The 57,671-nt window shown below is 40.1% G+C and carries 55 protein-coding genes and 5 tRNA genes (1 of these 60 running past the window's edge); 33 read left to right on the forward strand and 27 right to left on the reverse strand.

Features of this window, described 5'->3' with window-relative positions; genetic code table 11:
* The 32 genes from OEV42_08505 to OEV42_08660 form a co-directional block, all read left to right on the forward strand.
* The coding region (locus OEV42_08505) for a hypothetical protein (protein ID MDH3974306.1) at nucleotides 1–187 on the forward strand (187 nt) is incomplete at its 5' end.
* A 22-nt stretch (nucleotides 188–209) separates the two neighbouring features.
* Complete coding sequence (locus OEV42_08510; GenBank protein MDH3974307.1) at nucleotides 210–1,355, forward strand: DegT/DnrJ/EryC1/StrS aminotransferase family protein; 1,146 nt, start codon at nucleotides 210–212, stop codon at nucleotides 1,353–1,355.
* Nucleotides 1,356–1,372: 17 nt separating this feature from the next.
* The gene (locus OEV42_08515) at nucleotides 1,373–2,398 is read left to right on the forward strand and encodes an NAD(P)-dependent oxidoreductase (GenBank protein MDH3974308.1); all 1,026 of its coding nucleotides are present in this window, start codon (nucleotides 1,373–1,375) and stop codon (nucleotides 2,396–2,398) included.
* 30 nt (nucleotides 2,399–2,428) lie between these two features.
* A complete protein-coding gene (locus tag OEV42_08520; protein ID MDH3974309.1) occupies nucleotides 2,429–3,157 on the forward strand; it encodes a GNAT family N-acetyltransferase in 729 nt (242 codons plus the stop codon).
* 13 nt (nucleotides 3,158–3,170) lie between these two features.
* Complete coding sequence (locus OEV42_08525) at nucleotides 3,171–4,178, forward strand: N-acetylneuraminate synthase family protein (protein MDH3974310.1); 1,008 nt, start codon at nucleotides 3,171–3,173, stop codon at nucleotides 4,176–4,178.
* A 2-nt stretch (nucleotides 4,179–4,180) separates the two neighbouring features.
* A complete protein-coding gene (asnB, locus tag OEV42_08530; protein ID MDH3974311.1) occupies nucleotides 4,181–6,007 on the forward strand; it encodes an asparagine synthase (glutamine-hydrolyzing) in 1,827 nt (608 codons plus the stop codon).
* The gene (locus OEV42_08535) at nucleotides 6,004–7,131 is read left to right on the forward strand and encodes an N-acetyl sugar amidotransferase (GenBank protein ID MDH3974312.1); all 1,128 of its coding nucleotides are present in this window, start codon (nucleotides 6,004–6,006) and stop codon (nucleotides 7,129–7,131) included. Before asnB ends, OEV42_08535 begins: the two co-directional genes overlap by 4 nt.
* A complete protein-coding gene (locus tag OEV42_08540) occupies nucleotides 7,121–8,344 on the forward strand; it encodes a class I SAM-dependent methyltransferase (protein MDH3974313.1) in 1,224 nt (407 codons plus the stop codon). Before OEV42_08535 ends, OEV42_08540 begins: the two co-directional genes overlap by 11 nt.
* A gap of 12 nt (nucleotides 8,345–8,356) precedes the next feature.
* Nucleotides 8,357–9,256 carry a class I SAM-dependent methyltransferase gene (locus OEV42_08545; protein ID MDH3974314.1) on the forward strand — a complete coding sequence of 300 codons (900 nt, stop codon included), beginning with the start codon at nucleotides 8,357–8,359 and terminating at the stop codon, nucleotides 9,254–9,256.
* Nucleotides 9,257–9,296: 40 nt separating this feature from the next.
* A complete protein-coding gene (locus tag OEV42_08550) occupies nucleotides 9,297–10,271 on the forward strand; it encodes a hypothetical protein (GenBank protein MDH3974315.1) in 975 nt (324 codons plus the stop codon).
* Nucleotides 10,272–10,321: 50 nt separating this feature from the next.
* Nucleotides 10,322–11,329 (forward strand): hypothetical protein, encoded by a 1,008-nt coding sequence (locus tag OEV42_08555; GenBank protein ID MDH3974316.1) that lies wholly within the window; start codon nucleotides 10,322–10,324, stop codon nucleotides 11,327–11,329.
* Nucleotides 11,317–13,176: an asparagine synthase-related protein gene (locus OEV42_08560; protein MDH3974317.1), complete on the forward strand. Its 1,860-nt coding sequence runs from the start codon at nucleotides 11,317–11,319 to the stop codon at nucleotides 13,174–13,176. The genes OEV42_08555 and OEV42_08560 overlap by 13 nt, the downstream gene beginning before the upstream one ends.
* A gap of 26 nt (nucleotides 13,177–13,202) precedes the next feature.
* On the forward strand, nucleotides 13,203–14,591 hold the full coding sequence (locus tag OEV42_08565; protein ID MDH3974318.1) for a B12-binding domain-containing radical SAM protein: 1,389 nt from the start codon (nucleotides 13,203–13,205) through the stop codon (nucleotides 14,589–14,591).
* An 11-nt stretch (nucleotides 14,592–14,602) separates the two neighbouring features.
* Nucleotides 14,603–15,484: a hypothetical protein gene (locus tag OEV42_08570; GenBank protein MDH3974319.1), complete on the forward strand. Its 882-nt coding sequence runs from the start codon at nucleotides 14,603–14,605 to the stop codon at nucleotides 15,482–15,484.
* Nucleotides 15,485–15,509: 25 nt separating this feature from the next.
* On the forward strand, nucleotides 15,510–16,331 hold the full coding sequence (locus OEV42_08575) for a methyltransferase domain-containing protein (protein MDH3974320.1): 822 nt from the start codon (nucleotides 15,510–15,512) through the stop codon (nucleotides 16,329–16,331).
* A gap of 146 nt (nucleotides 16,332–16,477) precedes the next feature.
* Entirely contained in the window at nucleotides 16,478–17,188 is a 711-nt protein-coding gene (locus tag OEV42_08580; GenBank protein ID MDH3974321.1) for a class I SAM-dependent methyltransferase, read from the forward strand.
* 29 nt (nucleotides 17,189–17,217) lie between these two features.
* Entirely contained in the window at nucleotides 17,218–19,074 is a 1,857-nt protein-coding gene (locus OEV42_08585) for an ABC transporter ATP-binding protein/permease (protein MDH3974322.1), read from the forward strand.
* Nucleotides 19,061–19,999 (forward strand): SPASM domain-containing protein, encoded by a 939-nt coding sequence (locus OEV42_08590; GenBank protein ID MDH3974323.1) that lies wholly within the window; start codon nucleotides 19,061–19,063, stop codon nucleotides 19,997–19,999. The genes OEV42_08585 and OEV42_08590 overlap by 14 nt, the downstream gene beginning before the upstream one ends.
* Before the next feature lie 8 nt (nucleotides 20,000–20,007).
* Complete coding sequence (locus OEV42_08595; protein MDH3974324.1) at nucleotides 20,008–20,931, forward strand: glycosyltransferase; 924 nt, start codon at nucleotides 20,008–20,010, stop codon at nucleotides 20,929–20,931.
* A gap of 8 nt (nucleotides 20,932–20,939) precedes the next feature.
* Entirely contained in the window at nucleotides 20,940–21,902 is a 963-nt protein-coding gene (locus OEV42_08600; protein MDH3974325.1) for a hypothetical protein, read from the forward strand.
* Nucleotides 21,902–22,894 carry a glycosyltransferase family 4 protein gene (locus OEV42_08605; GenBank protein MDH3974326.1) on the forward strand — a complete coding sequence of 331 codons (993 nt, stop codon included), beginning with the start codon at nucleotides 21,902–21,904 and terminating at the stop codon, nucleotides 22,892–22,894. The genes OEV42_08600 and OEV42_08605 overlap by 1 nt, the downstream gene beginning before the upstream one ends.
* A 15-nt stretch (nucleotides 22,895–22,909) precedes the next feature.
* Nucleotides 22,910–24,010: a hypothetical protein gene (locus OEV42_08610; GenBank protein MDH3974327.1), complete on the forward strand. Its 1,101-nt coding sequence runs from the start codon at nucleotides 22,910–22,912 to the stop codon at nucleotides 24,008–24,010.
* A 14-nt stretch (nucleotides 24,011–24,024) separates the two neighbouring features.
* Complete coding sequence (locus OEV42_08615; GenBank protein MDH3974328.1) at nucleotides 24,025–24,783, forward strand: class I SAM-dependent methyltransferase; 759 nt, start codon at nucleotides 24,025–24,027, stop codon at nucleotides 24,781–24,783.
* 59 nt (nucleotides 24,784–24,842) lie between these two features.
* A complete protein-coding gene (locus OEV42_08620; GenBank protein MDH3974329.1) occupies nucleotides 24,843–25,796 on the forward strand; it encodes a sulfotransferase in 954 nt (317 codons plus the stop codon).
* Nucleotides 25,797–25,919: 123 nt separating this feature from the next.
* Nucleotides 25,920–27,056: a glycosyltransferase family 4 protein gene (locus tag OEV42_08625; GenBank protein MDH3974330.1), complete on the forward strand. Its 1,137-nt coding sequence runs from the start codon at nucleotides 25,920–25,922 to the stop codon at nucleotides 27,054–27,056.
* 206 nt (nucleotides 27,057–27,262) lie between these two features.
* A complete protein-coding gene (locus tag OEV42_08630) occupies nucleotides 27,263–28,096 on the forward strand; it encodes a glycosyltransferase (protein MDH3974331.1) in 834 nt (277 codons plus the stop codon).
* A gap of 158 nt (nucleotides 28,097–28,254) precedes the next feature.
* Nucleotides 28,255–29,475 (forward strand): glycosyltransferase family 4 protein, encoded by a 1,221-nt coding sequence (locus OEV42_08635; GenBank protein MDH3974332.1) that lies wholly within the window; start codon nucleotides 28,255–28,257, stop codon nucleotides 29,473–29,475.
* Between the two features lie 45 nt (nucleotides 29,476–29,520).
* Nucleotides 29,521–30,303 (forward strand): WecB/TagA/CpsF family glycosyltransferase, encoded by a 783-nt coding sequence (locus OEV42_08640; protein MDH3974333.1) that lies wholly within the window; start codon nucleotides 29,521–29,523, stop codon nucleotides 30,301–30,303.
* A gap of 22 nt (nucleotides 30,304–30,325) precedes the next feature.
* The gene (locus OEV42_08645; protein MDH3974334.1) at nucleotides 30,326–30,853 is read left to right on the forward strand and encodes an acyltransferase; all 528 of its coding nucleotides are present in this window, start codon (nucleotides 30,326–30,328) and stop codon (nucleotides 30,851–30,853) included.
* 7 nt (nucleotides 30,854–30,860) lie between these two features.
* Complete coding sequence (locus tag OEV42_08650) at nucleotides 30,861–31,736, forward strand: sulfotransferase (GenBank protein ID MDH3974335.1); 876 nt, start codon at nucleotides 30,861–30,863, stop codon at nucleotides 31,734–31,736.
* A 235-nt stretch (nucleotides 31,737–31,971) separates the two neighbouring features.
* Nucleotides 31,972–33,381, forward strand: coding sequence for an undecaprenyl-phosphate glucose phosphotransferase (locus OEV42_08655; GenBank protein ID MDH3974336.1), 1,410 nt, complete (start codon nucleotides 31,972–31,974; stop codon nucleotides 33,379–33,381).
* Nucleotides 33,382–33,436: 55 nt separating this feature from the next.
* Nucleotides 33,437–34,099: a nitroreductase gene (locus tag OEV42_08660; GenBank protein ID MDH3974337.1), complete on the forward strand. Its 663-nt coding sequence runs from the start codon at nucleotides 33,437–33,439 to the stop codon at nucleotides 34,097–34,099.
* A gap of 32 nt (nucleotides 34,100–34,131) precedes the next feature.
* Here the strand turns inward: OEV42_08660 and OEV42_08665 are convergent, their stop codons facing one another.
* The 17 genes from OEV42_08665 to OEV42_08745 form a co-directional block, all read right to left on the reverse strand.
* On the reverse strand, nucleotides 34,132–34,422 hold the full coding sequence (locus OEV42_08665; protein ID MDH3974338.1) for a Dabb family protein: 291 nt from the start codon (nucleotides 34,420–34,422) through the stop codon (nucleotides 34,132–34,134).
* A 107-nt stretch (nucleotides 34,423–34,529) separates the two neighbouring features.
* Nucleotides 34,530–35,426, reverse strand: coding sequence for a GTPase Era (era, locus tag OEV42_08670; GenBank protein ID MDH3974339.1), 897 nt, complete (start codon nucleotides 35,424–35,426; stop codon nucleotides 34,530–34,532).
* A gap of 22 nt (nucleotides 35,427–35,448) precedes the next feature.
* Nucleotides 35,449–36,462 carry a radical SAM protein gene (locus OEV42_08675; protein ID MDH3974340.1) on the reverse strand — a complete coding sequence of 338 codons (1,014 nt, stop codon included), beginning with the start codon at nucleotides 36,460–36,462 and terminating at the stop codon, nucleotides 35,449–35,451.
* Nucleotides 36,455–37,150, reverse strand: a complete 696-nt coding sequence (rnc, locus tag OEV42_08680) for a ribonuclease III (protein MDH3974341.1) — start codon at nucleotides 37,148–37,150, stop codon at nucleotides 36,455–36,457. Before rnc ends, OEV42_08675 begins: the two co-directional genes overlap by 8 nt.
* Before the next feature lie 39 nt (nucleotides 37,151–37,189).
* The gene (nadC, locus tag OEV42_08685; protein ID MDH3974342.1) at nucleotides 37,190–38,023 is read right to left on the reverse strand and encodes a carboxylating nicotinate-nucleotide diphosphorylase; all 834 of its coding nucleotides are present in this window, start codon (nucleotides 38,021–38,023) and stop codon (nucleotides 37,190–37,192) included.
* Nucleotides 38,011–40,665, reverse strand: a complete 2,655-nt coding sequence (locus OEV42_08690; GenBank protein MDH3974343.1) for a valine--tRNA ligase — start codon at nucleotides 40,663–40,665, stop codon at nucleotides 38,011–38,013. The genes nadC and OEV42_08690 overlap by 13 nt, the downstream gene beginning before the upstream one ends.
* A gap of 106 nt (nucleotides 40,666–40,771) precedes the next feature.
* On the reverse strand, nucleotides 40,772–41,971 hold the full coding sequence (locus OEV42_08695; protein MDH3974344.1) for a response regulator: 1,200 nt from the start codon (nucleotides 41,969–41,971) through the stop codon (nucleotides 40,772–40,774).
* Between the two features lie 67 nt (nucleotides 41,972–42,038).
* Nucleotides 42,039–42,458, reverse strand: coding sequence for a chemotaxis protein CheW (locus OEV42_08700; protein ID MDH3974345.1), 420 nt, complete (start codon nucleotides 42,456–42,458; stop codon nucleotides 42,039–42,041).
* Nucleotides 42,455–42,916, reverse strand: coding sequence for a chemotaxis protein CheW (locus OEV42_08705; GenBank protein ID MDH3974346.1), 462 nt, complete (start codon nucleotides 42,914–42,916; stop codon nucleotides 42,455–42,457). Before OEV42_08705 ends, OEV42_08700 begins: the two co-directional genes overlap by 4 nt.
* Nucleotides 42,917–43,048: 132 nt before the next feature.
* Nucleotides 43,049–43,125, reverse strand: a tRNA-Asp gene (locus OEV42_08710).
* Between the two features lie 19 nt (nucleotides 43,126–43,144).
* A tRNA-Val gene (locus tag OEV42_08715) sits at nucleotides 43,145–43,220 on the reverse strand.
* Nucleotides 43,221–43,241: 21 nt separating this feature from the next.
* Nucleotides 43,242–43,514: an HU family DNA-binding protein gene (locus OEV42_08720; protein ID MDH3974347.1), complete on the reverse strand. Its 273-nt coding sequence runs from the start codon at nucleotides 43,512–43,514 to the stop codon at nucleotides 43,242–43,244.
* A gap of 156 nt (nucleotides 43,515–43,670) precedes the next feature.
* Nucleotides 43,671–46,094, reverse strand: a complete 2,424-nt coding sequence (lon, locus tag OEV42_08725) for an endopeptidase La (protein ID MDH3974348.1) — start codon at nucleotides 46,092–46,094, stop codon at nucleotides 43,671–43,673.
* Between the two features lie 2 nt (nucleotides 46,095–46,096).
* Nucleotides 46,097–47,344 (reverse strand): ATP-dependent Clp protease ATP-binding subunit ClpX, encoded by a 1,248-nt coding sequence (gene clpX / locus OEV42_08730; protein ID MDH3974349.1) that lies wholly within the window; start codon nucleotides 47,342–47,344, stop codon nucleotides 46,097–46,099.
* A gap of 87 nt (nucleotides 47,345–47,431) precedes the next feature.
* On the reverse strand, nucleotides 47,432–48,034 hold the full coding sequence (gene clpP / locus OEV42_08735; protein MDH3974350.1) for an ATP-dependent Clp endopeptidase proteolytic subunit ClpP: 603 nt from the start codon (nucleotides 48,032–48,034) through the stop codon (nucleotides 47,432–47,434).
* A 12-nt stretch (nucleotides 48,035–48,046) separates the two neighbouring features.
* Nucleotides 48,047–49,315 (reverse strand): trigger factor, encoded by a 1,269-nt coding sequence (gene tig, locus OEV42_08740; GenBank protein ID MDH3974351.1) that lies wholly within the window; start codon nucleotides 49,313–49,315, stop codon nucleotides 48,047–48,049.
* A gap of 53 nt (nucleotides 49,316–49,368) precedes the next feature.
* A tRNA-Leu gene (locus OEV42_08745) sits at nucleotides 49,369–49,451 on the reverse strand.
* Between the two features lie 330 nt (nucleotides 49,452–49,781).
* Between OEV42_08745 and OEV42_08750 the strand changes: the two genes are divergently transcribed.
* A complete protein-coding gene (locus OEV42_08750) occupies nucleotides 49,782–50,165 on the forward strand; it encodes a response regulator (GenBank protein ID MDH3974352.1) in 384 nt (127 codons plus the stop codon).
* A gap of 137 nt (nucleotides 50,166–50,302) precedes the next feature.
* Here the strand turns inward: OEV42_08750 and OEV42_08755 are convergent.
* The 10 genes from OEV42_08755 to OEV42_08800 form a co-directional block, all read right to left on the reverse strand.
* Nucleotides 50,303–50,378 (reverse strand) — tRNA-His (locus tag OEV42_08755).
* A gap of 128 nt (nucleotides 50,379–50,506) precedes the next feature.
* Nucleotides 50,507–51,022, reverse strand: a complete 516-nt coding sequence (locus tag OEV42_08760) for an adenine phosphoribosyltransferase (protein MDH3974353.1) — start codon at nucleotides 51,020–51,022, stop codon at nucleotides 50,507–50,509.
* A 46-nt stretch (nucleotides 51,023–51,068) separates the two neighbouring features.
* Entirely contained in the window at nucleotides 51,069–51,809 is a 741-nt protein-coding gene (locus tag OEV42_08765) for a M23 family metallopeptidase (GenBank protein MDH3974354.1), read from the reverse strand.
* Between the two features lie 5 nt (nucleotides 51,810–51,814).
* Nucleotides 51,815–52,396: a VTT domain-containing protein gene (locus tag OEV42_08770; GenBank protein MDH3974355.1), complete on the reverse strand. Its 582-nt coding sequence runs from the start codon at nucleotides 52,394–52,396 to the stop codon at nucleotides 51,815–51,817.
* Entirely contained in the window at nucleotides 52,389–53,048 is a 660-nt protein-coding gene (locus OEV42_08775; GenBank protein MDH3974356.1) for a protein-L-isoaspartate(D-aspartate) O-methyltransferase, read from the reverse strand. Before OEV42_08775 ends, OEV42_08770 begins: the two co-directional genes overlap by 8 nt.
* A gap of 4 nt (nucleotides 53,049–53,052) precedes the next feature.
* Entirely contained in the window at nucleotides 53,053–53,793 is a 741-nt protein-coding gene (gene surE / locus OEV42_08780) for a 5'/3'-nucleotidase SurE (GenBank protein MDH3974357.1), read from the reverse strand.
* 135 nt (nucleotides 53,794–53,928) lie between these two features.
* A tRNA-Pro gene (locus tag OEV42_08785) sits at nucleotides 53,929–54,005 on the reverse strand.
* A 33-nt stretch (nucleotides 54,006–54,038) separates the two neighbouring features.
* Nucleotides 54,039–55,271, reverse strand: a complete 1,233-nt coding sequence (locus OEV42_08790) for a cation:proton antiporter (protein MDH3974358.1) — start codon at nucleotides 55,269–55,271, stop codon at nucleotides 54,039–54,041.
* 58 nt (nucleotides 55,272–55,329) lie between these two features.
* The gene (uvrC, locus tag OEV42_08795; GenBank protein MDH3974359.1) at nucleotides 55,330–57,195 is read right to left on the reverse strand and encodes an excinuclease ABC subunit UvrC; all 1,866 of its coding nucleotides are present in this window, start codon (nucleotides 57,193–57,195) and stop codon (nucleotides 55,330–55,332) included.
* A 413-nt stretch (nucleotides 57,196–57,608) separates the two neighbouring features.
* The coding region annotated (locus OEV42_08800; protein ID MDH3974360.1) for a hypothetical protein crosses the window boundary (this coding region is incomplete at its 5' end): on the reverse strand, nucleotides 57,609–57,671 show 63 of its 2,691 nt. The annotated region continues 2,628 nt past the right edge of the window.

Below are 57,671 nucleotides of genomic sequence, written 5' to 3' on the forward strand. Positions count from 1 at the left end.
TATCAAAGAAGAATATCCTGGGAAAGCCAGGAGGAAAGATTCAATTACCACTTTTATTGACTCAATCCTCAATAAAAAGATTGAACCCATGGTAACGGATACAGACGTTTTTAACGTAATGTCCATCTGTTATGCTGCTGAAAAGTCAATAACAACAAATGAAACTACGCAAGTAGAATATATATAACTAAATATTAAGGAGCAATTCGTTGAGAGAAATACCTTTTGGCAGACCAATAATCAATGATGAAGAAAAAAATGCTGTTTTAAATGTAATGTCCGGGAATATTTTGGTGCATGGCCCCAAAGCAAAAGAATTTGAGCAATCTTTTGCAGATTACACGCTGGCCCCACACGCCGTTTCTGTTTCGTCCTGCACAGCAGCTTTACACCTGTCATATTTTACCTATGGAATCGAAAAAGGAGATGAAGTTATCGTCCCCGCTGAAACTCATGTTGCAACAGCCCATGCGGTCGAACTGGCAGGTGCCAAACCGATCTTTGTTGATGCCGAATTAAGTACCGGCAATATCGACATAGATCAAATAGAGGAAAACATCTCTGAGAAAACAAAGGCCATATCAATTGTTCATTTCTTGGGAATGCCTGTCGATATGGAGCGCCTCATGAAGATTGCCGATAAGTATGACCTTAAGGTTATAGAGGATTGTGCACTGGCAATTGGAAGTAAGATAGAAGGAAAGCATGTCGGTTTATTTGGTGATACTGGAAGTTATTCCTTCTACCCGGTAAAACATATGACAACGGCTGAAGGTGGTATGTTAATTACGAAGCATGCAGATATTGCAGAGAGGTTAACTCGTGAAAAAGCCTTTGGCGTTGATCGAACCGTTGGTGAAAGAAAGATTCCAGGCATCTATGATGTTAACATGCTGGGCTATAATTACCGCATGAATGAAATTGAAGCGGCAATTGGCATAGAACAGATAAAAAAGCTGGATGGTTTTATTTCAAAGCGAAAAGAGAATTATGAGTATTTAGAAACAGCACTAAAAGAGGTTTCAGAAATCGAACTACTTCAATCGAGCTATGGCAAATTCCAAAGTAGCTACTATTGTCTTTCAATTATACTAAATGACTCACTCTCTGCAAAAAGATATGAGATCGTTGAATTTTTAAAAAAGATAGGTATTGGAACAAGCATTTACTATCCAAGACCTGTTCCACATTTTACATATTATAAGCAAAAGTATAATTTTAGTGAGAATAGTTTCCCTTGTGCAAGCAAAATAAGTTATAATTCTATCGCCTTGCCGGTTGGGCCACATTTAAACAATGAAGATATGGCTTATATCGCACAAAACATAAAAAATGCAATTACTCAGTTTAAGTAAAGATGAAGGAGATAGGAGTGAACAACGATTTAAAAGGTAAAAAGGTCGCCATCGTTGGTGGGGCAGGCTTTATAGGACATAACCTGGCTTTAACTCTTAAAGACCAAGGTGCAGAGGTGTTTGTTATTGATGGGCTTTCTGTTAATAATTTGCTTTATCTTCATTCTACTGACCAGGAAATTCCAGGCAATAGAGAATTATATATCAACATGATTAACAATAGATTGGAATTGCTTCAAAAAGCAGAGATTCCACTTCATGTTGAAGATGCAAGAAATTACAATGAATTGTCGCATGAATTATCAAAAATTAAACCCCACGTTATTATTCTTTTGGCTGCAGTCTCACATGCCAATCGCTCCAATAAAAATCCTTTTGATACATTTGATCACAGTTTAAGAACTCTGGAAAATGCACTTGATTATGCACGGGGGAATGTAGATCGTTTTATTTATTTTTCATCAAGTATGGTTTATGGTAACTTCCCATCAGAAGGCGTAACAGAAGATACACCCTGTAAGCCAATGGGAATATATGGTAATCTAAAATGGTCTGGTGAGCAAATGGTCAGGGCCTATAATGAAGTTTTTGATCTCCCGTATACGATTGTCAGGCCATCAGCACTGTATGGAGAACGTTGTATCAGTCGGAGAGTTGGGCAGATTTTTATAGAAAATGCGCTTAAAGGAGATGATATCACTGTTACTGGAGATGGAAATGATCACCTGGATTTTACTTATATAAAAGATCTGGCAATGGGTGTGGGTAAAATCATTAAGAGCGAGAATGCAGTAAATGAGACCTTTAATCTTACTTATGGAGAATCGCGCTCAATTGGAGACATGGCACAGATCATTAAGGAACATTTCTCGGGTATTAAAATTAACTATGTGCCCAAAGACAAGCTAACCCCGGATAGAGGGACTTTATTAGTTAATAAGGCTAAGCGTCTGATAGGTTACGACCCAAAGCATCCTCTTGAAGAGGGATATGTTGAGTATATTAATTGGTACAAATCAGCCTGGGAAAAGTTAAATTCCTGAATTCTTCGCATTTTTTATCCCTAATATTATATGCAAATAACCGACCACATCAAAAAAGACGGATGGCTATCCGGACTTATTGGTAAAGACAGCTTTCAATTTATTGTAGATGAATCATTGCAAAATCATGGAGAAGATTTTGTCCAAAATTTTCATTCGCAATTTACAATGGAAAAGTTTTTTGTTTATTCGAAGATTGGAACAAATCGGTTATTAGATAGCTCCTTGTTAGAAGAAACAGGATTTAGATTGATTGATACAAACGTTAGATTAAACAAGTTTTCAAAAATTCAGGTAAGACAAGAGTTGCATCCTGATTTTGAGATAAGGTTTACAAAACAAGGGGATAAAAAAGAGGTTGTTCGTTTAGCACAGAAGAATTTCAGGTTTTCACGTTTTCATTTGGACCCTTCAATTAATAATAATATTGCCGATAATATCAAAGGTAAATGGGTAGAAAATTATTACAAGGGCGAACGTGGAGACCATATGGTTGTCGCTTTGTCTGGTGGGCAGATTGTGGGATTTGCACAATTAATTAAAAAAAAATCTTTGCTTATCATTGATTTAATTGCGGTGGATTCCAGCTATAGGGGAAAAGGAATTGCCAGCAGCATGATTGCATTTGCTGAATCTCAAATCAATTGCACTGAAACACTTGTTGGAACCCAGGTCAGCAATATTCCATCAATGAGGCTATATGAAAGTCTAGGGTTTAAAACAGACAGCTCCGACTATGTATTTCATTTTCATCGCTAACTGAAGGAATTAAATGAAAATAGCTGATTTTAATACAGATGAAGAGATCCTGGTTATCGCTGAAATAGGCAATAACCATGAAGGCAGTTATTCTCTGGCAGAAGAGATGATTGGCCTGGCTGCCGAGGCTGGTGCCGGTGCAGTTAAGTTCCAGACCATAGTGCCTGAAAAGCTGGTATCTCTTCAACAAAAAGAAAGAATTGCACAGCTTAAACGTTTTCAGCTTAGCTATCAGGACTTTGAAAGATTAAGTGAAGTAGCAAAACAGGAAAATATTATTTTTTTGTCAACCCCTTTTGATATTGAAAGTGCACGCTTTCTGGAACCACTTGTAGTTGCCTATAAAATTGGCTCAGGAGATAACAACTTTTATCCCTTAATCGATGTAATAGCTCGCACAGGTAAACCAGTAATTATGTCTTCCGGTTTGATGGATTTAGAGGAAGTAAAAAAGTCAGTTGATTTTATCTCTCAAATTTGGAATAAAAATGCAATTGATCAGGAAATGGCAGTTTTACAATGCGTAACATCCTACCCTTCCCCACCCAATGAAGTAAATTTATTAACTATAAGGGAACTGCAGCGTTTAAATGTAACGGCAGGATATTCCGATCATACTCTTGGAATAGAAGCAGCCCTTTTATCTACTGCATTAGGTGCCAGGATAATTGAAAAGCATTTTACTATAGATAAGAATTATTCTGATTTTCGCGACCACCAACTGTCGGCTGATCCAGCTGAACTTACCCAATTAGTAGAACGTATAAAAGAAGCTTCCATCTTACTAGGCAGATCAAATAAAAATGTACAGGAATCGGAATCATCTCTTTCTATAGCTGCAAGACGCTCCCTTGTTGCTGCACAGGATCTGGAGAAAAACTGCACAATAACCTGGGAAAACCTTTCCTGGGTTAGGCCAGGTGGCGGCATAGCACCTGGCAATGAAGAAATGATTCTTGGCAAAAAATTAAAAACTGCTTTAAAGGCCGGAGAGATGATTCTCCCGGACAATGTGGCGTAGTCATGTGTGGCATTGCTGGCTATATCGGTAACAGATTAATTCATCAATCTACTATAAGCCATACCCTGGATTTGATGAAAAACCGGGGCCCGGATTTTCAGGATGCTCTACATATAAACCAGGGTGAAACCAATATTCATTTATTGCATTCCAGGTTGAGTATTATCGACCTGAAAGAACGGGCAAATCAACCTTTTACTCTTGAAAATTGCACATTGATTTTTAACGGTGAAATCTATAACTACTTGGAACTTAGAGCTAATTTAAACAAAGAAGGTATCACTTGCAAAACTGAATCCGACACTGAAGTTTTACTTAAATATTATTTGTTATATGGTGAAGATTGTGTTAATTACTTTGAAGGAATGTGGAGCTTTGCCATTTATGATAAAAATAGAAGAAAGCTTTTTTTATCAAGAGACAGGTTTGCAGAAAAACCACTCTACTATTATCAGGCGGATGGTGGATTCTACTTTGGCTCGGAAATCAAATTTATCAGATCTCTTCTTGACAAAGCTCTGACCGTTAACAAAAAACATCTATTAAGATATCTGGTTCAGGGCTATAAATCACTTTATAAGACAGAAGAAACATTTTTTAATGAAATTAGTGAGGTAAAATATGCCAGCAACCTTACAATCAATCCCAACCTGGAAGTAAACCATTATCGTTACTGGCAGCCTGTCAGTAAAATTGATGCCAATATGTCACTGGATGATGCCATTGAGGGGGCACGACATCATCTTTTGGAAAGTGTTCGCCTTCGTTTAAGGTCAGATGTACCATTAGCCTTTTGTTTAAGCGGAGGGGTCGATTCTGCATCTATTGCGTCTATCGCAGCTAAGGAATTTAATTATGATGTCTCCGTCTTCTCCATTATCGATAAAGACGAGCGCTACAACGAATACGATAATATCAAGGCAACTATAGATGATATCAAGTGTCAAAGTACACTGGTAGAGCTATCCTACAATAATGTATTGCCAAGGCTCAGAAAGCTCATTGAATATCATGATGTACCTGTTGCCACAACTACTTACTTTGTTCATTCTCTGCTATCGGAACAGATTTCCAAAAGAGGTTATCGTGTTGCTTTCTCAGGCACCTCTGCCGATGAACTCTTTACGGGTTACTATGATCACTTCCTGCTTCATTTGAATGCAGTCAGCAGTGAGACCAGTTACTCTCAATATCTGAATGACTGGAAAAAGAACCTACTACCCTTCGTTCGAAATCCAATCTTAAGAAATCCCGATTTATACAGTGAATCGCCAGACTACAGGGAACATGTCTATGATAACAGTCAGGAGTTTACAGACTTTCTGGAAGTACCTTTTGAAGAAAAGTTCAGGGAAGATTTTTTTACGGATAACCTTTTAAGAAACCGGATGATGAATGAACTTTTCCATGAAGCAACTCCATTGATTTTGCACGAAGATGATTTGAACTCCATGTTTTATTCCATAGAAAACAGAAGCCCATACCTGGACAGTAGGCTATTTGAGTTCGCAAATTCTATTCCTGATAAACATCTGATTCGTAATGGATATGGCAAATATGTCCTGAGAGAATCAATGAAAGGAATATTAAACGACACAGTCAGACTGGATAGACGTAAAAAAGGCTTTAATGCATCGATCAACTCTCTTTTTGACTTTTCAAATCAAGAAACAATGGATTACCTTTTGAAACCGGACTCTCCCATATTTGAACTAATTAACAGAAAAAAAGTATCAGATTTATTTAACTTGAATCCAGCGCCCAATCATTACAGCAAATTCTTATTCAGTTTTATTAATGCAAAGATATTCCTGGAGCAGAACCTGTGAAATATTGTGAAAAACTTCTTCTTCCTGATACACGTCCTGGTGTTATTATTGACAAGGATGGGATCAGTAACGTTTACAAAACAAGTATTGAGAAAAAAGATATCGACTGGAATAACCGCGAGAGCAGTTTTCAAAAAGTAGTAGAACGTGCAAAGTCTCTCAGCCGTGGTTATGATTGCTTAATTCCTGTTAGCGGAGGGAAAGACAGTACATGGCAGGTTGTAAAATGCCTTGAGTATGGTCTCAATCCCTTAGCGGTGACCTGGAAAACACCTGCCCGTACTGAGCTCGGTCAAAAAAACCTTGATAATCTCATATCTCTCGGTGTTGACCACATTGATTATCAGATCAATCCAAAGGTAGAATCAAAGTTCATGCTACAGGCCCTGGAACGGTTCGGTTCCACAGCAATTCCAATGCACATGGCCCTTTTCAATATTCCCCTTAAAATAGCTGTCAGATTTGAGATTCCCCTGGTTGTATGGGGAGAAAACTCTGCCTTTGAATACTGTGGTTCAGATGATAAAGAAAAGGGATTTAAACTTGATCGTAACTGGCTGAAGAAATATGGAGTAACGCATGGCACTACTGCCCGGGACTGGGTATCGGAAAGCCTGTCTGAAAAAGAATTGACCCCCTATTTTGGGCCAGGAGATGGAGCTCTGGAACAGGCACAGGTAATGGCGGTTTTCCTCGGTTATTATTTCCCCTGGGATGTTGAAAACAGTCTTAAAATAGCAAAGGAGCATGGATTTACGCAACGTAAAGAAGGTCCCAGGACAGGGTACTATAATTATGCAGATATTGATGATGACTTTATATCAATCCACCACTGGTTAAAATGGTATAAGTTTGGATTTACAAGGTTATGGGACAACCTCTCCCTGGAAATTAAGAATGGGCGGATGACACGTGAAGAAGGAATAAAAATCATTAAAGAGCGTGGAGATGAAACACCTCATGAGGATATAAAAAAATTCTGTTCATTTGTTGGCATAAGCAAAGCTCAGTTTTTTGAAATATGTGAAAAGTTCAGAAACAGGGAAATATGGTTTAACGACAAAGGGACATGGAAAATAAAAGACTTCCTGATCCCTGATTGGGAGTGGAAAAATGAAATTTAAAGAGATAAGCCCTCCACGTGAATTTGAAGCTGGATTTGACATTAAACGTACAATCAAGGACTGCGGAAGAATCGAGCTCTCTCCCAATGAACAAGTGACATTTATTACCGATTCAGGGAAAGAATATGACCTGACACGAAAAAATTTTGGTTTTTATGCAACACCATCTCTTAACAGGAGGCTCAAACAATTTGACCTACGTGCTGTGCTCGTAAAAAACAGACTGGATCAGTTCTTTATTCTTCTTGTAGAAAAAGAGAAGGAAAACCTCTTTGATAAATATATGGAAGAAGAAAAGATGGAACTGGTTACATGGATGGATACGACAGAAGCATTATCTAATTTGGATAATGCTTTGGGTACATGCACATCTGTAAACAACTTAACTCAAACAGAGCAATGTCCCATATGTAGCGGCAACTCACTTGAAAAGGTTTTCACCTATACTTCCCCACCTGATGGTGAAATCTCTTTTCCCTTTAGTAAGGATCATACCTATTATAGGGAATATCTGCAATGTACCTGTTGTCAGCATTATATTTCTTCCAGCAGCATAGATCTCTCCACTCTTTATTCGGGTGATTATGTCGCTTCCAACTACAGTGACATAGATGGTATTCATAAAACCTTTGAAAGGATAATCTCTCTTGACCCATCTCAATCGGATAATGTAGGAAGGATGGCAAGCATTAATGACTTTTCAGAAAAACATTTTGGGACTGACTTTCAAGGCCGGACACTACTTGATGTTGGTTCCGGTTTAGGGGTTTTCCCTTTCGGAATGAAGCGGTCAGGATGGAAGTGTACCGCTATCGACCCTGATCATAATGCAGTAGAACACCTTGAGCAGTTTATTGGTGTAAAGGCAGCTAAAGGAGATTTTTTAACGATATCAGATCTTGATACTTTTGATGTAATTACTTTTAATAAAGTGCTGGAGCATGTCAATGATCCTATTGAAATGTTGAAAAAAAGCCGGGATTATCTTAAAGAGGGTGGCTTTGTTTACGTTGAAGTTCCCGATGGAGAAATGGCAGCACTTGAAGGCCAGTCCAGGGAGGAATTTTTTATTGACCACCTGCATGTTTTTAGCTTTTCATCAATAACGATCCTTGCACAAAAATCAGGTTTTACGCCCGTTCTCGTTGAAAGGGTGCAGGAACCAAGTACCAAATATACATTGCGCACTTTCTTAAGGCCAACCGCAATGTAAACAGGAGATATTATGAGAGATTACGAAAAAGCGGTTGCTGACTGTTATTCCACTTGGGGGAAAACATACTATGATGAGTATTATGGAGAAAAAGCACCCTATCCCCAGGTACATACGGAGTTACTTAGGTCATTGTTAAAGGCGGTTGGTGCTAAAAATTTATTAGATGCCGGCTGTGGCCCAGCTTCATTCCTTCGTGACATACTTAATGAAGGAATAGACCTTTATGGTTTTGATCTGACACCAGAGATGGTAGAAGAGGCAAAGCGCATTTTTTCCGAGAATGACCTTCCAGAGAACAACATCTGGCATGGGAGTGTTCTGGACAAGGAAGCTTTTGCTTTGCCCGGCAAAGATCTTGGAGCCTTTGATGCGGTTATCTGTTCCGGTGTCATGCCACACATTAGTGAAGAGGATGAAGATCATGTAATCTGCAATCTAAAGTCAGCCGTTAAACCTGGTGGATTAGTTGCACTTGAAGCACGAAATCAATTTTTTTCCCTTTTTTCCTTGAATAGGTACTCCTATGACTTTTTTCGAAATGAATTAATCCGGGCAGATGAGCTCCTGCAACAAGGAAGAGAATATAATAACGAAATCACAGAATCTCTTGAAGCGATGAAAGAACAGTTTCGTATGGATTTCCCCCCTGTCAGAAAGGGAAAAGAATCTGAGCCGGGGTATGATGAAGTTCTGTCTCGGGTACATAATCCATTAATTCTGAAAGAGAAGTTTGAGCAAATGGGATTTACAGAGGTTAATTTAAAATTTTACCATTTTCACCCACTGCCACCTGTATTCAGCAAGCAACTCCCCGATTTCTTTGTTAAACAGGGCGTTACCATGGAAAATCCTGATGACTGGCGAGGTTTTTTTATGGCTTCAGCTTTTTTTGTTATAGGAAAAGGTTGAAAATATCTCTGGGGAAAAGAGGGAAGAGCTAAAAGATTCTATGAAAGATATATTCCGCCGCCTTCTGACAGCATTATGGCTCCGTCCTGAACGGGCATTATGGGATGCCCATGAGCTTTTCATTGTTAGAGAATTCTTGGGTAATAATTTTGCTCAACCGAGTTTAGAGTATGGTTGTACTGATGGAGTACCAACATTTATTATGTTAGGTGGAGAATTTGAACTATCCTTTGACGATTATCAGGAAGTGGCCTGGGATAGAAATGCTTACAAAGATCACTCCATGCTGGAGAGTGATTATTTTAATAACTTTAATCCCGACCAAGAGAAAGAATCAAGAATTCGTACTTTTCCAACAAGCTACTTTGAATGTGGCATTTCCTGGAAAGAGGCACATATAAAGAAATCGGAAAGATTGTCTATCTATAAAAGACTAGTCTGCAATGATCTTGGTGCGCCTCTTGATATGTTAGATGATAATTATTTCGCTACGATTTTTGCTCCCAACTTATTCTGGCTTGAGGAGGATAAGCTTGAGAGTACCATTGTGGAATTAAAAAGGGTATTACAGCCTGAGGGAAGGATTATCACTATTTTTCCTGATGCTTCCCAGCAAAACCATCTTTTTCATCGTTTTGCCGAAGTCTCTGATACACAATGGATAAATGATCTTGACAGAGGCATCCATATAAATTTAACACATCACGCACGTGAGTTAGATGAGTGGGAAAAGTACTTTTCTCAGAAAAAAATGCGCATATCCAGGCACGAGCGCTTTATCCCCTCACTGGTGAGTGAAGTCTATCAGATCGGTTTTCGTCCCATGTTTCCCGTTTTTATGAATATGTACGAAAAATTACGTACTTATTCCGAAGATGAGTGGATGGACCTTAAAAAGCACTGGATTGAAACAGCGTACCACTTTTTTAGCCCAATGTGTGATACGGAATGGATGGAGATGGAAAACGTGTGGCACATTTTTGAGCTTCAACCATCCCGGCATAGCCTGGCATAGATTGAATAATTTTATATGTACGCAATAAACAGGGAAAAACGTTATATTGAATGGAACTGAAGAATAAAAAACTAAGTGTAACTGAAATTCTGCGACGCCTGCTAGTCCCGTTATGGCTTAGACCAGAGAGCGCCATGTGGTATGCTCACATGTTGTATATGGCACGTGAATTTCTGGGAACGGATATTGAAAAACCAAGCCTCGAATTTGGCTGTATGGACGGTGTTAATACGGTTGTACTTTTGGGAGGCGAATTTAATGAAACATTTGATGTATATCGTGAGGTATCGTGGAGTAGGGATTCACACAAACAGTCAACTCTAAAAGATGATTATTTTAACACTGTCAATAAATCGGTCGAGTTAGTTGATATTAAAAAACCTCCAACAACGCGTTTTGACTTTGGCGTAGACTGGAAGGATGCACATTTAGTAAAGTCTGAAAGAATGAGTGTCTTTAATAAACTGATAAAAATTAATACAAAAAAGCCACAGACAAAGCTGGAAAGTAAAAGTATAAGAACCATCTGGGCGCCGAATATTTACTGGACTGAAGACATGACTGCAACCTTAGCTGAACTACATAGAATCCTACACCCTGAGGGTCGCATTATCACTATTGCTCCAGATAAAAAACAACTGGAATTTATGTTTTACCGTTTTGCTGATAAGTCAACCAGTTCCTGGCTAAAAAATCTGGACCGTGGCCGGTATGAAAATGCATCACGCCATGCCCGGATTTTATCAGAGTGGGAAAAGGTTTTTGGAGAAGGAGGGTTAAGGATTACCAGGCATGAGCAATTCATACCTGCAATCGTGGCCAAGGTATATGATATTGGCTTTCGCCCTATGTTTCCAGTTTTCATGAATATGTATGAAAAATTACTTACTCATTCAGATGAGGAGCTACTAGATCTCAAGAAACACTGGATTGAAACGGCTTTTCACTTTTTTTCCCCCCTCTGTGATACCGGGTGGATGGAAAACATGAAAATGGAGAATGGTTGGCACATATTTGAATTAAAACTGAAGTCAAAGGGATTTTCATGTCAAGAATAGCAGGTTTTTATTGTAAAGATAGCAGATATAGCAGTTCCATGATGACATCAAAGATGCTTCAAGCTATAAACACCTTTCCAGAATCGTCATTGCTTACGGATTCGATGGAATACGGTGAAGTTGGCTGGCTAGGGACTTCTGAAACAAAGTTACAGAGGACAGGAAGTGTTATTGCAGTTATGGATGGACATATATTCAATCGTGATGATCTGGGTGATGAGACAAGTGACGTCGCTTTGCTTATTACACTTTATCAAAAGTATGGTTTTGAAGGTGCAGTACAGCAACTAAACGGTGACTTTGCCATTTCTCTTTATGATAAATCTTCTGACACATTCTGGATGGCGCGTGATCGCTTTGGGATAAAGCCACTTTATTTTATTGACAAACCCAATTTTTTGGCATGTTCTTCCCGTTTAAAAGCATTCTCTGTGCTACCCCAAGTCAGTCTGGAACCACGACCTGATTTTGTTGGAAGATTCGCGGGTTCACATTATCGCTATTTCGATAATGATTCTGACAAATCTCCTTTCAAAGGTATTTCTCAACTTGAAGCTGCCCATATACTGTGCTGCAAAAAAGGTAAAACAACAATATCTCGGTATTGGCAATTAAATGACGAGCCCGATTGGACAGGCTCAGTAGAGGAGCTTGCGCATAAATATCGCGACCTCCTCCTTGATTCTGTTTCCCGTCGAATAAAAGTTGTTAATAATCCTGCATTTACTCTTTCCGGTGGAATGGATTCTTCGTCCGTTATGGCTTCAGCTGTCAGGGTTGCAGAGAAAAAGCAAAATGCTTTTTCAACAGTCTATGCCGATAAGACCTACGATGAATCAGAAGAAATTGTCACAATGCTGGATTTATGTGTTGAACAATGGCACAAGGTCCATATAGACGACAATCCTGATGTGATGGGCCTTATAGAAAAAATGATTTCTGTACATGATGAGCCCGTTGCGACAGCGACATGGCTTTCCCATTTCCTTTTATGTGAAGAGACAAAGAACCTGGGTTTCGGTGGACTATTTGGAGGATTAGGTGGAGACGAACTAAATGCAGGTGAATATGAGCACTTTATGTTTTTTTTCGCTGATCTTAGAGTAGCTGGCGATGAGGAAAGATTAAAGAATGAAGTTAAAATGTGGCGCAAATACCATAACCACCCCCTTTATAAAAAGAACTTTGATGTTGTAGAACAGAATTTTAGAAAGGTTATCGACTTTAACAATCAGGGGCATTGTTTACCTGACAAGGCCAGGGTAAATTATTATGCCCAAGCCCTTAATCCAGATTTCTTTGATCTCGATAAATACCAGCCAGTAATGGATCATCCATTTAGAAGTTATTTAAAAAATCGTACCTATCAGGATATGACGAGAGAGACTATACCCTGTTGTCTACGTGCAGAAGACAGACAGGCAACCGCTTTCGGTCTGGACAACTTTTTACCTTTTTTTGATCACAGGCTAGTTGAATTTATGTTTCGGGTGCCTGAAACTTTAAAATATAATGAGGGGGTTACCAAGCATCTCCTGAGGGAAGCCATGAGGGGGATATTGCCTGAAGAAACGCGTACACGTATTGCAAAAACCGGATGGAATGCTCCCGCACATGTTTGGTTTTCAGGTAAAAGGCTGGATGCTTTGAGGGATCTTATCGGGAGTTCTTCTTTCCAAAACAGGGGAATATATAATATTACAGAAGTCGAGCGACTCCTAGATGAACATGAAGAGATCGTCTCTTCCGGTATAATGAAAGAAAATCATATGATGTTTTTCTGGCAACTGGTTAACCTGGAGATCTGGTTTCAAAGTATGAACAAGGCTCAAGTACTTAAAGCATAAATATGCAAATAATTAAGGGGTAATTCGTGCGAATTCTTTTGGTAGTATACGATAATGGCGGTTATATGCATACATTCCCATTGGGTGTGGCGTATATTGCCTCTGTTCTGCTGGATGCCGGACATGATGTTGAGATTTACAACCAGGATGTGCATCATTATCCTGATGATCATCTCAGAAAGTATCTGGACAGTAACAAGTTTGATATCGTTGGTGTGGGACTGATTGCAGGATATTATCAATACAGAAAAATCATATCCCTTTCACAGTCTATCAATCGATCAAAAAACAGACCTTTTTATATCCTTGGAGGACATGGCCCAACACCTGACCCTGATTTTTTCCTTAGAAAGACCGGAGCAGATGTTGCAGTCATGGGGGAAGGAGAAGTGACGATTGTTGAACTCTTATCGGCCCTGGAAAAGAAAACACCTTTAAAAGAGGTTAAGGGTATTGCATTTCGCGATGGGGAGACTGTTATTGAAACAAGACCTCAACCATTGATTCAAAATATTGATGAGATCCCCTTCCCTGCATACCATCTGTTTCCTGTCGAGTATTATCGTTTAATGCGACATGCGCATATGAAATCCAGTGATTTTTCCATGAACATTATTTCCGGCAGAGGGTGTACTTTTAAATGTACCTTTTGTTACCGTATGGATAAGGGTTTGCGTGTCAGAAGCAGTGAGAGTATTATAGAGGAGATTAAATTTTTAAAATCTGAATACAGCATAAATTATATCGCATTTGCAGATGAGCTTCTTATGTCGTCTGTAGAGAGGACGGCGGATCTGTGCGAAGCTATATTAAAAGCTGACTTGGGTATCAGTTGGTATTGTAGCGGACGTCTTAATTTTGCCGAACCAGAACTTTTAGCACTATTAAAAAAGGCTGGATGTGTATATATCAGTTATGGTATTGAGGCGATGGATAATGAAGTGTTAAGGAAAATGAAGAAGGGGTTGACGACGGACATTATTACTCTTGGTATTGAACAGACGTTAAAAGCCGGTATTAGCCCGGGATTTAATATCATTTTTGGAAATATCGGCGATAATAAAGAGACCTTGAATAAGGGGGTAGAGTTTTTGCTCAAGTATGATGATGGCGTAGAATTGAGAACAATTCGTCCCGTAACTCCTTATCCCGGATCCCCGCTATACGATTACGCAATTGAAAAAGGCTGGCTTCAAGATTGTGAGGACTTTTATGAAAACAAACATACAAATTCAGATCTTTTGTCGGTTAACTTTACCGAGTTAAGTGATGATGAGTTTATGCAGGCTCTCTGGGAAGCAAATGATCGGCTCATAAAAAATTACTATAAAAACAAACTGGAATTAGTGCTTGATGAAACCAGAAGACTGTATGGAAGTAAAGATGCATCTTTTAGAGGGTTCCGGCACACATAACAATTAGAAAAATGACTAATTTTAGAGATCAGAAGGTTCGTTTCAATTTAAGGCAGGCCGCACGGGAGTATAGACATTATGCTCTTTTCCCCATCCATAAAGCGGGTTTTCGCTGGGTTAAAAATAGAAACGTCGCGTACAGCCTAATACAACAACAGGACTGGCCCGGGTATAAGACTAGTGATATAATTTTTCTTTTTTGCAGTGGGCCTTCAGTTAATGATTTAACTCGGGAAGAGTGGGATATTATAAAGGCTAATGATAGTTTCGGTTTAAATTATGCTTTCCTGACCAAGTTTCCGATGACCTTTTATTATCTGGGGTATGAACCTTCCTCAAATGAGATTTTATATCATTCTTTTTCGAAAGAAATAAGAGAAATCTATGAGAATACATTATGGTTTGTCCCAACAAAGGTTGTCTATCGTCTAACTCATCCTCGTACGGAACCAAAGTTTTTCCCAATTAATCCTAAACTTACCTTATTCGAAATGCCGCCAGCCATAACTTTTGAAGATGATCGTCCTTTTAAGAGCGATGACTTTCAGCAAAGCCTTCTTTATCGGGGTTCGCTTGGTGTCGGGATGCATCTGATAGATCTTCTCGGGTATAAAAAAATAGTTCTCTTGGGTGTTGATTTACACACTTATAAACATTTTTATGATGATAATGAAGTCATGCAAGAAGAAAGAACTAAAGCATACAAACATGTTAATGATAAGTCCAGCTTTGATGACCTTTTACCCCAAAAAACACAAAAAAAGAGATCGATGGAAGAATATTATTATGCATTAGATGAATTATATTTTCGTCCAAAAGGAGTTCAACTTTATGTTGGAAATAAAGATAATATTCTGTGCCCAAGAATACCCGTTTTCCCTGATTTCAAGTAATTCACACAAAGGATTCTCCAATTAAATGATACATTCAAATATCAATTGTAAAGCTTGTATTGAGTATAATACTTGTAAAAATCTTGATGAGAAGTATAGAGATAGGCTTGATGGAGCAGGAGGCGATTGGAGACGTCTCAAAAACAATGGCATATCCATGACTTCTCCCATAAGACGCTGTTCTTTAGCTATCTTTGATTCACATAAAGATACGTTTAAAAATAACAGAGTTCTGGAAATTGGATGTGGTGCCAATAGTGAAGTAGATGTTCATTTTTGTAAAGAAAATAATGTGGATTATTTAGGAATTGATCCAGGGAACCTTCCGCCTCTATATATTCCAGGAATAAAAGGGCGTAAACTACAAAATAGAATTGCAATATTTTTTTTAAATCTATTTGGAATTAAAAAAATATTTCATAATAAACATCAGCATTATATCTCAGGAGCATTTCCTTCTCCCTATTTAGAAGGTATGACCTTTGATCTGATTTATGGAAACAATTCCATAGAACATTGGCATGAGAATGAAGAAGATATTTTAAAATCGATTGATTTATACAGAAATGATCTGAATTATTGTTATGACTTATTGGCTGAAGGAGGGAAACTGATTTTAAGTGCTCCCGTTCACCTTCATGGAAATAAAATTTTCTTATTAGGTAAACTTGAGGTATTGGACAATTTTTTTGACAGCCGCTGGAAATCAGTTGTAATAGAACATTGGAGAGAATCTCACGATGACCTTCTCCCCTATTGTCCGGATCAATGGAAGAATTGGTTCATTAATGAATTGAATATACATGAGGGGAATATTTTCCTCGTAAATATAATTGCACAAAAATAAGTTCAGATAACTATATGATTTAAATTCATATCTTCCAGTTTATCTAACCTGTTTAATAAACGTGCCTAGAGATTGAAAAAAAAGAATATTGGAAATGCAACAAAATATAAATTCCATAGAGCCTTTTATAGGCCAGATGATATCTAATGTTTGATAAATACCAAAAATATGGAGCCTATCACTGGAATGACATTGATACAACTTCATTCTACAAAATATTAAAACGATCCCTTCCTTTACACACCCGCTACCAGAAATGTTTGAAAAACATACCCCAAAAAGTTCAATTCGGGGTAGAAATTGGTTGTGGAGATGGTGCTCTAACCTACCTCTTGGCAGAACATGGAACCAAAAAAGTACTGGGATGTGATACAGATCAGACAGGAATCAAGCTTGCCAGGGAGAAGGTAAAGGATTTACCTTTGATGCACTCTGTCAGGTTTGAATGTTCTCTTTTACAAGATTGTAATTTAGAGGATGAAAGCGTAGATATTATCATTATGGCTGATGTTATTGAGCATTTAGATAACCCATCCTCTCTTTTAGATGAAATTAAGCGTATAGGTAAGCCAGGGGGTCGACTTATTTTGACAACTCCTAAAGCAAGAGAAGGAAAACTCTGGGATAGCAATCATGTTTGCGAATACACAGAAGAAACACTAGTACAGTTATTAAAAGATTTTTTTCCAAAAACTAATGTTTCTCCATTTATGCCATTACTATTTTATAGAGCTTATAATCGTTTTCAAGGTTTTCGCTTTCTTTTTAATATGAGCACTATGGTAGGCTTCGATCCATTTAGTATTCAACTACCAGGACAAAAACATGTAATGCTTTTAAGTATTTCCGATCTATGATGAAAAGTTATTTTGGATGAGTTGAAGAGATGTTTTTAAATTACACAGAAAATATTAAAAATAAATTACAAAAAATTATATTTGTCTATAAGTTACTGGGTTCATTAAAGAAACAATTCTGGATTTGTGTAATATTAATGTTTTTCCAGGCAGCGTGGGAAGGGGTAATATTTACTTCAATGACCACTTTCTTTCAGAGTCTAGTCGATACAACTAATTTTTCAGGGGGTAATCTTGAAAAAGGATCTTTCATGTCAAGTTTTTATGAACTTTTCAAACAAATCCCTGAAGAGCAACGGATTCTCATCGGCTTCTTTTTTGTATCTCTTTCCCTGCTATTAAGCAGTCTAATCAATATCGCCGTATTCACATTCCAAACAAAGTTCTCCACATTATTTATTTACCAACTCCGCTGCGATACCTTCGGTAAGTTAAGCAGAAATTCTTTAAGCTTTTTTGACAGTAACAAAAAAGGCGAATTAATTCAGATGGTCATCAATGAAACGAGGGCTTGTTATTCGGTACTTAAGAGCATACTTGAATTAACAATTAATATGCTTAAATCAGCTGTTTATATTGTTTTCATGGTAATGCTTTCATTTAAATTAACATTAATTGTTGCTTTTGTAAGTTTTCTATTTCTAGCAGAGAGCTATTTCATCTCCCGATTAATAAAGAGGCTTTCAAATATTAATGTTGAGATGACCCGTAATCTGACTGTAATTACAGATGAAAGCATTCAGGGGATTAAACATATTAAACTGTTTGAACACTACAACGAGATGGAATCCTCTTTCAGCAGTTCTTGCTGGGATGCAGATTTTTCCAATAGAAAATCTGCTCTTATGATGCAATGGCAGGGTACAATCTCACAATTTTTGGGGCTTGGAACATTTTTTATCCTTGTATTTCTGAGTGTGAAATATTCCTTACTCGCAACAGCATCGTTACTCACTTTTCTATATATTCTACAAAGGCTGAATCAGTCAATAACAGCAATTAACCAAAAATACGGCTTCCTGAATAATAACATTCCTGCCATGAACAAGATAATCAATTTTCTCCAGGAAGTTGAAATGTGCAAAGAAAAGAGTGGAAAATTTACTAAAGAAAAACTAATAGATGAAAAAATAGCGGTAGAGGGAATAAAGCTCAATTATGGAAAAGAAGAAATATTAAAAGATATTTCGATGGATATTTTCAAGGGACAGACAGTAGCCCTTGTCGGTGAATCGGGGGCTGGAAAAACATCATTGGCAAACCTTTTTGTAAGGTTTTACGATATTAACAGAGGTAAAATATTAATTGATGGGGTAAAAATTCAGGATTTTGATCTTGAATTCTTAAGAGACCGGATTGGTGTTGTTAATCAAGAACCTATTATCTTTAATAAGACAGTAAGAGAAAATATTATGATGGGAAATCCGAGGGCATCTGAAGAAGAAATGATTGAGGCTGCAAAAAATGCCTATGCCCATGATTTTATAATGGAATTACCCGAAGGGTATAATACCTCTGTAGGGGACAGGGGAGTCAAACTGTCAGGTGGCCAAAGACAGAGGATTAACATCTCACAGATTTTCTTAAAATCTCCTGAAATAATAATTCTGGATGAAGCTACAAGTGCTTTGGATAGTCAATCAGAACAATATATACAGAACTCCTTGGAGAAATTAACTAAAAACCATACTAGCATCATTATTGCTCACCGCCTATCTACAATTAAGAACGCTGATATTATTTTTGTGCTATGTAAGGGGCGGCTTATTGAACAGGGTAGCTGGGATAGTTTAATGGAGACCGAAGGGGCATTCCATGACATGATTAAGCGCCAATCATTTGGAAATAATTTTACTTCATCGGATAAAAACCTTGCCAGGTTTTGAAGCTATGTATTTGAATATCACCAAAAGATTTAGAGAGAAAATATTCAGGAAACCAACTCAGGCAATAATTGAGACAACCAATAGATGTAATTTGAATTGTCCATTCTGTATGGTGGGAATGCAGAATGAATTACTTGCTGAACACGGAACGACAGCCCACGATTTGATGACACGTCCACTAGGCTCTATGTCTGAAGATACTTTCAATGCGGTTAAAAGGGAGTTGAGAACTTTTGGAATAAAGAAGGTCTATCTGCACTTTCAGGGTGAACCTATGCTCAACAAGTTAACGCCTAAATTTGCCAGTGAACTAAAAAAAGATAGATTTGAAGTTGGTATTTTTACAAACGGGCTGGTATTTAATGATGAAAATATTGCTGAACTGGCTGATATAGAAATTGATCTGATCAGATTCTCAGTTGATGGTGCATCTGAAAAGAGCTATCAACAAAATAGGGTTGGTGGACAGTTCATAAAAGTATATGAAAACATGAAAAAGGTAGTTCATGCTCACGATGGGAAAAAAACGCGCATAGAATGGCAGTTTCTTGCCCTTAGAAATAATGAGCATGAAGTTAACGAGGCAAAAGAAATGGCTAGCGAGTTGGGCATAAATTTCTTCGTAAAAGGATTTAGAGAAACAGATCCTCATTTGGCTCCAACAAATCAAACATACAGAGCTAAAGCTTTGAAAAAACCATGTACTGATATTTACCATCAAGTAGGAATTTACTGGAATGGCGATGTTGTCCCTTGCTGTTATGATGTCGACGGGAAGGAAATTATGGGTAATTTGAATGACAATTCAATAGTGAAAATCTGGAACTCAGAAAAATATAAATTATTCAGAAAAAAAATTGCTGCTTTTAATAAATCTACTGAGGCAGAACCTATCATATGTAAAAGCTGTTTAAGGTGGAAATGAAACACCTGATGCAAAAAATCCGTTCCTTTTCGGCGTTAAACATTTATAAGAAAGGTAAAACCAATGTATTTATTTCTCTAAATCCAGCTACAAAGGGTGGAGGTTCAAATACTTTTTCCTCTAATCTAGTCAAGTGGATTAAATATAGAAAAGATGAATTCAATCTCGTTTATAATATCTGTAAAGCAGATAGAGCAATTGTTATTGCCGATAAAATAGATATAAAACTGCTTGAAACTGCAAAAAAAAATGGTTGTTTTATCATTCATCGCCTCGATGAGCATGTAGAATCAGATGAAAACGAGTATCGAAAACAAAAGCATCAAAAGATTAGAGACTTGAATGATTTAGCTGATGTTACCGTGTATCAAAGTAATTTTGTATTTGAAAATATGCACCCATTTTTAGATAGTCCTGAAAAATACAAAATCATCTATAATGGTGCAAATCAGAATGAATTTTACCCTACTGAGAAAATAGGGAAATATATTGGGCATGTTACCTGGGGTATTGGTGAGAAAAAAAGGTTAGATGTTCTTTATGACGTAATAAAAAAACATCCCGAAGAATCCTTTCTGCTTATTGGTAACCACATTAAATCATCTTTTAATTTTACAAAATTTCCAAATGTCAAATCAGTTGGTCCCCTCAAAAGAACAGAGATATTGCCCTACTTGCATAAAATGAAGTTTCTTTTTTTTCCTTCAGAAAATGATCCATGTCCGAACACTGTTGTGGAATCTATTTTGGCTGGTGTACCCGTATGCTATAATCCATTGGGTGGTACAAAGGAATTAGTGAAAGGATGCGGTTTACCTATTTCAGACTTTTCTAAAATGCTGGCTAATTATGAAGAATTCAGAAATATATGCTTATCACGTAATGATCTCCATTTTGACTCAGTAGCTCAAAAATACATGGATCTCACCTAGTCGTTTTTATGAATAGTAAAAAATATCGTATAGGGTGGGTTGTTGAAGCGAAGTGGCCATACAGAAATGTTATGGCATCTACCAGAATTAGATGTCTCGATATCAATAAATTTTTAAGATCAAAAGGCTTTGACTCAGATCTATATAAATCTTACAAAAAATATGATGTTCTAATCTTTCAAAAGGCATTTTCTGAAGATCATTTTAAGATCGCACAGAAAATGGTCAACAAGGGATGCAAAATTATCCTGGATATTAATGTAAACTACTTTGAAAAATCAGGTAAGACAAAACAGGTTACAGAAAAACATATAGATGACTTGCACAAATTCCTGACATTAACAGATGTTGTTTTAACATCCTCTGAATTTCTAAAAACAATTGCTGAAAAATTTCATCCCAAAGTCAGCTATATTCCTGAACATATAAGTACAATAGGTAATTATTTACCTAAAAAAATATCAAGGCCAGTAAAACTGTTATATTGTGGTTATGCTGTCAAAGCGGCAGATGTTCTTTTTATTGAGGATGTAATAACAGAGCTTACAAAAGAACATGCACTTGAGTTTTTCTTTGTTTGTGAAAAAGATCCTCATGTTAGACTTCCAATAGAAACATCTTTTGTAAAATACGATGATAAGGATTTAGCAAATACCCTGAGAAAGGGTGATATTAAAGTTGCTCCTCGAAAGTTAGATAACAGTTATGACCTCGGACACTCATTTACTAAGATAGGTTATCCTATGTCTGTTGGTCTTCCCGTTGTTGCAAGCCCGGTTCCATCATACAAAGGATCACCAGCATTACTCGCTGAAACGAGGGAAGATTGGTTAAGACATGTGAAAACCCTGTTAAGCAATAAAGAGAAATATGAGAAGTTATCACAGGATGGAATTGAATTTGTTAATGAGAACTACTCTCTTAACAAGATTGGAAATATGTATATAAATCTATTTGAGGATATTTTTTAATGAAAAAAAACCGTATTCTCATTGATTACCAAACAATTGATAAACCTTGGGGAGGATCTAATTCTTTCATTGCTGCCCTAAAAGAATATTTATCCTCCCTGGAAAATGTAGAACTTACATCTGATAAGTGCTCAGATCAAGACCTGTTACTTTTGAATACGGCATATACAGCGCCAGGCAAATATATTTCATTGAGAAAGATTGAGCGATACCGTAAATACGGCTATTCCAGCCTTTTTAAATATATACTAAATGGGTTCAAAAAAAATGAGATCAAGATTGTTTTAAGGCTTGATGGATTAAGGCAAAATTATGCTGACACGCCGGAAACAAAAGGAGACATTATTCAACTTGCATTGATTAAGCTTGCTGATGCAATTATCTTTCAAAGTAATGAGTCTGTAAATCAGTTTAATAATATAGTGGAAAACCTTAATTCACTTTATTACGTAGTACATAATGGGGTCAATCAAAATATTTTTAATATGGAAGGAAAGACATACTGGAACAAAAAAGACAAGCTGAAGATTTTCGCAACCAGTTGGTCTAAAAATCTGAATAAAGGTTTTGAGGAAATTTCTAAATTCTCTCAATATGATGAAGTAATTGTCAATTTCGTAGGTAACTGGCCTGAAGAAGTAAATCCGGGTAAAGTGCATAGAAAACCTCCCATGCCTCAACATTTATTGGCAGAAGAATATCGAAAAAATGACGTTTTCTTGTTTCCTTCACGAGGTGAAGCTTGTCCCAATGTTGTATATGAGGCACTATCCTGTGGCCTCCCGGTAATGTATCATCCAAGTGGCGGGACTCCGGAAATTGCTTCCAGGTATGGAATTGAACTCGGGGGTAATCTATCTGAGTCCATTGATAAAATTGCCAATAATTATGATAATTTGATGGCAAATATCAAGAAAGATCACATTCATTTTTCCATAAGTTATGCCGGAGATAAATATCTTAAAGTTATGCAAAAGGTTCTTAAAGATTGATCTTTTATTTTAAATATGGAAATTGATATCGAAAAAACAAGAAAAGATGTTGCAACCTGGTTAGAGAAAATGGCAGCAGGATTTGATCCCGGTAGGTTTAGCTTTTGCTCCAGTGGTGGAATTGTCCCAACGGATGGCCCTTTGGCCCAGATGCCCACATGCTTTGCCATGAAAATCGCTTGGCAAATGGGATTGTGGGAAGAATGGAATAAGGAAAAACAAGGTGCATGCATAGATTTTATCAAGTCTTTTCAAAGAACTGATGGATACTTTGATGACCCCTGGCTTAAGGCCAATGCAAAAAATAATTTAAAAGATTACGCCCGAGTTCTGCTAGGTAGAGCCCATTGGAAAGCTTTGACGAATCGCAGTCAGGGGCGTCGTAGAGCAGAAACTCGTCAATCTGCTTCTACCCTATTGATGGTGGGGGAAAAACCTGATTACCCTTTGCCAACGGAGCTCAAAGATGCAGACAATGCAGTCCATTACGTGAAAGGATTGGACTGGAAATATCCATGGGCTGCAGCCAGTCACTTTAGTCACCAGTTGTTTCTGCTTTCAGTTAATGAGATTTTTTTTGGTTATCCTGTAGAGACTATTATTGATGCATTAGTTGACACTTTGTCGAACTACTATGATCCTGATACTGGGACTTGGTATGATAGCAATCCTCCTGATGCAATGAAAATCAATGGTGCTATGAAGGTCTATTCCGGATTACAGTGGCTATCTTTCCCTTATCCGGAAGCTTCTGTCTTAATGGATTTTGCTTTAAAACAACCATTCATAAAGGATGGTTGTGGTTTTTTGAATAGGCTTTTTGTCGTATATAATGCAAATAAAGCAGTCCCCGAAGGATACCGCAAGGAGTCAGTTCATAAACTTGCCCATCAAGCACTTGAAATTGCTGCTAACTTCAGGTCTGAGGGCGGGGCATTTTCTTTTTTTGAAGGTAAATCGCAGATAAATTATTATGGCGCCGTTGTAAGTAGAGGAGATAACGTGAGCGATCTTCACGGCACAGCCATGTTTGTGTGGGCGATAGCTCTGGCCCTCAAGATTTTGGGTAAAGAAGCTCCTAAAGGTTCAGAGAACTGGAAACCACATAAGACTTAATAATTATTATCAATATGAAAAGAATAGTTTCAAAAGGCTTAACAATTACTGGCTACTTACTACAATGGCTTCCAGAGAAGATATGTGTAGCTGGGATAGCAGCCTTGAGTTGGATGCTTGCATCTGGCAGGGAAAGCAGTAAGGGTTTAAAGCTCTTATTAATGTTTGAGAATAAATTGTACCAGCTAACAAGTAAACTTGCTTGTGATTATGGCAATGGTATTCACCCGAAACACCGACTAATGAAGTATCATGACTTTTTTGTTCATCATTTAAAAGAGGGTGATAAAGTGATTGATATAGGTTGTGGAAATGGTTCATTATCCTATGATTTAGCTGAATTGGGCGGAGCCCATGTAACAGGTATAGAGTTGAATAGCGATTCCCTTGAAGTAGCAAAAATAAAATTTCCTCATAATAATATTCGTTATGTACATGGTGATGTTTTGAAAGAGCTGCCTGATGAAGAATTTGATGTGGCAGTCATGTCAAATGTTCTGGAACACCTGTCCAACAGGGTCATTTTCTTAAAAGAAGTACAACAAAGACTCAGACCTAAAAAGTGGCTGCTTCGCGTTCCTATCTATGAACGTGACTGGCGGGTGCCTTTAATGGATGAACTCGGTGTTGACTATAGACTTGATTCTACTCACCATATTGAATATGTAGAAAAAGATTTTATTGGGGAGCTAAAGGCAGCTGGACTTATTATTGTTGATAAAAAAGTCGGATGGGGAGAAATTTGGTGTGAGGCTCATCCATATGAGATATAGTTGAGTCATAAGCATAGAACTTATTAATTTCTAAAGATATTTAACCTTTTCACTTTACTATGGATAATATAATTATACATGTCGGTTTCCATAAATCCGCAAGTACTTTTCTTCAGGAGACTGTTTTTACTCATTTACCGGTTAACTATGTTTTCTTTGCAGGAAAACAGAGAGAAATGCTGGATATGGTTGAGTCACTTGAATGCTTTGATCCAATTGCCCTTCATAAGTGGGTTAATAATGAAGTTAATCAAGAATATGGCAATGAAAAAAGAAGAGTTACCGTTCTAAGCCATGAAGAATTATCTGGGCATCCTCATGGTCATGAAAGCATTGATCCTTTATTGGTCGCTAAAAATTTAAAAAAGACTTTTCCAAAGGCAAGGATTCTAATTGTTATCAGAAATCAATTTTCTTACTTAAGTTCTATTTATACATTTCGTGTTTCAAGCAAGGGGGTGGAATCTCGAAACTTTGATTCATTCCTTGACGAAGAAGGTAAACTTGGCTTATTTGACCATTTAGAGTATGACAAACTGATTAAGCATTATATGGATTTGTTTGGTAAAGAAAATATTCATATCCTTCCTATGGAAGGACTAAAAAAATCGCCTGAAAGTTTTATAAGTTCATTATGTGATTTTTTACAAGTTCCATATCAGTCGTTTGAAACTAGCCAATACATAAATAAAAGTAGTAAAAATCTTGCTGTATTAACTATTTGGAGATTTATTAATTATTTCTTTGGCATTTTTCTGAAATTATTAATGTTTTTTACAGGAACAAAAGAAAAATTGTACTACTTTAGGAGATTGAGGTATGGTTTTTACGGTATCAAACAATGGTCTTCACCTGTTCTTGAGAAGTTCTTAAAAAATAGAGGGAATATCGATATTAAGCGCTACCCTGAATATAATCAACTCTTTAAAAGATATGCAAAAACCAATGCTTCCCTTAATAAACTGACTGGCCTAGATTTGAAAGAATACGGTTATCCTGTTCACAATGATTAGTTTCTTTGGGCTAAACGAACATCGACCTGCTATATAAATTCATTCTAGTTCAGAGAAAAAAAGTTTTAATACGAACTATTTCTTCATATTAGCATTTTAGCTCTTTAACAAGGAAAAACCCAAATGAAACTTGGACTTTTTTTTTCTCGTGGCATATCTCTGCAAGTTTGGTTGGAAAGTGGTTTATTAGAGAGAGAGAAGCTAATCTACGAAGCTCATCTGAATAATAAAACTCTTTCCAAAGTATATTGGTTTACCTACGGCATAAATGATTTTTTTTTAAGTAATGAACTCAAGAAAAAAGGGAAGCTTCATCTTAATATTGAAGTGATTCCCATGCCATGTTTTTTTATAGGTAGACTCGGTATTCTGATTTACAGCCTGCTCCTGCCCTTTCTACATTTTTCTTTATTGAAGCCTCTCCATATTCTAAAAACCAATCAAATGAACGGCAGTTGGTCTGCTGTGATTGCCAGTTGGCTGATTCATAGGCCGCTATTATTAAGAACGGGATACACATGGTCATTATTACGAAAGAGACAGAACATTTCTAAATTCAAACTAACGTTAATAGAAATAATTGAAAATTTTGCTTATAAAAATGCTGCTGCCGCAATAGTTACAACTGAAAACCAAAGAAAAAACATTGTAGAAAGCTACTCGATTCCCAAAAGCAATATTTATGTAATCCCAAACTATATTGATACGCAATTATTTGTACCTGAAAATTCAAAGACAAAATATAAAGATCGTCTCATCTTTATCGGCCGGTTGAATAAGGAAAAGAACCTTTTCAACCTATTTGAAGCCATCGGAAAGACAAATTTAACATTAGACATATATGGTAAGGGAGAACTGCAGCCAATGCTGGAGCAACTCAGTATTGATAGAGGCATAAAGGTTTCCTTTATGGGCGCTGTTCCCAATTCAGAATTGCCGGGAATATTAAATCGCTACAAGTACTATATACTGCCATCACATTTTGAAGGAATGCCAAAGACCTTGCTTGAAGCTATGGCCTGTGGACTGGTTTGTATTGGAACTAACGTCCAGGGGATAAATGAGGTCATTGAAGATAGTTTAACAGGTTACCTTGCAAAAGGGACAGATTCCAAATCTATTCTTGAAGCTATAAATAAGGCGATTACAAATGATGATAACGAAATCAGTAAAAGAGCTATAAAAGAAATTCAAGAAAATTATTCTTTAGATAGTATCGTCAAAAGAGAAATGACTATTTTTAAAAAACTATTACATTAGTTTCTGCGTAAAAATACTGTTTATCAATATAATATTTTATCACATGAGCTTTTAGGTTGCCTGATTAACCGGATCGTGCCTATAATCTCGCCTAATACTTACTCCCCCTACACAATTATCTAATTGATCCAATAAAATTTGGTCATTGTGCGCTGGATGAGAGGATATCAGGATTACTGACGGGATAATAAAGAACAAAAAGATAAATGAAAAAAATAGAAGTAGAAATAAGTATAATAATGTCCGTATATAATGGAGAAAGATGGTTAAGTGAATCTATAGATTCCGTACTCAATCAAAGCTATAATAACTTCGAGTTAATAGTAATTGACGATGGTTCAACAGATAAGTCAGTAAATATTTTAAATCACTACATGATTAAGGACAAACGAATCAGGGTATTTCATAATAAACAAAATATAGGATTGACACGATCGCTTAACAGAGGATTAGAATTATCACAAGGCAAGTTCATTGCACGCATAGATTGTGATGATATATGGCACCCTGAAAAGTTGAGTAAACAAATAGAATACCTGGAAGAGCATCCTTACATTTCTATAGTAGGAACAGCATGCAATGTGATAGATGAAAATGGCCATGTTTCTGAAACACAAAAGATTCGATTTGTGAAAGAGGATAAAAGCATCAGACAATCAATTGTAAAGTTCAATCCTTTTACTCATTCATCAATTCTATTTAAAAAGGATGTTTACAAAGAACTTGGTGGATATAATAATAGTTTTGAATTTGCTCAGGATTATGAGTATTGGATTAGAATCCTGCAAAGGTACAAAGGGGATAACTTGGCTCAAGCTTTGACCTTTCGACGAAATTCACCAAGTTGTATAACCATTAAAAGGGAAAAAAAACAGCGCTGGTTTGCAATAAAAGTTAAGTGTAAAGCAATAAAATTACACAGGAGACCACTTGTAGAAATCATTCATACATTACAAGATATATCCGTTATTGTCATTCCCAACTTCATACTTTCTGAGCTTAGAAAAGTAAAGAGGGCAATAACCAGACTTTATCAATGATATTAGTTTTTAAACTCTTGTCACTTTTTAAAGTTAATTTCTGGCAAATTCAGTTTTGAATATAAGCATGTCAAAGAATATCAGAAGAAACTAGCCTATATATTTCAGGTTATTTTCATGAATTATTGAAAATATAAACCATATAAGTAGCAAGTAGATTGGAACCAAAAAAAATCATAATCATCCATCAAGAAGATCTTTTCGGCAGAAAAATCAGCGGAATTCTCTCATTTATTAAGCAATTTATCCGTTTTGCACCCTCTAGCATGAAAATTGAATATATCGGCATCACAAGTAATATTACTGAGCGTCCAGTAAAAAAGTGGCAAAAAATTAACATGGAAGACAAAACCATTAACTTTTTACCACTTTTATATGTGAAAGATGAAAATAAAAAATCCATAATACCCCTATCAGCTAAATTTGCTTTTCAATTAAGGTTATTAAGAAAAAAGTCATTTAGAGATAGTATTTTATTTTTTCACCGTATAGAGCCAATTGCCGTACTGAAGAAAACAGATTGTCCTAAAATATATTTAACTCATGCAGATATTGAAAAACAAATATTATCAAAAACAACTGAGAAGCTGTGGAATAAGTTCCCTCAATTTTACATTCGACTTGAGGAATCGTTATTACCAAATATCGACAAGATATTTACTGTTACAGAAAACTCACTAAAGTATTATCAAACCAGATACCCGCAATATAATGACAAGTTCGCCTTTCAATCAATATGTATCGATACTACAAAATTTTCACCAGCAAAGAAGGCTTTATCTCTTCAGAGGAAATATTTAATTAAAAAATGGCCATCCCTCTCAAATAAGTCTAGATGGATAATCTTTACTGGACGTCTTCAGGAAGCAAAAGCTCCTGAAAAATTAGTTAAAGTATTTTCTAAGATAGTGCAGGAATTTCCTTACACTAATTTAATAATTATTGGAGATGGTGATCTCAAAAACAACTTGCTAAACTTCATAAATGACCTTGGACTTAACAATAGCATTTTCCTTCTTGGCTCTTTGGAACAAACAGAAATTGCTGATTTTCTTAGAGCAAGTGATGTTTTCTTATTAACGAGTAATTCTGAAGGCTTGCCAAACTCTATCCTGGAAGCATTAGCATGCGGGACACCAGTTGTTACCACAAACGTAGGTGATGTATCAAAGGTTGTAATAGAAAGTTTTTCAGGTGAAATTGCTTCTGATTTTTCAGTAGAGGAAATATGCAAAAGTCTATTAAAAGTCTTAAGGGAACCTGCTAAATACACTATGGAAAATTGCGTTTCATCAATTAAGGACTTTTCCTCTGAAAAAGCACTTCAAAATATGTATAATACTTGCCTTGTGCTTCAAGGTAATTCTAATTCTCATTAGTACCTTTCAAATTAACCGATAAAGATAAAGTATTAATTTCACAATATGCCTGAAAAAAGTATACAAATGTTTAATATTAATATTAATGCTGCTACATTGGAAGAAGCTGCAGATATGGTAATTAATGCATCAAAAAAAAGAGAAAAAGGGCTAGTAGTTACGCCTAATGTTGACCATATGGTAAAACTTGATAAAGACAGCGAATTTATGAAGATTTATAAAAATGCTTTATTTATATTCGCAGATGGTATGCCTATTGTGTGGTTAAGCAAAATACTTCCAGGAATGAGTCTACCTGAGCGTGTAACGGGGGCAGACTTGCTACCAAAAGTCTGTGAAAAAGCATCTAATAGTGGATTGAAAGTTATGATAATTGGAGGTATGATAGGGGTTGCTGAAGAAGCTTCATCAAAACTCAAAAAAAAGTTTAATAACTTAAATATTGTTGGCACTTATTGTCCTCCCATGGGTTTTGAAAAAAACCATGAAGAAACAATGAGAATAATTGGTTTTTGCAACAGTAGAAAACCAGATATCATTTTTTTTGGAGTGGGAGCCCCTAAACAGGAAAAGTGGGCTTCTTCCAATATAAATCAGTTAAATGATTGTATTATTTTATGTGTTGGAGCAGCTATCGATTTTGCAGCTGGAAATATCCAGAGGGCGCCCAAATTTATCCAAAATATAGGCTTTGAATGGTTCTGGCGTTTAATTAAAGATCCTAGAAGACTATGGAAAAGATATCTTATTCAGGATAGCTGGTTTATTCTAATGACCCTTCGTGAACTTACAAAACAATTAATATATCTCAAGAAAACATCTCCGTAATTCTTACATTGAAATTCTAAAAATGAAGAATATTAAACAAATATTTAAATACTTTCTTTACTTTATATACATTAGTGCCATCAGATTTACACCAGAAAATTATAGGCCATACAGTTTATTTTTCCCCTTGTTTAGAAAGTTTTTAGTCTCTAACTTTACGGATAAATGTGGTAAGGGCTTAGTAGTTAAACATAACTCAGATATATCACCTCATATTAAAATTGGTAATTTTTCTGAGTTAGGCACGCGGTGCATGATTCAGTCCAATACTACCTTAGGTAACAATGTGATTATGGGGCCGGATGTAAAAATTTATACAAGAAATCATAATTATTCATCAATAAAAGATCCCGTACGAGTTCAGGGTAAAATTCACAAAACAACAACAATAGGAAACGATGTATGGATTGGCGCAAATGTTATCATTCTTCCTGGAATAACGGTTGGAAATAAAGTTGTGATAGGAGCGGGGTCTGTTATAACCAAGAACATTCCTGACTTAGTTGTCGTTGGAGGAAACCCAGCTAAAATAATTAAAGAGAGAATATAAAAGTAATTTGAGAAAAAAAGTTATTTATATAATGGGTGCCGGTCGAAGTGGGACAACCTTGCTTGACATAATACTTGGGAACTCGGAAGACATATTTAGTTGTGGTGAATTAGTCAGGTTTCCCACTTTACGAGGAATTCCTCATGGTTCGAAAAAAAATGATTTTAAATATACTTTTTGGAGCAAGATAGAAAAAAAGTTTTTTTCTAAATTTCCCAAAATAATTACATATGATGATTTGCTCACTCTTTCGATGAAGATAGAGTTTCACCGTTCTTTCTTAATTAATTTTTTTGGATTCTTACCTTCAAAACACCTTAAAATGTATAAAGTTTACATCAATAATTTATTTTCATCAATTTTTGAAGAAATTGATGAAAATATCATTATTGATTCATCTAAATATCCGTCAAGAGCTTTAGCTCTGAGTAGATATTTGGATTATGAGTTGTACTGCATCTATTTAATTAGAAACCCGGCTCATGTAGTTAATGCTTTTCAAAAAAAGGATATAGAACAACCATCAAAAAACTATTTTAGTGCAAATATTTACTATTTTATCATTAATTTATATTCTACTTTTGTAAAATTTATTATTTACAAAAGAAATTTTGTTATGATTAAATACGATGATTTAGTTGATAATCCCATGGAATGTTTAAAAAAAATAGAAAGTACTTTTAAAATTCACTTAAGTAAATCTAAAAAATTAATTGAGAATAATAAAGAGCTTAATGTTGGTTTACTTTTTGATGGCAATAGAATTCGGCAGAGTAAAACTATTAATTTAAAAAGAAAAGCATATAAGAAAACAAGCGGTATAAAAAATCTGTTGCCTATCATTATAAATTTTTTTTGGTGGAAAGAAGGACAAAAAAAATGAAGGTTTAAAAACAATATTGATGGGTGGTATGCCCGGCGTTGCAGATAAAGCAGCCAATGAACTTAAAAAAAATACTCAAGGTTAAATATTGTAGGTACATATTCAACCCTTAAATTGAATTTACAGAAAAAATGTTATACTAACTATCTTTTATGCAATATTAAATCATTTATGTTATTATCCATTATTATTGATTCATTGATATTAATTGAGTTTCTCTAAAGGGGGTATGTATATGCTTAAAAAGCACTGGCAGTTTCTCTCAAGTGTTTTTGCATTTGCAGATATTCTAATTATCGCTGTCTCATGGACTATTGCATATCACATAAGGTTTTCTGGTTTATGGTGGGAAAATATTCGAGTTAATCCTCTTTCAAAGCAGTATTTAATAATATTAGTACCCATCCTTATTCTATGGCCTTTTATTTTTAAAAACATGGGCTTATATAAACAGAGAAGAATTTCCTCAATAATTACCGAAGTATTTGATGTGTCAAAAGCTTCTACCCTGGCTATGATCATACTTGTCAGCACGACTTACTTTATTCGGAAAGATGAGTACTCCAGGCTGGTATTTTTCTACTTCTGGATCATAAGCATAATTCTCCTTTCCGTCGAAAGATTTATTTTAAGAGAATTCCTTCGCAGTTTTCGACAAAAAGGCTACAACTTCAGACTCGTTCTCATTGTCGGAGCAGGTGATTTAGGTGTCAGGGTTCTAAAAAAGGTAAAGTCTAGCCCCTGGTCGGGACTTAAAGTTGTCGGATTGATTGATGACAATATAACAAAAGGTGAAGTGATCGAAGGCCATAAAGTCATTGGAAAAACAAAAAACATAAGAAACATTATTAAAGAGTATGAGGTTGATCAAGTATTTGTAGCCCTTCCGGTGCAGGCATATAAGCGACTCACTTATGTGGTAAACAGTCTCAGTGATGAAACAGTAACCGTCAGAATTGTGCCTGATCTATATCAGACAATGACCTTGAATGCGGGCATTGAAGATTTTGATGGTATGCCCTTAATCAATCTAACGGAAAGCCCCATGTATGGGTGGAGTGTCATTGTCAAAAGGTTGTCAGATATTCTTGTTGCCTCCATTGCACTTTTGCTTACATCTCCATTACTACTTCTCATATCAATTATTATTAAACTTACATCAAGTGGTCCTATCGTTTTTAAACAGAAACGTTATGGCCTTGATGGGAAAGAAATCAAGGTCTATAAATTTCGGACAATGTCTGTATCTGAAGATGGCGAACAGGTTCTGCAGGCTACAAAATCTGACCCTAGAGTCACTCCCTTCGGTGCTTTTCTCCGTAAAACAAGCCTTGATGAATTGCCCCAATTCCTGAATGTATTGCAGGGTCGCATGTCTGTCGTCGGACCAAGACCACATGCAGTTATTCATAATGAAGAATATAAGAAAATAGTAAAAAGTTACATGCTAAGGCACAAGGTAAAGCCCGGTATCACTGGCTGGGCACAGGTTAATGGCTGGCGTGGTGAAACTAACACCCTGGAAAAAATTGAGAAAAGAGTTGAACATGACCTTTACTACATCGAAAACTGGTCAGTATGGCTGGATATTAAAATAATGTGGCTCACAATCTGGAAGGGTTTTATTCATAAACACGCCTATTAAATAAATATTTTTCACCTGGATATACCATTTATCATATTTTATAAAGAGAGCTTTAATGGACGCCCTAAATTGTATTAAAACCAGAAAAAGCATTCGCAAGTTCAAACCGGAGACGGTCCCAAAGGAAATCCTCATTGAAGTCATTGAAACAGCTCAGCGAAGCCCCTCCTACAAAAACAGCCAACCCTGGGAAGTTATCATCATCTCAGGCAAGGAGAAAGATGAGCTTTCCAGGCTGCTTGTCGGTCTTCTTGAAGAGAATGAAGTAAAAAAACCTGACATCCCTGAACCAACGGGCTGGCCGGCCCCTGTTGAAGAGCGAATCAAATCAACACTCGACAATAGAAGCAAGCTCTTCCACATTGACCTGACCGATCCTGAAAATATCAAAAGATCTAAAAAAGCCAACTTCAGGTTCTATGGAGCGCCTCATGCCATCTTTTTCTACCAGGACGCATCACTTAACGAGTGGTCCATTCTCGACATGGGTATGTTCATCCAGAGTGTCATGCTGGCTGCTAATGCAAAAGGACTCGGCACAGTACCCCAGGCTTACCTTACGGACTATTCGGGTGAAGTCAGACAGTTTCTCGGCATAGCTGACTCAAAACGTCTTGTCCTTGGAATGTCAATCGGATATGCGGACATGGATGACAAAATTAACAGCGCCATGACCGGCAGAGAAGATTTAGAGAAAATAGTTCACTGGATAGAATAATCGCTTAAATCCTGTTTTCCACTCTCTTCTTTCTAAAACTCATAATCTACCTTAAGCGATGATTCACAAACTTCCTTCACCATCTTAACCACTTCCATATGGTCGGGGTGAACGGCATAGGCCTCTACATCATCAAAGGTTTCAAAAGTCGAATCAAGGGCGATATGGCAAGAGTTGGGTTTATTGCCAATATCCCTCCCAACTATCAATTCCCTGACAACTTCAATCTTGTCTTTCAGTCCTTCCAGCGCCGAGATGAGCTTTTCTCTTTCATCATTAGATGTGCTTTCTTTGAACTTGAAGAAAACGATATGCCTTATCATAAAAAGGTTCTCCATTCCATTATAAATATCCGGAGTAAGATCCACGCCCGGAGGACGGGGGACGATAATTCATTAAAATCTGTGAAATCTGTATAAATTTCTCTTTATTAATCTATGCCCAGTTCCTTAAGCATCCTGTCACTGCTACTCCAGCCGCTTTTCACTTTCACAAAAATTTCCAGGAAGACTTTGGCTCCCAACAGGGCTTCTATATCCTTTCTTGCAGCTGTACCTATCTCTCTCATCATGGCCCCCTTTTTGCCGATGATTATTCTCTTTTGCGAGTCACGCTCAACATAGATAAGGGCCTTGATAACCAGGACATTTTTACTTTCCTTCTCGGTAAATTCCTCAATTTCAACGGCCGTAGAATAGGGAACTTCATCTCTCAAACTTCTGTATAGCTTTTCCCTGATAATCTCTGAAACGATAAATCTCTCCGGAAGGTCCGTCAGTTGATCGTCAGAAAAAAAGCGTGGTCCCTCTTTTAAAATATCCTTTATATTCTCTAAAAGGCTTTCAACCCCCTCCCCCTTTTTTGCGGACAAGGGAATAATATGTCTGAAATCAAACCGTGAAGAAAGATCATCTATGACTGGCAGGAGCTCTCCCTTTTTAACGAGATCTATCTTGTTTATCACAAGGATGACGGGTTTGCCCGCTTCTTTTAAGAGGTTGATGATAAAATCATCACCGCTGCCTGAAATCTTGTTCGCTTCGATGACAAAAACAATGATATCCACCTCCGATATGGTTGATATGGCTGCCTTGACCATAACCTTATTCATAAGGTCTCTCGCCTTATGTATACCCGGCGTATCCCAGAATACGATCTGGGCGTCATCAATATTCTTTATTCCCGTTATCCTGTTCCTTGTTGTCTGCGGCTTATTTGTAATGATGGATAACTTTTCACCCACTATTTCATTGAGTAGCGTCGATTTTCCTACATTAGGTCTGCCGATAATTGAAACAAAACCGGATTTAAATGCTTGTTTACTCATACTATCTCTCTACATTTATTATTCAATGAATCAACACCTTCCCCCTTTTAAGTGAAAAATCCTTTCTTATTGAAAAGTTTAAACGAGGGAAGTCTGCACTGAGTCTCTTTATATTCATATTTCGCTGTCCCCTGAATGCCGACTCATCAGAAGGGGATATTGAAAAAGAAATATCTTTATTCCCGTAAGATGCTTTTGCAAGAAGAGACCTGGCTTTTTTCATAAAAATGGCCGACTCAACCATCTCTCCGAAAGAGGGATGGTAAGGACCTGAAAGAAGCGATTTTTCAAGGCTTTCTTCTGCCTGAAGACCGATCCTGATAACATCAATATTCCTTGCTCTAAACAGCTCCACCATATCTGCACAGAGAGGAAGGGCTTCTTCCATGGTTAGCGGTCTATAGCTCCCTTCCTGAAATTTCTTTTCCAACTCCGTCCCCCTGATGACAAGAGCCGGATAAATCCTGACCAGTTCAGCGCCGAGATCTGCAACCTTGAATGCACTTTTCATCGACCTTTCATAACTGTCGCCAGGTAGCCCGGGCATGAGTTGACAGCCCAGCGTGAAGCCGTACTCCCTAATCAGCCTGGCCGCACTTTCCGTATCCGCTGAACTGTGCCCCCTCCCCGAGGACCGCAGTACCTCATCATCCATAGACTGAACACCCAGCTCTACCGTCGCTGCACCATATTTCTTAAGAAGCTTAAGACCTTCTTCATCGATAGCATCGGGCCTTGTTGATACTCTGACGGCATCAATTTCACCATTATCGATAAAGGGCTTTACTTGACCAAGCATATGCTCCTGCATGGCCAGAGGAAGCGCAGTAAAGGTGCCGCCATAGAAGGCAACTTCTCGCCTCCCCTCCCCTTGCCAGCTTTCGAGATAGGAAGAAATTTCCGACTTAATTTCATCTCCTTCAGCCATGCCGCCATCCTGCCCGGAAATGCTGTTCTGATCGCAAAAGACGCACCGTTCAGGGCACCCTCTGTGGTTCACATAGAAGGGAGCAATAAACATCTTTTTTCTAGCCATGATCTGCTGCCTCTTTAAGCGCCCTTCTGGCTGCCATCTGCTCAGCCTCTTTTATACTTTTTCCTCTCCCTCTGGCAACCGGTTTTCCTTCAATATGTAAAACTACCTCAAAGGTCTTGTCATGATCAGGGCCAGACTCCGAGGCAACTTCATAGGCAATGGGCCCTCTTTTCTCCTTCTGGCAGAGTTCCTGAAGTTCCGATTTGAAATCGGCAAAATGAAGGGGTGATTTGATGAGAGGAATAAATATTTCTTCAATAACTTCTTTAGCTTTTTCAAGCCCGCCATCAAGATAGAGTGCTGCCACAAGGGCCTCAAAGGTATCTGCCAGGAGTGAACTTTTGTCTCTGCCTCCACTCAGGAGTTCCCCCTTGCCGAGAAGAATATATTCTCCCAGTCCTATTTCTCTGGCAATGGCAGCCAGACTCTCTTCTCGTACGATGGAGGCCCTTTTTTTCGAAAGAGGACCCTCCTTTAAATCAGGAAAAAGAGTATAAAGAATTTCTGAAATAACGAGGTCAAGAACGGCATCACCAAGGAATTCAAGCCTTTCATTATCCCCTACATTGAGCGTTTTATTCTCATTAACAAAAGATTTGTGAGTTAAGGCATGCCTGAGCAAACTCTCACTGGAAAATTGAAACCCTATCCTTGCCTGAAGGCCCGATAAATGAGGCAGGTCTGTCATAAAAACTCCTGAAGAAATAAATAAGAGAAGATAGTTGATTTACCTCGCCTGTTCAATCCTCATACTCACATCAACAGCGGTAGCCGAATGGGTCAGGGCACCTACCGATATGATATCGACTCCCGTAAAAGCCACATCTGAAATATTATCGAGTGTAATATTACCTGATGCTTCAACGAGAGCCCTCCCTGCAATCAACCTTACGGCCTCCCGCATGTCATCAATATTCATGTTATCGAGCATAATAATGTCGGCGCCGGCATCAACGGCATCTCTTACCCCATTAAGGTCCGGCACCTCTACCTCTACCTTAATGGTATGAGGCGCTTCCATCTTTGCTCTCGATACAGCTTCCCTTATTCCGCCACAGGCAGCAATGTGATTATCCTTAATCAGTATACCATCGTAAAGCCCCATGCGGTGATTGGAACCGCCTCCGACCTTGACGGCATACTTTTCAAGTGCCCTCAATCCCGGCGTGGTTTTCCTCGTATCAGCCACCCTTGCCCTGCTCCCCCTGATCTTTTCTGTGTATTGCAACGTCAATGTGGCAATTCCTGAAAGCCTCTGTATAAAGTTAAGGGCCGTCCTTTCGGCAATCATAAGATCAGCAACGTCACCGGTCATTTCGGCAAGGGTATCGCCCTTTTCCACTTTGTCTCCATCTCGCTTCATGCTCCTGAAAATAATGGTGGAATTGACCGATTCAAAAACCTCCCTTGCCACGTCGATGCCGGCAAGGGTAAAGGATTCCTTGGCCTTAATAAAGCCAGAGACGACCTTACGATCCCTGAATAGAACAGCTGAGGTCACATCCCTGCTACCCAGGTCTTCGGCCAGAGCCCACTCTATGATTCTTCTTATTTCAGACATTTGATCCTCTCAAGTGATGCTTCGAGCTTTTCTTTCGCCTCTTTCATGTCATCATACTTTGCCTTGTCCTTTTCCACAACATGGGCGGGGGCTCTCGCTATGAAATCCTTATTGGCAAGCTTTTTGGCAAGAAAGCTTATATCCTTCTCTACCTTGACGATCTCTTTTTCCAGCCTCTTTTCTTCTTCCTCGAAATCAACGAGTCCCTTAAGCGGAAGATAAACCTCTAAATCACCGACGACAGACATGGCAGCGCCCTGCGGAGCATGACCATCGGTAAAAGAAGACGATGCGAGCCGTGCGAGCCCTTCAATGAGGCTTAAGCTACCCTTGACCGTTTCTATTGACTCGCTGCTTCCGCCTCTAACAATGAGTTCAACCATGGTTCCCGGCGCTACCCCCATCTCTCCCTTTATATTTCTTACCGCCTTAATGACACCCATAACAAGCTCCATGTCACCTTCCAGCTTTTCAGCAATCAAGGATGGCTCCGTAAGGGGGAAAGCGCTTTTCATGATTGATTCTTCTTTACCGGTTATATAGCTGTAGAGTTCCTCTGTCAGGAAAGGCATAAAAGGGTGAAGAATCTGGTAAGAGTTAGTCATCACTCTTGCCAGAACCGCCTGGACAACCTTCTTCCGCTCTTCACCCTCCTTGCCATAAAGAGCAGGTTTGATCATTTCTATATACCAGTCACAGAGTTCATGCCAGACAAACTGGTAAATACTGCTTGCCGCATCATTGAACCTGTAGGCATCAATATACCTTGTTACCGATTCGACAGTCCTGTTAAGCCTGGAAATAATCCACCGGTCCGGCAGTTGGAGTTTCTCTGAAGGCGGCAGTTGAAGCCCGTCTCCCTCATAGCCCTTAAGATTCATGAGAGCAAATCGGGAAGCATTCCAGATCTTGTTTACAAAGTTCCTGTAGCCTTCAATCCTGTCTTCAGAAAGTCTCACATCCCGCCCCTGGGCTGCAAAGGCCGCCAGGGTAAATCTGAAGGCGTCGGTACCGAACTTTTCTATCATGAGAAGGGGATCGATAACGTTCCCCTTCGATTTACTCATCTTCCGTCCCTGAGCGTCTCGAACAAGGGCATGGATGTAAACGTCTTTAAAGGGCACGTCATTCATAAACTTAAGACCCATCATCATCATTCTTGCCACCCAGAAAAAGAGGATATCAAAACCGGTAACAAGAAGCGACGTAGAGTAAAAGAGCTTCAACTCCTTCGTATCATCGGGCCATCCCATGGTAGTAAAAGGCCAGAGGGATGAAGAAAACCATGTATCGAGAACATCCAGGTCCTGCTCAAGCGCCTTATTGCCGCAGGAGGGGCAACAGTCGGGCCTCTCAACAGCAACAACGGTCTCACCACATTCACAATACCAGGCCGGAATCCTGTGCCCCCACCATATCTGCCTCGATATGCACCAATCCTTGATATTTTCCATCCACTCAAAATAGGTTTTCTCCCACTGCCTTGGAACAATCCTCGTTCTGCCATCTCTGACAGCTTCCATGGCTGGTTCTGCCAGGGTCTTTACCTTAACAAACCATTGCTTTGAGATCATAGGCTCTACCGTCGTGCTACAGCGATAGCAATGACCCACACTATGATCATGATCCTCTATATTGACAAAATAACCACCGGATTTAAGATCGTTAATAACTGCTTCCCTGCACTCATAACGGTCCATACCGTTATATTTACCGGCAAGTTCATTCATCTTCCCATCCCTCTCCATGACAGAGATAACATCGAGTGAATGCCTCAAGCCAATCTCGAAGTCGTTAAAATCATGGCCCGGCGTAATCTTTAGAGAGCCCGTTCCAAAATTCATATCTACGTGGCTGTCTCCAATAACGGGAATCGTACGATCAGTGAGAGGAAGAAGTACTTCTTTACCGATAAGGTCCTTAAATCGTTCATCTTCGGGATTAACGGCAACAGCCGTATCGCCAAGCATGGTTTCAGGTCTAGTCGTAGCTACAATAAGCTCACTGCTGCCATCCTTGAAAGGATATTTTATGTGATAGAGATGCCCCTTATGGTCTTCATGTTCAACTTCCAGATCAGAAAGCGCCGTCGTACATCTTGGGCACCAGTTGATAATATAATCCCCTTTATAAATGAGTCCTTCCTCATAGAGTCTGACGAAAACCTGTCGAACAGCCTTTGAAAGGCCTTCATCCATGGTAAAGCGCTCCCTGCTCCAATCACAGGAGGCGCCAAGCCTTTTGAGTTGATTTACAATAACACCACCATACTCTTCTTTCCATTCCCAGACACGCTTGACGAATAGCTCTCTTCCCAGAGATTCTTTCACCGTCTCCTGCAGGGCGAGCTGTTTTTCAACAACATTTTGAGTAGCAATACCGGCATGATCCGTACCGGGAAGCCATAATACATTATAACCCTGCATTCTTTTAATCCTGGCCATAATATCCTGCAAGGTATTATTCAGGGCATGTCCCATATGCAGCGAACCGGTCACATTAGGCGGCGGGATAACAATGGAATAACCTTCCTTATCGCTATTCTCATCTGCCCTGAAATCCTGGTTATCAATCCACTTCTTGTACCACTTTTCCTCAATTTCTTCGGGCTCATAAGCCTTGGCAAGCTCTTTTTCCAACATGAAAAATTTCTCCAAACAATGTTAAAATATCTAAATTGAAAAAGGGAGATTATTAGGATAATCTCCCTTTAGTTCCAGAGGTAACTTTCTGAGATAGTTCCGTCTTTTATTCGCCCTTAAGTCGCTTAATTTCCTCTTTGATCAGTGTTTCAGCTAATTCAGGCACAACTTCCCAGGCAATTTTTTCTATAATTTCTCTGGCTACTTTAGAAACAAGCTCATTCATCTGGTCTTCTGAAAGCTGTGGGGCAACAGCCGCTGCGCCTGCTTTTGCAAGCGGTTCTTCCGGGGCTGGAGCTTCTACGGCAACAGCTTCAGGCACGACCTCTTCAACAGGGGCTTGAGGCTGTACCGGTACTGTTTCAACTTTTTCCTCAAATTCAAAGGTCTCTTCCGAAACCGGCGCAGCTGCTTCAGTTGCTTGTTCCGGTGCAGCAGGCGCGGCAACCTCTTCCTCAAAACCAAATTCAGCAAACTCCTCCTCGGCTGATACAGGCGCCTCTACAGCAGGCGCCTCTACAGCAGGGGCTTCAACAACAGGTTCAGGAACCGCTTCAGGAGCCTCCTCTTCACTAAAATCGATCCCCCCCCATAATTCTTCATCGGAAACGGTTTCTTCCTCAACAACAGGTTCAACTACAGGCTCAGGTACGGCCGGAGGCTGAGCCTCTTCAGAGACGCCACCGAAATCCGCAAATTCCTCATCACTCCAAATCTCTTCTTCTGCTCCTTCCTGAACCGGCTCGGCAGGAGACGGTGCAGGAGCTTCCTTGACAGCAGCTTCTTCCGTCATATCCCAGAGTTCTTCTTCCCCAAGTTCAACAATCCCTTCCTCAGCTTCCGCTTCCGGAAGTGGAGCAGCAGGAACTTCGACAGGGACTGCTTCTTCAGTTACAGGCGGAGCTTGTGTTACCGCAGCTTGTACCGGTGCGCCGCCAGCTCTTTCCAGATGATCTTTTACTTTATCTATCAGTGTCTGTGATTCGAAAGGCTTTGTAATACTATCATCGGCGCCGACCTCTTTACTTTTTGCCTCATCAAAAGGCTCAAAAGTTCCCGTTAGAAGTATTACAGGAGTGGAAGAAAGGGCTGAATCAGCCTTGATTTCCTGGCAAACCTGATATCCATCCTTTTCAGGCATAACAACATCTGCAAGCACAAGGTCAGGCTTAATCTCTTTCGCCTTTGTTACGGCATCAGCGCCATTGTCAACTACCGTCAATTCGTAATCTTCATTGGCAAAGGTAATACCTATGACCTTTTGAATCGTTATACTGTCATCTGCAAGTAGAAGTTTTCTTGCCATTCATAACCTCCGGGTAACAATAATTAATTTCTATCTGCAATTTACCTTACAATTTGCTGAATGCGACTTATTGTACAATTTTTTCTGCATTAAGAATATAGACCTCTTCCCCACTCCACGATGTCTTATGATCTACTCCTTTGATGCCTTCTGTACTCTCACCCAGTGCAGATCTATCAATCCTCGTCACAGTCACGACATTTCCGATCTTAAAAGCAATATCAATTCCTTGTACATTATGAACAGCAATCAGGTTTTCCGTAGATACCTTTTTCCCTTTAATTCCCATAGCAAGAGGCAGATTAAAAAAAGGAATGGGCTTTTCGTCAAATTTGACCAAACCTTCAAAATAGTCTCTTGCAAGAGGAACTTTTTGTACAAATTCGTAATGTAAAATCCGCTTAACTAACGCGATATTGGTTGCTATCAGTTTATCGGCAACCCTGAAGATCAGATATTGCTGATCTAAGGCATATTCGATATTCATGACTTACTTTGACCATCTCTTGAAATCTTGATGATGGTTTCCTTACTGTAAATGCCAGGCAAATTCATATGGAGAACAAATTCACCATTCCAGTCATGTATGAAGGTAAAAGCATTTTTATCCCTCAGTATCATTTGGGGGAAAGGAAAAAATGCACTGCCTGCTTCAAAAACACCTTCCACGGAATCGATAGGAATGGCAAGAATTTCATTCCAGACTCTAACAACGGCAGCTGTTTCGTAAACGCTCTTCGCATCTTCCGTTAAAGAAAGTCTTTTCTTTATGTCTACCAGCGGTATTTCACTGCCCCTGAACTCAACTTTTCCTATGCACTCTTCCCCTTGAGACTTTGAAGAAAGATCCAAATTTTCCGTTACTTCAATAAGATCCTTAATATTTATGGAAAATTTACATCCATCAATAGAAACAATTAAAATGAGTTCTTTTCCTGAAGACATACCTATTCATTTTCAATTTGGGGGCACTCATCCCTAGTGTGAACGCTACTAAATTATACTAATAATGTCAAGTATTTTTGAAAATTCAGGCAATAAAAAAGCCCCCCTGTTCAGGGGGGCTTTTTAAATTTCTGGCGGGGCCGACGGGACTCGAACCCGCGCCCTCCGGCGTGACAGGCCGGCGTTATAACCAACTTAACTACGGCCCCAGAAATTCCTTATTCTATTTGGTGGGCGGAACAGGGTTCGAACCTGTGACCCTCGGCTTGTAAGGCCGATGCTCTCCCAGCTGAGCTATCCGCCCCTTAAGTCTGATACAAACTGCTTATTTTACCGCATCTTTAAGAGATTTGCCCGCTTTGAACCTGGGAACCCTTGATGCTTTAATTTGAATTTCCTGACCGGTCTGAGGATTTCTACCTTTTCTGGCAGCTCTATTCGATACGTCAAATGTACCAAAACCTACCAGACTTACCTTGTCACCCTTTTTGAGCGCACCGGTAATTCCATCAACAAAAGCTTTTACTGCTTTTTCAGCAGCAGCCTTTGAAATATCCGTATCCGCCGCTATCTTGTTTACTAAATCCACTTTTGTCACAACAACACCTCCTGAGTTAATTTATTCATTATTAAATTAGTGCCTAAAGTCCACTACAGTTGACAACGAAACGGTGGTAAATCTAACAGCTTCCCCCCTGAGTGTCAAGAAAATTCTATCTCTCTATTAAAAAATATTAGTTCAAGAATAGACGATTCAGTGCGTAATAACGGCATCATGATTTCCACTCTCAAAGGGGCCTTCATTATCATCATCCTTTGACTTCTCCACCTTTTCCAGGAGAGCTTCTTTCACAACCTCATCCATATGATTTACCGGTATTACATTAACTGTTCTGAGAATCTTTTCGGGAACATCCTTTAAGTCCTTCTTGTTTTCATGAGGGATAAGAACCGTCCTGATACCATTTCTGTGTGCAGCAAGCAGCTTCTCTTTCAGACCGCCAATAGGCAAAACCCGCCCTCTCAGCGTTATCTCTCCCGTCATGGCAAGGTCTCCCCTTACAGGCCTTCTGGTGAGAGCGGAGATGACGGCTGTCGCCATGGTAATCCCGGCTGAAGGTCCATCCTTGGGAATAGCGCCTTCGGGAACATGAATATGGAGGTCCACTTTCTGATAAAAGTCCTTCTCCAGGCCAAACTCATCAGCCCTGGAGCGTACATAACTCATGGCGGCCTGGGCCGACTCCTTCATCACATCACCAAGTTTACCCGTTATGAGCAAAGTCCCTTTTCCCGGAACAACGGTAACTTCCGTCACAAGCATTTCTCCACCCGTTTCCGTCCAGGCAAGCCCATTGCCAAGCCCTATGGAATCCATTTCCTCTTTCTTACCGTACCTGAATTTCTCTACTCCCAGAAAACCGGGAATTCTTCCTGCCGTCACCTTGATTTTAAAACTGTCCCCTTTTTTAACAACATCTTTTGCAATTTTTCTGCATACAGAGGCAATCTCACGTTCAAGGCTACGTACACCGGCTTCTTTCGTATAATTCCTGATGGTTTTCAATAGAGCGCCTTCGGAAAATGTCACATGGTCTTCCTTAAGACCGTGCTGACGAACTTGTTTGGGAACAAGATAGCTAATGGCAATCTGGAGCTTTTCCAGTTCCGTATAGCCCGAAAGATGAATGATTTCCAGCCTGTCTCTTAAAGGACCGGGAATTTTAAAATGGTTATTTGCCGTCGCCAGGAACATAACGTTGGACAGATCATAATCCATATCGAGAAAATGATCATTGAAGATATGATTCTGTTCGGGATCGAGTACTTCAAGAAGTGCCGAGGCAGGGTCTCCCCTGAAATCGCTGCTCATCTTGTCAATCTCATCAAGCAAAAAAACAGGATTATTAGATCCTGATTTTTTGAGTGACTGAATAATTTTACCCGGCAGAGCCCCGATGTAGGTTCTCCTGTGCCCTCTAATTTCAGCTTCATCCCTTACCCCACCGAGGGATTGTTTTACAAACTTCCTGCCCGTTGCTCTGGCAACAGACTTGGCAAGAGAGGTTTTACCAACACCGGGAGGACCGGAGAGACAAAGAATGGGGCTTTTCATCTTATCAGCCAGCTTTCTCACGGCAAGGTATTCGACAACCCTCTCTTTAACTTTATCAAGCGCATAATGGTCTTCTTCCAGGATAGCTTCCGCCTCTTCCAGTTCCACATTATCTTCCGTCATCTCATTCCAGGGAAGGGCCAATATCCAGTCTATGTAGTTCCTGACAACAGCCGCTTCTGCCGACATAGGAGACATCATCTTGAGCTTCTTGATTTCCTTGGCAACCTTTTCGGCAGCCTCTTTAGACATTTCCTTCTTCCTGGCTTTTTCCTCAAGTTCCCTGATCTCTCCCTTGAACTCGTCTTTTTCGCCAAGCTCCTTCTGGATTGCCTTCATCTGCTCATTAAGGTAATACTCCTTCTGGGTCTTTTCCATTTGGCTTTTGACCCTGCCCTTGATTTTCTTCTCTACCTGCAGCACTTCTATCTCGCCCTGCATGTAGGCATAAACCCGCTCCAGCCTCTCAAAAGAAGGGATTATTTCAAGGATTTCCTGCTTTTCTTCTATTCTCAAATTAAGATGCGACACAATCGTATCGGCAAGCCTTGACGACTCCTCTATAGAAGAAACAGAAACAAGCATTTCAGGAGGGATCTTCTTGTTGAGCTTAATATAAGTACCAAAAGTGGAAGTAACACTTCTCACTAAAGCATCTGCATCGGCTGAACCTTCTTCATTTTCTTCGGTGAGGTACGAAAAAGTAGCAAGAAAACAGTCATCAACGATAAAGTCAACAATACTGGCCCTATGCTTCCCTTCAACAAGTACCTTGACCGTTCCATCGGGCAGCCTGAGAAGCTGCATGATCGTTGCAATGGTGCCGATGTCATATAAATCTTCACGCATGGGCTCATTGACTTTAGCATCTTTCTGTGTAACAAGCATGATATCATTGCCTTCACTCATTGCTTTTTCAAGCGCGGTGATAGACATTTCGCGTCCAACAAAAAGAGGAACTACCATATGAGGAAAAACGACAATGTCCCTCAGTGGAAGCAGAGGAACACTATTTTCCATCATTTCTCCCTCATTTTTATTATTGTCATTGCCAATAAGCATAATTACCCTTCTGCCTGCACCTTATCCAGCTGTTTGGAATAAACCATAATAGGCTCACCCTCGCCGACAATGACATCTTCACTGATAACGACTTCAGCAACATTGTCCTGAGACGGAATTTCATACATGAGATCGAGCATCACATTTTCCAGGATTGCTCTTAGTCCTCTTGCTCCCGCCTTTCTCTTCATCGCCTCCTTAGCTATTGAAGACAGGGCGCTGTCAGTAAACTTGAGGATAACATTTTCCATTTCAAAAAGCTTTGCATACTGTTTGACAATGGCATTTTTGGGTTTTACAAGGATCTCTACAAGGGCCTCTTCGTTAAGTTCATCAAGCGTCGCAATGACTGGAAGCCTTCCTATAAATTCAGGGATGAGACCAAACCTGAGCAGGTCTTCAGGAAGAACCCTGGCAAGGAGTTCACCGAGCCTCTTCTTCTCCTTTTTCTCCATTTCAGCGCCGAAACCGATCCCCTTCTTCCCGATCCTTCTCTCGACAATGTCTTCAATGCCAAGGAAAGCGCCACCGCAGATAAAAAGAATATTGGTCGTATCAATTTGAAGAAACTCCTGCTGAGGATGCTTCCTGCCGCCCTTTGGAGGAACACTGGCAATAGTTCCCTCAATAAGTTTGAGAAGGGCCTGCTGAACACCTTCACCGGATACATCCCTCGTTATGGAAGGATTGTCCGACTTTCTCGATATTTTATCAATCTCATCGATGTAGACAATCCCTTTCGATGCTTTTTCAACATCATAATCAGCCGCCTGTAAAAGGCTCAGTATTATATTTTCCACGTCCTCTCCCACGTAACCGGCTTCTGTAAGGGTCGTAGCATCGGCAATGGTAAAAGGCACATTAAGAATATTGGCAAGCGTCTTTGCCAGGAGCGTTTTCCCTGAACCGGTAGGACCGAGGAGGAGTATATTGCTCTTCTGGATCTCGACACCCCCCATATCAAGTCTGGAATTTACTCTCTTGTAATGATTATGTACGGCAACAGAGAGAATTTTTTTAGCCCTCTCCTGGCCGATGACGTGCTGCTGAAGGGCCTCATAGAGTTCTCTGGGTTTGGGAACGGTAGAGCTGACCTGGGCCTTTTCCTCCTGCTCAAGTTCCTCCGCCATAATATCATTGCAGAGTTCAATACATTCGTCACATATATATACGGTAGGTCCGGCAATAAGTTTTTTTACTTCTTCCTGCTTCTTTCCGCAAAAAGAGCAGACAAGATTCGATGCCGTCATTTCAATCTCCTTTGCAGAAATAATGTTTATTCAAAAGGTCCATCAAATTACTTTTTTTCGTCATAACGATAAAACCCGGCAGCAGTCCTACTTAATTGAAGCAAGCTGCTCATTTTTTTCTATTACGTGATCAACAATACCATATTTTTTTGCCTGATCACCAGACATATAAAAATCCCTGTCTGTATCTGCCGTAATCCTTTCCATTTTCTGCCCTGTATGTTTCGAAAGAATGCCATTGAGCATTTCTCTCATCCTCAGGATTTCCTTGGCCTGAATATCGATATCTGTGGCTTGCCCCTGGGCCCCGCCAAGAGGCTGGTGAATAAGTATCCTTGAATTGGGAAGGGAATATCGCTTTCCCGACTCACCTGCTGCCAACAGCAAAGCCGCCATGGAAGCAGCCTGACCGATACAAACAGTAGCCACCCTGGGCCTGATATACTGCATGGTGTCATAAATTGCAAGGCCCGCCGTTACAACCCCTCCGGGCGAATTAATATAGAGATAAATATCTTTTTCCGGGTCTTCCGACTCGAGAAAAAGCAGTTGGGCAACAACCAGGTTTGCCACATTGTCATCAATGCCGGTTCCTATAAAGACGATCCTGTCCTTAAGGAGTCTCGAATAAATATCGTAGGCCCTTTCACCCCGGCTTGTCTGCTCAACTACCATAGGAACCAGATTCATAATTAATGCTCCTTAACTAATTTTTGCTTTTTCGAGAAGATAATCGAGAATTTTATTATCCAAAACAGTGGTTGTCACATAGTCTCTCTTGTCTCCAAAGTACTTCCTGATTTCATCGAGAGGACGGCCACTCTTTTCGGCCATCGCGGCAAAATACTTGTCAATATCTTCCTCTTCAACGGCAATGCCTTCTTTTTCGGCAATGGCTTCAAGAAGAAGGCCGCTTTTTACCTGCCTTTCAGCATCACCCATGATCGCATCAGCCATGGATGAAATATTCCGCTCAATCTCCTCCTTCGGCATTCCGTAGGAAGTCATCTGCTTTCTTGTCTCATCGGCCTTGTACTGGGCCTGCCTTTTTACCATTGATTCAGGCACTTCAATAGCGTTTTCCTTAATTATAGCGTCAACAAGGTCTTTATGCAGCTTTCTTTTCGATTCTTCCTCTCTCGCTGCCTTAAGGTCTGTTGAAATTCTCTCTTTAAGCGCATCAAGGCTATCATAATCACCCACATCCTTTGCAAACTCATCATCCAGATCGGGAAGCTCCGCCTTCTTGACCTCCTTAATGGTTACCTTGAAGAGAGCTTCCTTTCCTGCCAGCTCTTTAGCATGATAATCATCGGGAAAAGCCGCCTTTACATCACCGCTTTCACCTTTGCCCATCCCTACCATACCTTCTTCAAAACCGGGAATGAACTGCCCCGAACCAATTTCAAGGTTCGAATTTTCAGCCTTTCCATTTTCTATCGGTTCTCCATCGATAAATCCTTCAAAATCAAAGGTAACCACATCGCCTTTTTCTATCCCCCTCCCTTCAACATCACTGAAAGCGGCAAAGTTTTTCTGCAGTTTTTCAAGCTCTCCAGCCACATCCTCATCGGAAATAGCAGTATCTTCTTTATTAAGAGCAATTCCTTCATAATCTCTGGGCTCAATATCAGGTCTTACATCAACAGAAAGAGAAAAGGCAAAGTCTTCACCTTCCTGGATTTCCTCTCCACCGAAATCAGGGTAAGCCACAGGTTCAAGCCCCTCCTTGGCGATGATTTCCGGATAACTTTCCTTCAGTATATCATCCAGCACCTCACCGAGCACTCTGTCTTTATAACGCTTTTCCAGCAAACTCCTGGGCGCCTTCCCCGGTCTGAAACCATCAATCTTTACCGTTTTCCTCAACCGGTTATAAGCCTTATCTATCTTTTCTCCAACCTTTTCACCTGGAAAGACAATATTAATTTTCTTTTTTACGGTACTAATACTTTCAACATCAAATTTCATTTAAAACCTCTAAATATATTCTTTTTTTTTCAGATTTTCACGAGACATGCAAATGGTGCGAGAGGGGGGAGTCGAACCCCCACGGTTGCCCGCCAGATCCTAAGTCTGGTGCGTCTGCCAGTTCCGCCACCCTCGCAAAAATAAAGGGAGGAAACCTCCCGGGATAGAACCTTTAAAAACAGATAGTTTTGAACAAACCCTAACCCAAGTCAGGCACATTACCACTTGAGCGGACATGATGCATATTAACAGAGTAAAGCCCATCAAGTCAACATTTTAGGCAACATAATTAGCTCTAAAAACACCTTTTTCACAGCATCAAAAGTAGCAGGAAAGCTATCGGACGCATCTGGCCCGAGCCTGCACATTAAAGATATTTTTATCATTGACAGTGAAAGGGCATGCTATTAGAATCAAGCCTATTAAGGCTTTGGATGCTGAAAGTCCAACTCAGGAGGTTAAGCAGATGTTAACAGATGAAAAACTGGCCCTGGTAGTCGAAAACGAGCAGGTAATGGGCAGAATGCTGTCATATCTCTTCATGTCACGGGGGCTTAAAGTAACAACAGCGATTAACGGTATTGAAGCCTTTGAGAAAATTGAACAGAAGCGGCCCGATATTATCATACTCGACCTCATGATGCCCGGCATGGATGGTTTCGAGTTTTGTGAAAAAATAAAGAAAGATCCGAAACATGGAGACATCCCCGTTGTCATTGTCTCTGCTCTTCCCTCTTCATCAAACAGAACAAAGCTTTTATCAATGGGCGCCGTTGAATATATTCAGAAACCCTTTGATTCCTCCGAACTGGTCAACAAGATAGAAGAAATACTCAGCAAAGCAAGCTGAAGCTACCCTTTGTTTCATCCTTTACAAAAAAACCAATCCAACAAAATAAAAAAGGGTTTGCCATCATTTGGCAAACCCTTCTTTATTTTCAACCTTGTTAAAAAGGCCTCACTGCGAACCGGTCTCATCCAGGTTGATGGGGTGAGTGATGGGACTTGAACCCACGACCACAGGAGCCACAATCCTGTGCTCTACCAACTGAGCTACACTCACCATTTTCAGTGAAACCACATAAAACGGCCCCTAAAGTAACCGCTTAAAAGAATTTACTTTTTTACCACAACCGGCTCAACAATGTCAACAAAATGTAAGCGCCAAAATTTCAAATCCGGGACTGGAAATCAAAACTTAAGCAGAGAATAAACCTCGTGCGGCTTGAGCTTATCCCTTCCATTGAGGAATTCCAGTTCTGCAAGAAAACTGCACTCGACAATTTCCCCACCCATTTTTTCTATCAGTTCAATAACGGCCTTTACCGTTCCGCCCGTCGCAAGAAGGTCGTCGGCAATGAGTACTTTTTGACCTTTTTTTATGGCATCCTGGTGAATATGCAATTCATCCGTGCCATATTCAAGTTCATAACTTGTGCTGTACGTTTTATAGGGAAGTTTTCCCGGCTTGCGCACAAGTACGACACCCTTTCCCAGCTTGTAGGCAAGAGCGGAGCCCATAATAAAACCTCTCGCTTCAACACCAAGAATAAGGTCTATATCCTTATCGATATACCGGTGCGACATAAGGTCGACTACTCTCTGAAAAGATTTTGCATCGGCAAGAAGCGTCGTTATATCCTTAAAAACAATCCCTTCTTTAGGAAAATCGGGCACGTCCCTTATAATCTTCTTTAACTGCTCCATTAAAATCCTCCAAATAATTATTTCCCAAGGGAAACCTCAATTAATATCATGGTAAAAGTGTAAGCGGATCCAGGGCAACCTTCCCTTCCCTGATTTCGAAATGAACGGCAGCCGTACCGATTTTTCCACTCTCTCCCACATAGGCTATTACTTCACCACTCTTAACAAAGTTCCCCTTTATCACTGCATTGCTGCGATTGTGCGCATAAACGGTAGAATAACGGCCTTCATGTTTTATGATGACCATATTACCGTAACCTTTTATCTCATTCCCACTGTAAATTACCCGCCCCGCAGCAGATGCCCTGACAGGATGTCCTGAATCCCCTTTGATATCTATGCCGTCATGAAGCTCCGCTCCATTTTTTCCAAACCTTGAAATAACCTCCCCTTCTATGGGCCAGCGAAAGGATACTTTTTTAACAACAAGAGGCTTGGTTCTTTTTTCATATTTAGGGGCGGAAGGTTCCTTTTTTATTTCCTCTCCCCGTCTAACTTCATCATACTTCACATTTGGAGGCTTTTCAGTGGCAGCAGCTATGCCGGTAGAATCAACTCTTACACTGGCGCCGGGTATGTAGAGCGCATCACCGGGCTTTACCGAGGAGGGATCTGAAATACCGTTCATTCGGGCAACTGTGGCCCTGCTCATGTTATATGCCTGACATATGCTGTCAAAGGTTTCACCGGGAGCCACCTTATGGTAAATGCCGTAACCTGTTCCACAGGCAAAAAGAGAAAACAGAGTAAATATAAGAACGGCATATTTTATCAACTTAAGTGTCATAACCATTACAAAACAAATTTAAGAAGGACAAAACCACCAATAAGAAGGACGGTAAAAACAAGGGTCAATATATTAAAATATTTATCGATAAATCCTTTAACAGGTTCGCCAAACTTGTAAATAAGGCCACCAACGATAAAAAACCGGGCCGAACGGCTTACAAGTGACGCAAGAATAAAAACAATCAAATTTATCTCGCAGGCCCCTGCAGCTATAGTAAAAACCTTGTACGGTATGGGTGTAAAACCGGCCACGGCCACGGCCCAGGCGTCATATTCCTGATAATAAGCACTTATTATATCAAATTTTTCCATTACGCCATACCATTCAAGGATAGGCTTTCCTACCGCTTCCATGAGGCCAAGACCAAGGAAGTATCCCACCACACCGCCCAGCACGGACCCGACAGAGGAGATAGCTGCATAAATAAAAGCCTTTGCCGGAACGGAAAGGGAAAGGGCCATAAGAAGAACATCGGGGGGCACGGGGAAAAAAGAGGATTCGGCGAGAGCAAGCCAGAAAAGAGCCCAGGTGCCATAAGGAGAGTGGGCCCACTGCATAACCCAGTCATAAGTTTTTCTAATCATTCACTTCCCTTTCACTCCAGCCCTTCTCCCCGATGAGAGGAACAAAGATGCACTCACCAAGATCTTCTTCCCTGAATCCTTCACCCTTCCTGATAAATCTTTTAAGCCGCTGTTTTTCAGCTTTGCCTACGGGCATGACAACCCTGCCACCTTCCTTTAACTGATAAAGAAGCTCTTCGGGAACATTGGAAAAGGAAGCTGCCACCAGTATGGCATCAAAGGGGGCCTTGTCTTTCCAGCCAAGCGTCCCGTCACCCACCTTAAAAAGAACATTCATGCACTTTAATGTATGAAGAAGCCGCCTGGCTCTTACAGCCAGGGAGCCAAGCCGTTCAATGGTAAAAACTTCCCCCGCCAGCCTGGACAATATGGCGGACTGGTAGGCAGAACCACCACCGATTTCGAGCACTCTTTCTCCCCCTTCAAGGCCAAGGGCCTCCGTCATTTTGGCCACTGTATAAGGCCTCGATATGCTCTGTCCGTCACCGATGGGAAGGGCCTTGTCTCCATAGGCAATACCCTGAAAGGCCTCTTCCACAAAGAGGTGGCGCGGCACTTCTATCATGGCTTCGAGCACCCTTTTGTCATTTACGCCGCGGGAGATGACATATTCATTTATCATACGGCGTGACGCCCTTCTGTGATCGATCATTCTATCAGAAACTCCACGGCCTTAGCTCTTCCATGGAGCTGTAATTGGTCAAATCAAGATGCAGGGGCGTAACGGAAATAAAATTCTCCGATACGGCCTGAAAGTCGGAATCCTCAATATGCTCGAATCCAAGGCTGTCCCCTCCTATCCAGAAATATTTCCTTCCCCTTGGATCAAGTTTTTCGACGACGGCATCACCGTAAATACGTTTCCCTTGCCTCGTAATCTTCCAGCCCTGAAGGGCTTCCTTTTTGATATTGGGAACATTGACATTTAAAAGCGTATCTTTGGGAAGCCCCTTTTCCACGACACGCCTTGTTACTCTTAAAGCGGCATCGATAGCCGTATCAAATATGAAGCCGCTCTTCGTCGTCAGAGACATGGCAATGGAAGGAATACCGAGAAGTGTCCCCTCCATGGCAGCCGACACGGTCCCCGAATAAGTAATATCATCACCCATATTAGCGCCCTTATTTATGCCGGAAACAACAATGTCCGGCCTCACGTCAAGGAGGCCGTTGACGGCCAGGTTGACACAGTCCGTGGGCGTACCGTCAATAGCATAACGATTTTTTGAAACTTCATCGACGCGCAGGGGATGATGGAGACTCAGGGAATGCCCCGTTGCGCTTCTTTCCCTGTCGGGAGCCACAACATAAACATTACCCGCTTCCTCCAGCGCATCGGCAAGAAGGGTTATGCCTTCGGAATGGATGCCATCATCATTTGTAACAAGAATATTCAAGGATATTAACTGCTGAAATATTGAAGGGTATTTTGAATCTCCGGCGGGCGCCTTCCCCGTGGCTTGCCGCTTCAAAGTGGAAGCCGGACTCCACATACATACACCGCTGGTTGCGCCACAGTGGCTGTTTTTGATTGGTCGGGGCGAGAGGATTTGAACCTCCGACCACCTGAACCCCATTCAGGTGCGCTACCAGGCTGCGCTACGCCCCGATACCAGCCACCCAATATAGTACAAAAGCCGATTTAAGTCCACACTTTTTTCTCTTCATCACCATCGATCCTCTCACCATAGCGAACATAAAATCGCTCCATCACCAGGGGAGGAATGACTGTTGTCACGGCCACAACGATAATAAGGGCCGCATAAACCTCGTTGCTCAATATATTTGAGGCCCTGCCGAGTTCGGCAAAGATAAGCCCTACCTCTCCCCGGGGTATCATGGCGAAACCGATAAGAAATTTCCTGTACATATTATCGCTTATAATCATTGCACCGAGAAGCTTGCCGGCAAAAGCGCCAATAATAATAAGAATTGAAAAGGACCAGATAAAGGACGAAGTCCAGTCTATGACCCTGAAATTAAGAGAGAGGCCCACCATAACAAAGAAGATGGGAGTAAAGAGATGGATAATAGGCTTGATATCATTGTCTACCCTGTCTGCAAAATCAGGGTCTGAATGTATAGCCACTCCCATGGGGAGAACAAAGCGGCGGCTAAGAGCGAGACCGGCGGCAAATCCTCCCAGTATTTCAGGAGCGCCCACAGCATGGGCAAGCCAGGCAAAGAAGAGAACCAGGGAAACAACTGTCGTCGATATAACGCCTCTCGTCTGGCTGATAGCTTCTACCTTCCTTATCCATCCCGAGATGAGCTTTGCCAGCAAGGGAGCCATCATGAGGAATAAAACAACAAAAATAATTACCCTTACCGAGTTTCCAAGGCTTACCCCGCCGCCTGCTGAAAATTCATACAGGATGGCAAGAAGGACAATGCCCATAATGTCATCCATAACGGCAGCACCAAGCACTACCTGGGCCTCATGACTGTGATGACGATCAAGGTCGGTAAGCACCCGGATAGTAATCCCTATACTTGTTGCCGTAATGGTTCCGCCAATGAAGAGCGAAACGAGAAGACTGAGATTGAAAATTCCGTAACTGATGCAGAAACCGAAAAGAAAAGGGGCGACAAAACCAACAATAGCAACAATGGTTGCCTTTGCACCGGACCTTGTAAGTTCGGTAATGTCCGTTTCGAGGCCCACTTCGAAGAGAAGCAGAATAACGCCTATCTCGGCAAGGAGTTTCAGTATATCGTTGGGTTGGATAAGCCCGAGAATACTGGGACCGAAGATGATGCCCGCCAGTATTTCACCCGTTACCGACGGCGCGCCCATATGGGCTGCAACCTCGCCGAGAAAACGGGCGGACATGAGAATAATGATAAGGTGAAGAAAAAAAGAATGTACTTCCATCAAAACACCTTTTAAATAAAATTCTCTTCAGGCACCCCACATCCGCCGCTCCCCTGGTTCATTCCTGTGACGAACGGCGGGCCAGTTCTTTAAGCAAAGTGCCGGCAAATGTCCTGCTGATTCCCTTTACTGACGCAAGTTCCCCGGCAGAAGCCTCAATGATTCCCTGGAGACTGCCGAACCTTGAAATAAGCGCCTTTTTAGTCACCGGCCCAAGCCCTTTAATATCATCAAGCGGCGAAGAGAGGGCCTTTTTCCCTCTCAGTTTTTTATGATAGGCAACGGCAAACCGGTGCGCCTCATCTCTTATTCTCTGGAACAAAAAGAGCATACCGCTTCGCTCCTTAAGCTTTAAAGGGTTCTTTCTGCCCGGCGCATAAACTCGTTCATCACGCTTCTCCTTGCCCCCTTTCACATGAAAAACCTTTTCCTTGGCCAGAGCAAGGAGATCGATTTCTTCCGAGAGACCGGATTCTTCAAGCGCCTTCATTGCCACGCCCAATTGCCCGCGCCCGCCATCGACAACAATAAGGTCCGGCAGGTCTTTTTCATCAAGACCCCGGTTTAACCGGCGGGTCAACACCTCATACATCATGGCAAAATCATCACTCCCGTCTGCGCCTTTAATTTTGAACCGGCGGTATTTGTCCTTACGGGCTTCACCATTAATGAAAACAACCGTAGACCCTGTTGCATTGGTTCCCTGGATATTTGAAATATCAAAACACTCCATCCTCTGGGGTATTTTTTTAAGAGAAAAAGTGTTCATCACCTCTTCCAGCAAGGCCTGTCCTGAAAGTTCCTTTTTCCTCCCTGCCACAAAAGTCTGCCCGGCATTCTTCGATGCCATTTGAAGCAGATTAACCTTGTCCCCTCTCCTGGGACAGGTAAGGCGAACACGCTTTTCACGAAGTTCACCAAGCCACTCTTCCATAACAGGTATATCCTCTATGTCACAGGGAATAATTACTTCAGCAGGCACATACCGTCCCCCGCTATAATAACGTCTCACAAAGGAAGAGATAATCTCACTATCGGGCATTTCCTGGTTTGTAAAATTAAATCCCTTCCCTCCGCTCACCTTCCCTTCCCGTATAAAAAGCACATAAATTGCCAGCGCCGTCCCCTCACGGAACAAACCGACCACATCCCTTTCATCGGAGAGCCTGGTAAAAACCCGTTGTTTTTCAAGGGTCCTCTTAATATTATCGATGCAATCTCTCAGTCTGGCAGCTTCCTCAAATTCAAGTTCACCGGCCGCTTCCTTCATCCTTTTCTTAAATCGTGAAATAATTTCACCGCTTCTGCCTTCAAGAAAAAGAACAACCTCTTCCATCATTGCCCGGTAAAAGGCAATCCCGATATGGCCGCAGCAAGGTCCTGAGCATCTTTTAATCTGATAACTGAGACAAGGCCTCACCCTGTTTTTGAAATTGCTCTCCCTGCATGTTCGCAAGGGAAATACTTTCTGGATGAGGGCCAGCGTCTCTCTAAGGGCCTGGGCCGAAGCATAGGGCCCAAAATATCGCACGCCCTTCCCGTCATCTTTTTTCTTAATACGAACAACTTCAACACGGGGATAATCGAGGTTCATGTCTATCTTTAGACTGAGGTAGGTTTTATCGTCTTTGAGATTAATATTGTAACGGGGACGGTGTTTTTTTATGAGAATATCTTCAACAATAAGGGCCTCCTTCTCCGTACCGGTTACCATCACCTCAATTGAATCGACCCGCTTCATGAGAAACTTGACATGATATCTCTCATCATGACCGTTAAAATAGGAGCGAACACGGCTTTTCAGGCTCCTCGCCTTTCCCACATAGATAACCTCCCCTTTGTCACTTTTCATGAGATACACACCGGGTGAGGCAGGAAATTTACTTATATGGTCCTCAAGTTTTTGAAGGGTAGATTCAGTCATTTTCCTGGTCTGATTTTTTTCTTATATACCTATATATTACATGATTGGCAAGTGTTTAAAAATCTATAAATACCAGGATTTCTAAGAAATGTTGCAGATTTATGGAAATGTCAGAGGCATATCGTCTGATACAGCAGGCAGGAAAAGGAAATCCCGGCTCATCAGGAAACTGTTAGCCGGGTTAAACAGGAAAAAAACAATAAGTGCCGCTGTGGGCGGAAAAAGAATTAAGTTTAAGACGTTTTTTTCAGATACGCAATTTCTCAAAATATCAATCAACCTCCCCGCCGCAACCAGCGGGGTATGAGCGCAGAGACTGCATCCCAACTTTATTGGGACTAGCTGCGGAAGATGCAGCAGCCAGGGATTCAAAAAAAATAAACAAACTCTTATCCATCTTCAAGGAGAAGAGATTATTTTGTACCAATATGTAATGTTCCCCCTCCTCCATTTCTTGCTCCGTTACTGCCGCTTCC

Source organism: Deltaproteobacteria bacterium, from assembly GCA_029860075.1.
Classification (GTDB): domain Bacteria; phylum Desulfobacterota; class JADFVX01; order JADFVX01; family JADFVX01; genus JAOUBX01.

Excerpts from the sequence above, each read along its gene's own strand:
- OEV42_08520 (MDH3974309.1), top strand. The coding sequence starts at position 2,429 with ATGCAAATAACCGACCACATCAAAAAAGACGGATGGCTATCCGGACTT.
- OEV42_08525 (MDH3974310.1), top strand. The coding sequence starts at position 3,171 with ATGAAAATAGCTGATTTTAATACAGATGAAGAGATCCTGGTTATCGCT.
- asnB (MDH3974311.1), top strand. The coding sequence starts at position 4,181 with ATGTGTGGCATTGCTGGCTATATCGGTAACAGATTAATTCATCAATCT.
- OEV42_08540 (MDH3974313.1), top strand. The coding sequence starts at position 7,121 with ATGAAATTTAAAGAGATAAGCCCTCCACGTGAATTTGAAGCTGGATTT.
- OEV42_08545 (MDH3974314.1), top strand. The coding sequence starts at position 8,357 with ATGAGAGATTACGAAAAAGCGGTTGCTGACTGTTATTCCACTTGGGGG.
- OEV42_08550 (MDH3974315.1), top strand. The coding sequence starts at position 9,297 with ATGAAAGATATATTCCGCCGCCTTCTGACAGCATTATGGCTCCGTCCT.
- OEV42_08555 (MDH3974316.1), top strand. The coding sequence starts at position 10,322 with ATGGAACTGAAGAATAAAAAACTAAGTGTAACTGAAATTCTGCGACGC.
- OEV42_08560 (MDH3974317.1), top strand. The coding sequence starts at position 11,317 with ATGTCAAGAATAGCAGGTTTTTATTGTAAAGATAGCAGATATAGCAGT.
- OEV42_08570 (MDH3974319.1), top strand. The coding sequence starts at position 14,603 with ATGACTAATTTTAGAGATCAGAAGGTTCGTTTCAATTTAAGGCAGGCC.
- OEV42_08575 (MDH3974320.1), top strand. The coding sequence starts at position 15,510 with ATGATACATTCAAATATCAATTGTAAAGCTTGTATTGAGTATAATACT.
- OEV42_08580 (MDH3974321.1), top strand. The coding sequence starts at position 16,478 with ATGTTTGATAAATACCAAAAATATGGAGCCTATCACTGGAATGACATT.
- OEV42_08585 (MDH3974322.1), top strand. The coding sequence starts at position 17,218 with ATGTTTTTAAATTACACAGAAAATATTAAAAATAAATTACAAAAAATT.
- OEV42_08595 (MDH3974324.1), top strand. The coding sequence starts at position 20,008 with ATGCAAAAAATCCGTTCCTTTTCGGCGTTAAACATTTATAAGAAAGGT.
- OEV42_08600 (MDH3974325.1), top strand. The coding sequence starts at position 20,940 with ATGAATAGTAAAAAATATCGTATAGGGTGGGTTGTTGAAGCGAAGTGG.
- OEV42_08605 (MDH3974326.1), top strand. The coding sequence starts at position 21,902 with ATGAAAAAAAACCGTATTCTCATTGATTACCAAACAATTGATAAACCT.
- OEV42_08610 (MDH3974327.1), top strand. The coding sequence starts at position 22,910 with ATGGAAATTGATATCGAAAAAACAAGAAAAGATGTTGCAACCTGGTTA.
- OEV42_08615 (MDH3974328.1), top strand. The coding sequence starts at position 24,025 with ATGAAAAGAATAGTTTCAAAAGGCTTAACAATTACTGGCTACTTACTA.
- OEV42_08620 (MDH3974329.1), top strand. The coding sequence starts at position 24,843 with ATGGATAATATAATTATACATGTCGGTTTCCATAAATCCGCAAGTACT.
- OEV42_08625 (MDH3974330.1), top strand. The coding sequence starts at position 25,920 with ATGAAACTTGGACTTTTTTTTTCTCGTGGCATATCTCTGCAAGTTTGG.
- OEV42_08630 (MDH3974331.1), top strand. The coding sequence starts at position 27,263 with ATGAAAAAAATAGAAGTAGAAATAAGTATAATAATGTCCGTATATAAT.
- OEV42_08640 (MDH3974333.1), top strand. The coding sequence starts at position 29,521 with ATGCCTGAAAAAAGTATACAAATGTTTAATATTAATATTAATGCTGCT.
- OEV42_08645 (MDH3974334.1), top strand. The coding sequence starts at position 30,326 with ATGAAGAATATTAAACAAATATTTAAATACTTTCTTTACTTTATATAC.
- OEV42_08655 (MDH3974336.1), top strand. The coding sequence starts at position 31,972 with ATGCTTAAAAAGCACTGGCAGTTTCTCTCAAGTGTTTTTGCATTTGCA.
- OEV42_08660 (MDH3974337.1), top strand. The coding sequence starts at position 33,437 with ATGGACGCCCTAAATTGTATTAAAACCAGAAAAAGCATTCGCAAGTTC.
- OEV42_08665 (MDH3974338.1), bottom strand. The coding sequence starts at position 34,422 with ATGATAAGGCATATCGTTTTCTTCAAGTTCAAAGAAAGCACATCTAAT.
- era (MDH3974339.1), bottom strand. The coding sequence starts at position 35,426 with ATGAGTAAACAAGCATTTAAATCCGGTTTTGTTTCAATTATCGGCAGA.
- OEV42_08675 (MDH3974340.1), bottom strand. The coding sequence starts at position 36,462 with ATGGCTAGAAAAAAGATGTTTATTGCTCCCTTCTATGTGAACCACAGA.
- rnc (MDH3974341.1), bottom strand. The coding sequence starts at position 37,150 with ATGACAGACCTGCCTCATTTATCGGGCCTTCAGGCAAGGATAGGGTTT.
- nadC (MDH3974342.1), bottom strand. The coding sequence starts at position 38,023 with ATGTCTGAAATAAGAAGAATCATAGAGTGGGCTCTGGCCGAAGACCTG.
- OEV42_08690 (MDH3974343.1), bottom strand. The coding sequence starts at position 40,665 with ATGTTGGAAAAAGAGCTTGCCAAGGCTTATGAGCCCGAAGAAATTGAG.
- OEV42_08695 (MDH3974344.1), bottom strand. The coding sequence starts at position 41,971 with ATGGCAAGAAAACTTCTACTTGCAGATGACAGTATAACGATTCAAAAG.
- OEV42_08700 (MDH3974345.1), bottom strand. The coding sequence starts at position 42,458 with ATGAATATCGAATATGCCTTAGATCAGCAATATCTGATCTTCAGGGTT.
- OEV42_08705 (MDH3974346.1), bottom strand. The coding sequence starts at position 42,916 with ATGTCTTCAGGAAAAGAACTCATTTTAATTGTTTCTATTGATGGATGT.
- lon (MDH3974348.1), bottom strand. The coding sequence starts at position 46,094 with ATGCTTATTGGCAATGACAATAATAAAAATGAGGGAGAAATGATGGAA.
- clpX (MDH3974349.1), bottom strand. The coding sequence starts at position 47,344 with ATGACGGCATCGAATCTTGTCTGCTCTTTTTGCGGAAAGAAGCAGGAA.
- clpP (MDH3974350.1), bottom strand. The coding sequence starts at position 48,034 with ATGAATCTGGTTCCTATGGTAGTTGAGCAGACAAGCCGGGGTGAAAGG.
- tig (MDH3974351.1), bottom strand. The coding sequence starts at position 49,315 with ATGAAATTTGATGTTGAAAGTATTAGTACCGTAAAAAAGAAAATTAAT.
- OEV42_08750 (MDH3974352.1), top strand. The coding sequence starts at position 49,782 with ATGTTAACAGATGAAAAACTGGCCCTGGTAGTCGAAAACGAGCAGGTA.
- OEV42_08760 (MDH3974353.1), bottom strand. The coding sequence starts at position 51,022 with ATGGAGCAGTTAAAGAAGATTATAAGGGACGTGCCCGATTTTCCTAAA.
- OEV42_08765 (MDH3974354.1), bottom strand. The coding sequence starts at position 51,809 with ATGACACTTAAGTTGATAAAATATGCCGTTCTTATATTTACTCTGTTT.
- OEV42_08770 (MDH3974355.1), bottom strand. The coding sequence starts at position 52,396 with ATGATTAGAAAAACTTATGACTGGGTTATGCAGTGGGCCCACTCTCCT.
- OEV42_08775 (MDH3974356.1), bottom strand. The coding sequence starts at position 53,048 with ATGATCGATCACAGAAGGGCGTCACGCCGTATGATAAATGAATATGTC.
- OEV42_08790 (MDH3974358.1), bottom strand. The coding sequence starts at position 55,271 with ATGGAAGTACATTCTTTTTTTCTTCACCTTATCATTATTCTCATGTCC.
- uvrC (MDH3974359.1), bottom strand. The coding sequence starts at position 57,195 with ATGACTGAATCTACCCTTCAAAAACTTGAGGACCATATAAGTAAATTT.